Origin of the sequence: Mesorhizobium erdmanii USDA 3471 (assembly GCF_000472705.1) — a bacterium.
GTDB lineage: Bacteria > Pseudomonadota > Alphaproteobacteria > Rhizobiales > Rhizobiaceae > Mesorhizobium > Mesorhizobium erdmanii.
In genome coordinates, this window is sequence record NZ_KI421454.1 from 102966 (window position 1) to 160636 (window position 57671).

At 61.2% G+C, this 57671-nt stretch carries 41 protein-coding genes and 6 pseudogenes; 9 read left to right on the top strand and 38 right to left on the bottom strand.

Annotation, left to right across the window (positions count from 1 at the left end; translation table 11 throughout):
- The 15 genes and pseudogenes from A3AU_RS1000000139630 to A3AU_RS0130975 form a co-directional block, all read right to left on the bottom strand.
- On the bottom strand, positions 1 to 376 hold a 376-nt coding region (locus A3AU_RS1000000139630), incomplete at its 3' end, for a hypothetical protein (protein WP_161633551.1).
- Between the two features lie 163 nt (positions 377 to 539).
- A pseudogene (locus A3AU_RS0130900) lies at positions 540 to 758 on the bottom strand (type IV secretory system conjugative DNA transfer family protein); the annotation flags it as partial.
- A 55-nt stretch (positions 759 to 813) separates the two neighbouring features.
- Positions 814 to 1854 carry a type III secretion protein gene (locus A3AU_RS1000000140205; RefSeq protein ID WP_245235615.1) on the bottom strand — a complete coding sequence of 347 codons (1041 nt, stop codon included), beginning with the start codon at positions 1852 to 1854 and terminating at the stop codon, positions 814 to 816.
- A gap of 353 nt (positions 1855 to 2207) precedes the next feature.
- Positions 2208 to 3899 carry a type IV secretion system ATPase VirD4 gene (gene virD4 / locus A3AU_RS0130910; protein ID WP_027056329.1) on the bottom strand — a complete coding sequence of 564 codons (1692 nt, stop codon included), beginning with the start codon at positions 3897 to 3899 and terminating at the stop codon, positions 2208 to 2210.
- Between the two features lie 1412 nt (positions 3900 to 5311).
- Positions 5312 to 5524: a cold-shock protein gene (locus A3AU_RS0130920; RefSeq protein ID WP_027056331.1), complete on the bottom strand. Its 213-nt coding sequence runs from the start codon at positions 5522 to 5524 to the stop codon at positions 5312 to 5314.
- A gap of 356 nt (positions 5525 to 5880) precedes the next feature.
- Positions 5881 to 7533, bottom strand: a complete 1653-nt coding sequence (locus A3AU_RS0130925) for an MFS transporter (RefSeq protein WP_006329112.1) — start codon at positions 7531 to 7533, stop codon at positions 5881 to 5883.
- Between the two features lie 404 nt (positions 7534 to 7937).
- On the bottom strand, positions 7938 to 8993 hold the full coding sequence (gene fni, locus A3AU_RS0130935) for a type 2 isopentenyl-diphosphate Delta-isomerase (protein ID WP_006329110.1): 1056 nt from the start codon (positions 8991 to 8993) through the stop codon (positions 7938 to 7940).
- An 84-nt stretch (positions 8994 to 9077) separates the two neighbouring features.
- Positions 9078 to 9980 carry a terpene synthase family protein gene (locus A3AU_RS0130940; RefSeq protein WP_027056333.1) on the bottom strand — a complete coding sequence of 301 codons (903 nt, stop codon included), beginning with the start codon at positions 9978 to 9980 and terminating at the stop codon, positions 9078 to 9080.
- Positions 9977 to 11527 (bottom strand): hypothetical protein, encoded by a 1551-nt coding sequence (locus A3AU_RS0130945; RefSeq protein WP_027056334.1) that lies wholly within the window; start codon positions 11525 to 11527, stop codon positions 9977 to 9979. The genes A3AU_RS0130940 and A3AU_RS0130945 overlap by 4 nt, the downstream gene beginning before the upstream one ends.
- A 310-nt stretch (positions 11528 to 11837) precedes the next feature.
- Positions 11838 to 12803, bottom strand: a complete 966-nt coding sequence (locus A3AU_RS0130955; RefSeq protein WP_027056336.1) for a polyprenyl synthetase family protein — start codon at positions 12801 to 12803, stop codon at positions 11838 to 11840.
- Positions 12804 to 12953: 150 nt separating this feature from the next.
- Positions 12954 to 14297, bottom strand: a complete 1344-nt coding sequence (locus A3AU_RS0130960) for a cytochrome P450 (RefSeq protein ID WP_027056337.1) — start codon at positions 14295 to 14297, stop codon at positions 12954 to 12956.
- Positions 14297 to 15121, bottom strand: a complete 825-nt coding sequence (locus A3AU_RS0130965; protein ID WP_027056338.1) for an SDR family oxidoreductase — start codon at positions 15119 to 15121, stop codon at positions 14297 to 14299. The genes A3AU_RS0130960 and A3AU_RS0130965 overlap by 1 nt, the downstream gene beginning before the upstream one ends.
- Positions 15122 to 15139: 18 nt before the next feature.
- Positions 15140 to 15421, bottom strand: a pseudogene (locus A3AU_RS1000000141030) (ferredoxin); the annotation flags it as partial.
- Between the two features lies 1 nt (position 15422).
- Entirely contained in the window at positions 15423 to 16712 is a 1290-nt protein-coding gene (locus A3AU_RS0130970) for a cytochrome P450 (protein WP_027056339.1), read from the bottom strand.
- Between the two features lie 94 nt (positions 16713 to 16806).
- Complete coding sequence (locus A3AU_RS0130975; RefSeq protein ID WP_027033415.1) at positions 16807 to 18009, bottom strand: cytochrome P450; 1203 nt, start codon at positions 18007 to 18009, stop codon at positions 16807 to 16809.
- A gap of 717 nt (positions 18010 to 18726) precedes the next feature.
- Between A3AU_RS0130975 and A3AU_RS0130985 the strand changes: the two are divergent.
- A pseudogene (locus A3AU_RS0130985) lies at positions 18727 to 19132 on the top strand (Tn3 family transposase); the annotation flags it as partial.
- A 277-nt stretch (positions 19133 to 19409) separates the two neighbouring features.
- Here the strand turns inward: A3AU_RS0130985 and A3AU_RS0130990 are convergent.
- Complete coding sequence (locus A3AU_RS0130990) at positions 19410 to 19892, bottom strand: ProQ/FinO family protein (protein ID WP_335337264.1); 483 nt, start codon at positions 19890 to 19892, stop codon at positions 19410 to 19412.
- 711 nt (positions 19893 to 20603) lie between these two features.
- Positions 20604 to 20795, bottom strand: coding sequence for a hypothetical protein (locus A3AU_RS1000000140595; RefSeq protein WP_027056342.1), 192 nt, complete (start codon positions 20793 to 20795; stop codon positions 20604 to 20606).
- A 1631-nt stretch (positions 20796 to 22426) separates the two neighbouring features.
- Between A3AU_RS1000000140595 and A3AU_RS01000000136430 the strand changes: the two are divergent.
- Positions 22427 to 23833, top strand: a pseudogene (locus A3AU_RS01000000136430) (ISNCY family transposase); the annotation flags it as partial.
- A gap of 485 nt (positions 23834 to 24318) precedes the next feature.
- On the opposite strand, the gene A3AU_RS0131010 reads toward A3AU_RS01000000136430, so the two are convergent.
- From A3AU_RS0131010 to A3AU_RS0131020, 3 genes are read right to left on the bottom strand one after another with little or no spacing between them, the layout of a single operon-like run.
- Positions 24319 to 25650: a hypothetical protein gene (locus A3AU_RS0131010; protein WP_027056343.1), complete on the bottom strand. Its 1332-nt coding sequence runs from the start codon at positions 25648 to 25650 to the stop codon at positions 24319 to 24321.
- On the bottom strand, positions 25647 to 26792 hold the full coding sequence (locus A3AU_RS0131015; protein WP_027056344.1) for a caspase family protein: 1146 nt from the start codon (positions 26790 to 26792) through the stop codon (positions 25647 to 25649). The genes A3AU_RS0131010 and A3AU_RS0131015 overlap by 4 nt, the downstream gene beginning before the upstream one ends.
- Entirely contained in the window at positions 26789 to 27922 is a 1134-nt protein-coding gene (locus A3AU_RS0131020; protein WP_027056345.1) for an alpha/beta hydrolase family protein, read from the bottom strand. The genes A3AU_RS0131015 and A3AU_RS0131020 overlap by 4 nt, the downstream gene beginning before the upstream one ends.
- A 133-nt stretch (positions 27923 to 28055) precedes the next feature.
- On the opposite strand from A3AU_RS0131020, the gene A3AU_RS0131025 reads away from it, so the two are divergent.
- Complete coding sequence (locus A3AU_RS0131025) at positions 28056 to 29204, top strand: nucleoside triphosphate pyrophosphohydrolase family protein (RefSeq protein ID WP_027056346.1); 1149 nt, start codon at positions 28056 to 28058, stop codon at positions 29202 to 29204.
- Positions 29201 to 29869: a uracil-DNA glycosylase gene (locus tag A3AU_RS1000000138485; protein WP_081709733.1), complete on the top strand. Its 669-nt coding sequence runs from the start codon at positions 29201 to 29203 to the stop codon at positions 29867 to 29869. The genes A3AU_RS0131025 and A3AU_RS1000000138485 overlap by 4 nt, the downstream gene beginning before the upstream one ends.
- Here the strand turns inward: A3AU_RS1000000138485 and A3AU_RS0131035 are convergent, their stop codons facing one another.
- The 6 genes from A3AU_RS0131035 to A3AU_RS0131060 all read right to left on the bottom strand — a co-directional run bounded on the left by A3AU_RS0131035 (position 29870) and on the right by A3AU_RS0131060 (position 33717).
- Positions 29870 to 30646: a thymidylate synthase family protein gene (locus A3AU_RS0131035; protein ID WP_027056348.1), complete on the bottom strand. Its 777-nt coding sequence runs from the start codon at positions 30644 to 30646 to the stop codon at positions 29870 to 29872.
- A complete protein-coding gene (locus tag A3AU_RS0131040) occupies positions 30618 to 31295 on the bottom strand; it encodes a C1 family peptidase (protein ID WP_027056349.1) in 678 nt (225 codons plus the stop codon). Before A3AU_RS0131040 ends, A3AU_RS0131035 begins: the two co-directional genes overlap by 29 nt.
- A complete protein-coding gene (locus A3AU_RS0131045; RefSeq protein ID WP_032918477.1) occupies positions 31295 to 32314 on the bottom strand; it encodes a protease inhibitor I42 family protein in 1020 nt (339 codons plus the stop codon). The genes A3AU_RS0131040 and A3AU_RS0131045 overlap by 1 nt, the downstream gene beginning before the upstream one ends.
- Before the next feature lies 1 nt (position 32315).
- A complete protein-coding gene (locus tag A3AU_RS0131050) occupies positions 32316 to 32687 on the bottom strand; it encodes a helix-turn-helix domain-containing protein (protein WP_027056351.1) in 372 nt (123 codons plus the stop codon).
- The gene (locus A3AU_RS01000000136435) at positions 32684 to 33040 is read right to left on the bottom strand and encodes a hypothetical protein (RefSeq protein WP_051355514.1); all 357 of its coding nucleotides are present in this window, start codon (positions 33038 to 33040) and stop codon (positions 32684 to 32686) included. The genes A3AU_RS0131050 and A3AU_RS01000000136435 overlap by 4 nt, the downstream gene beginning before the upstream one ends.
- Before the next feature lie 65 nt (positions 33041 to 33105).
- On the bottom strand, positions 33106 to 33717 hold the full coding sequence (locus A3AU_RS0131060; RefSeq protein ID WP_161633553.1) for a dTMP kinase: 612 nt from the start codon (positions 33715 to 33717) through the stop codon (positions 33106 to 33108).
- 258 nt (positions 33718 to 33975) lie between these two features.
- Between A3AU_RS0131060 and A3AU_RS0131065 the strand changes: the two genes are divergently transcribed.
- On the top strand, positions 33976 to 35889 hold the full coding sequence (locus A3AU_RS0131065; RefSeq protein ID WP_027056353.1) for an ATP-dependent nuclease: 1914 nt from the start codon (positions 33976 to 33978) through the stop codon (positions 35887 to 35889).
- Complete coding sequence (locus A3AU_RS0131070) at positions 35886 to 37802, top strand: ATP-dependent helicase (RefSeq protein ID WP_027056354.1); 1917 nt, start codon at positions 35886 to 35888, stop codon at positions 37800 to 37802. The genes A3AU_RS0131065 and A3AU_RS0131070 overlap by 4 nt, the downstream gene beginning before the upstream one ends.
- Before the next feature lie 81 nt (positions 37803 to 37883).
- Here the strand turns inward: A3AU_RS0131070 and A3AU_RS1000000140915 are convergent, their stop codons facing one another.
- The 5 genes and pseudogenes from A3AU_RS1000000140915 to A3AU_RS0131095 form a co-directional block, all read right to left on the bottom strand.
- The gene (locus A3AU_RS1000000140915) at positions 37884 to 38237 is read right to left on the bottom strand and encodes a PD-(D/E)XK nuclease family protein (protein ID WP_335337269.1); all 354 of its coding nucleotides are present in this window, start codon (positions 38235 to 38237) and stop codon (positions 37884 to 37886) included.
- Between the two features lie 481 nt (positions 38238 to 38718).
- A pseudogene (locus A3AU_RS1000000137065) lies at positions 38719 to 41175 on the bottom strand (UvrD-helicase domain-containing protein); the annotation flags it as partial.
- Positions 41172 to 43778 (bottom strand): PD-(D/E)XK nuclease family protein, encoded by a 2607-nt coding sequence (locus A3AU_RS0131080; RefSeq protein WP_027056355.1) that lies wholly within the window; start codon positions 43776 to 43778, stop codon positions 41172 to 41174. The pseudogene A3AU_RS1000000137065 and the gene A3AU_RS0131080, both read right to left, overlap by 4 nt.
- Positions 43779 to 44714: 936 nt before the next feature.
- Entirely contained in the window at positions 44715 to 45944 is a 1230-nt protein-coding gene (locus A3AU_RS0131090; protein ID WP_027056357.1) for a type II toxin-antitoxin system HipA family toxin, read from the bottom strand.
- Positions 45937 to 46527, bottom strand: coding sequence for a helix-turn-helix domain-containing protein (locus tag A3AU_RS0131095; protein WP_027056358.1), 591 nt, complete (start codon positions 46525 to 46527; stop codon positions 45937 to 45939). Before A3AU_RS0131095 ends, A3AU_RS0131090 begins: the two co-directional genes overlap by 8 nt.
- A 177-nt stretch (positions 46528 to 46704) precedes the next feature.
- On the opposite strand from A3AU_RS0131095, the gene A3AU_RS0131100 reads away from it, so the two are divergent.
- Entirely contained in the window at positions 46705 to 47676 is a 972-nt protein-coding gene (locus A3AU_RS0131100) for a hypothetical protein (protein ID WP_027056359.1), read from the top strand.
- A 152-nt stretch (positions 47677 to 47828) separates the two neighbouring features.
- Here the strand turns inward: A3AU_RS0131100 and scpB are convergent, their stop codons facing one another.
- The 7 genes from scpB to A3AU_RS0131135 form a co-directional block, all read right to left on the bottom strand.
- Positions 47829 to 48524, bottom strand: coding sequence for an SMC-Scp complex subunit ScpB (gene scpB / locus A3AU_RS01000000136445; protein WP_032918479.1), 696 nt, complete (start codon positions 48522 to 48524; stop codon positions 47829 to 47831).
- 5 nt (positions 48525 to 48529) lie between these two features.
- Positions 48530 to 49510: a DUF1403 family protein gene (locus A3AU_RS0131110; RefSeq protein ID WP_051355536.1), complete on the bottom strand. Its 981-nt coding sequence runs from the start codon at positions 49508 to 49510 to the stop codon at positions 48530 to 48532.
- A 251-nt stretch (positions 49511 to 49761) separates the two neighbouring features.
- Positions 49762 to 51732, bottom strand: coding sequence for a relaxase/mobilization nuclease RlxS (gene rlxS / locus A3AU_RS0131115; RefSeq protein WP_027056361.1), 1971 nt, complete (start codon positions 51730 to 51732; stop codon positions 49762 to 49764).
- A 190-nt stretch (positions 51733 to 51922) separates the two neighbouring features.
- Positions 51923 to 52606: a lytic transglycosylase domain-containing protein gene (locus A3AU_RS0131120; protein ID WP_027056362.1), complete on the bottom strand. Its 684-nt coding sequence runs from the start codon at positions 52604 to 52606 to the stop codon at positions 51923 to 51925.
- A complete protein-coding gene (locus tag A3AU_RS0131125; protein WP_027056363.1) occupies positions 52594 to 53142 on the bottom strand; it encodes a S26 family signal peptidase in 549 nt (182 codons plus the stop codon). The genes A3AU_RS0131120 and A3AU_RS0131125 overlap by 13 nt, the downstream gene beginning before the upstream one ends.
- The gene (locus tag A3AU_RS0131130) at positions 53139 to 53408 is read right to left on the bottom strand and encodes a helix-turn-helix transcriptional regulator (RefSeq protein ID WP_027056364.1); all 270 of its coding nucleotides are present in this window, start codon (positions 53406 to 53408) and stop codon (positions 53139 to 53141) included. Before A3AU_RS0131130 ends, A3AU_RS0131125 begins: the two co-directional genes overlap by 4 nt.
- 163 nt (positions 53409 to 53571) lie before the next feature.
- Entirely contained in the window at positions 53572 to 53895 is a 324-nt protein-coding gene (locus tag A3AU_RS0131135) for a DUF736 domain-containing protein (protein WP_006328923.1), read from the bottom strand.
- A gap of 1492 nt (positions 53896 to 55387) precedes the next feature.
- Here A3AU_RS0131135 and A3AU_RS1000000138490 point away from each other — a divergent pair.
- Positions 55388 to 55963 (top strand): annotated as a pseudogene (locus A3AU_RS1000000138490) (RNA polymerase factor sigma-54).
- Positions 55964 to 56019: 56 nt separating this feature from the next.
- On the top strand, positions 56020 to 57246 hold the full coding sequence (locus A3AU_RS0131160; RefSeq protein ID WP_027056366.1) for an MFS transporter: 1227 nt from the start codon (positions 56020 to 56022) through the stop codon (positions 57244 to 57246).
- The last annotated feature ends 425 nt before the right edge of the window (positions 57247 to 57671 follow it).

Genomic DNA, 57671 nt, shown 5'->3' on the forward strand with positions numbered 1-57671 from the left:
TATTGGGGTCCTCCGGTCCAGCACGCATCCCTGGGTTGCTGAGCGAAGACGAGGCGGCTTGATCATCCTGCCGCTGCTGAAGCACTTCGCGGAACCCCTGTTCCAGTCGCAGAAGCTCCTCTGCATTGGTTGGCGGCTGGTGAGCTCGATCATCGAACAGCGGCCGGAGCGCCTCGGGAACCTCAGCGCTGAAAGAAGGCGAGGCGGCTTGCTCATCCTGCCATTGCTGAAGCACTTCGCGGAGCCCCTGGTCCAGTCGCTGAAGCTCCTCTGGATTGGTTGGCGACTCGTCAGCTTGATCGAACAGCCTCCGGGCCTCGGCAAGGTGCTGCTCAACGCCCACTTGCCTGGCCTGGACCGCTTGATCCTCTTCCAAGCCGGCGTCCTGCACCTGCGGCAAAGCTGTTACACGGGATGGATTACTATTTCGCGGGTCCACACTAGCCTCACATCAAACTGTATCGTCAAAAATCCTGCGCCAATTCACGCAGCGGGTCATCGAGTTGAGATTCTGCCGAGAGCCCCTCGTCCGCTATCGTCTAGGGTACCGGCTCCGGGAGGGCGCCTGTCTGGCTTTCGAAGATGCGTTTAAGGATGCGGTCCGAAAAATATCGCACCTTCCTCAATTGCAATGGTGGCAGGCCTTTGATGAGAACAATCTCGTAGTCTTCATCGAGCAGCCGAACCTGTTCGGGACGCAGCAGCGGTGCACCTTGATGCGAATTCTGAATGTTCCAATCGAACGTTCGCGCCTGGCTGGCAAGGCCGTGAACGGGATTCGAGGAGAAACCGTCACTTACCATGGCCGAGACCTCAACGGCCGGAGCGATCTCTGCTTCTGGAGGCAGCCATTAGATCCTCGCGGGCGTGATTATAGGGGTGACTTAGGGACTGCCCGATTTCACCACCCCGCCGCAGCTGTTGACGGGAGGTTTGCGGGCCTACTGTATCACGGACTGAAGCCGCAATACCTGCTATGTGGTCGTCCAAATTCGCATTCCGTTCCTCTACTGCATGCTGCGGCGGAGGCATGTGCGGCAAGATATCTTGCATGCCGGGAACTGCGTGAGCTTGGGCCTGTTGATTTGCGTCGAACTGGTGATACACCGCCAATTCCGGCGGCTCGACAGGAGGCCGGGGCAGCGAGTCCAGTTGGTTGGCGGCCACCAGAACTGATTCCACTGCGTCTTGGTGCGTGCGCGAGGAAGGATCCATTCCGTAGGCTCCCTGAATCATCAGTGATGCGATTTCCTTTTGTTGGTCTTCAGGAATACGGGACAATGCGTTGCGTACACTATCAGCGAACTCGGGTGAGATCACTTGTACTTCTGCATATTTTTTCCACGATACGGGTGCGTTTTGCTTCCGGCGCAAATCGTTGGCAGTCTGTTCATTTGTGTCCGGATGCACGAACGGAATCAACCCCTCAACACGGTTTTTCAGGAATTCGGCGGTGCTTTTGTCCATCGACCAATGACCTTCCTTGACCGGCACTCCGCTCCATGCGCTGTCTTTCAACCGAACAGCGGGACCGTTGGCCCAGGCATCCATAACCACGGTCGACCTCGGGTCGCGGCTTCCGCGCCGCAGTTCGTTCCAAATGTGACCCGTCTTGACTGGGATCTCATCACTTTCGTCGGTTATCTCTTTCATTGACACGGAAGCACTAGAGGTCGTACTCCGCTCGTCGGCCGCCATGTGTGGGGCGTGGACGATAGCGGAAAGGGGAGCGGTCTGATTGCAGCACGCCGCTCCCATGACTACGGCCACTGCAACCTTAATGTTGTCGTCTGCTCCCATCATTGCAACCGACGATCCGATGCTGTTGTGGCCGTGAGAGGGAATGTCGTCCACCTTAACGTTTCCCCGGCCATGTTTGAGCAGCAGGCGAACGTCGTGAACTGTTTGCCCCGCTGTCGCGAGTCTTATCGGGCTGGTGACGTCGTCACCGACGACACACGCTCCCATATGATAGGCGGCCTGCTGGATCTGATGTGGCTCCAGAGGCGCATCTCCGCCCCGTCGCAACCTGTCGGCAGGCGTGCCCACGGAGACCCTCAGCGCTGCCGTGGATTCTCGCGGCGACTCTTCCGTGTCATATGTGGCATGTCGAGTCGATCCGGAGGATTTGGAGATGCAAATTCCCATAGCCGTTCACCTGTAGTGGAGTTTCTGATCGCCGAGGGACGGATACGCGAGACGGGCGCTTAACCGTCAGTGTCATCTGGATGAGCTTCCATCAAGGGTGCCGGCTCCGGGAGGGCGCCTGTCTGGCTTTCAAAGATGCGTTTAAGGATGCGGTCCGAAAAATATCGCACCTTCCTCAGTTGCAATGGCGGCAGACCTTTGATGAGAACAATCTCGTACTCGTCATTGAGCAGCCGAACCTGTTCGGGACGCAGCAGCGGCGCACCTTGAAACGAATTCTGAATGTTCCGGTCGAACGCTCGCGACTGGCTGTAGGAAATCGATTTGGCTTCAAACGTGTATTCACCGATGGCTTTGGAAATGTAGGTTGGAGTCTCGTCATCGGCCGTGGCCATGAACACTTGCAGTCCGGTATTGCTGAGAAAATTCTGCTTACCAGCCTCTCCATAAGCCCCCGTTAGTGCCGAAAGGCTTTGGATGATGAGCATGAAACGCCCCTTGTAGCCCGCGATAGTCGTAATTGCGGTCTCGATCGCCTCCAGCTTCCCCAAGTGCTTGAACTCATCGAGCAGAAAGAGAACCTCGTGCTTTTCGTCCTGGCGGGGCAGCGACCGCTGTAGAATTGAAACGGTTTGCTGAAAAAATAAGCGTATCAAAGGCGCGATCACCTCAAGGTCGTTCGGACCAACGCAAAGATAGATGCACGTTCTGCGACGGCGAAGATCATAGACCGAAAAGTCCGAGCGACTTGTAGCCGCCTTGACAGCCGGATCCGCCCACAAGTTGAGCCCGCCATCGCCGAGCACGGACGTGTAGGAGGTTAGGATTTTTGTATCGTTCCCCGCCATGTCGTCGAAGATGCGTTGTGCCTCTTTGTTCCGGGTCTCCATGGCGAGCTGCGCGAAGAGCTTAAACTTCTCCCCCGGCTGAGCGAACAGATCATAGACGGCGCCGATTGTTGGCGTGCCCCGCTCGATGCAGGCAAGGATCCCCGCGACAAAGATATCTCGCGCGCCGCTGACGAAACCTTCCGCCCCCTCCCCCTTGGCCGTGATCAGGTTTGCGGCCAAGCGGCGGGCTTCGGTGAATTGCAGCTGCGGAGGCAGCGCTATAAGGTCCAACAGCGGATTGTAGCAGTTGGTGCGCCGCTCCGAATCCAGCGGCGCGAATTTGAACACTTCGTGGCCTGCGGCTTTGCGCGCCCTAGAGGTGAGCTCAAAGAGCTCCCCCTTGACGTCCAGAGCTATCACTGAGCCTTTGAATGTAAGGAGCGTTGGAATGACTATGCCGACGCCCTTGCCAGCGCGGGTCGGCGCAACGATGAGGCTGTGAGGCTGCTCGCCATTGGTCAGGTAATAGCCAGGCCAGAAAGGACCACTCGTCTTCCCGAAGACCGGCCCTGTCACGCCACGGTATCGTCGCAGATATCCCGTGCGTCGCATTTCATCCACTCGAGCCCAACGAGCGGTCCCGTGGTGTTCGAGCTTGCGGCGCAATACGAACTGCTGAATCAGCAAGACAACCGCGGATGTCGAGAGCACGATAGCCGCGCCCTGATAGAAAACGGGGGTTGCGAAACCCAAATAGAAGGGCGTCTCAAACCAAAAGGCACGGACATCAAACGCCATCAGAGCCTCGCCGCTACCCCCGTGGCGGAAGGTTGCGTACAGACTCGCCGCACAGAACCCCAAGGCGAGTGAGCACGCGATGCTAATGGCTATGTTGGGGGACGTCGTTTTTGTAGAAGACATTGTTCCATGGCCGAATTAGCCGTGCTGATGCTGCGCTTGCTTTTGACACCGAACCCAGGTCGCGATGCCGACGCTCGACAGATCGATGCCGCAGCGGGTGGTGCGATGCTTGCATCGCGCCACCCGGCAGACGTGGATTTTGAAAGTTTCACTAAGCAGATACGTCGACGGCCAGGGAATTGGAAACAGCAAGGCCGTGAACGGAATTCGGGAGAGGAAGCGTTACTGCCATGGCCGAGACCTCAACGGCCGGTGCGATCTCTGCTTCTCCTAGCCTCCATTAGATCCTCTCGGGCGTGATTGTAGGAGTGGCTTATGTCCCGGCCGACTTGACCACCCCGCTGCAGCTGTTCGTGGGAGGTTTGAGGGCCAACTGTATCACGGACTGCAGCCCCAATACCTGCTATGTGGGCGTCCAGATCCGCACTGCGTTCCTCTGCTGCATGCCGCGGAGGAGGCATCTGCGGCAAGATGTCTTGCATGCCGGGAATTGAGTGAGCTTGGGCCTGTTGATTTGGATCTAACTGGTGATACATCGCGTACATAGCATTGGATGCTGTCGACCTGACGTGGCCATCCGGATCGGTAGCCAATTCAGCGGCCTGATCAAAAATGCGAGCTTTATTTTCAGCGTTAAACTTGCTGAAGTTTTGCGCAGCGTAAAGCGCTCCGATAGCTTGCGAAGGTGGGTCCATGTTGCCAATGCGATTAACAATACTATCTTGTGTCTCTGGCCGAAGGTAATGAGACACATTACTGACTGCTCTGAATTGCTCCAATGCTACTTCATCCGAGGTGTGTCCCAACCCGGCAGTCAATTTATCCCCCAGATCGACGGCTGATCGTCCAAGCTGATTGGTCCGCGTTTCAAATCTCGCGAGGTCAGTTTCTGGCTCGGTTCGAGTGCCCCGAACGGCTATGCGCTCTCGCCTCCCGAGTTCTTTGAAGGTCCCAAGATTTCGCGCTGTATCGCGCGGGTTAGCGCTTACCAGCCGTTCTGCAACATCGGTCAATGGTCCGTATGGAAGGTCACGGAGGGTACTGCGATTCCCCACGTCTTGGGATGAACTTGCAGCTGCGCGTGCCCGTTTGTTATCGCGATCCATTGCTCGGCCTCCAAAGTGGTTAAGTTACCCAATCAGGGTACCACCGACGCTTGACCTGCTAAACCGATATGAGGTTACAGTTGTAGTCTGGCAGAAGCTTCTCCCAACTCTGGGATACGCCGAGAGCCGTAACCGGGGCAGATTTCCGGGCGGAAGGGGTTTGCGGCGAGAGCGTTCGTGATTCGCCGTTTGCGTGACGCATCAGGATCGTCTCGTATAAGAGAGTCCGTCGCGATACGCCCCGCGAATGACGATGGTACCTTCGGCTTGACTTATCCTTCGCGCTCTGCGGGTCCGACGAGAAAATCAGCCTACCTTGCTGAGACTACCTGCGGAGGACTTGCCGCTACGGCGGTCCTGCTCGATCTCGTACTTGATCTTCTGCCCATCAACGAGGTTTGAAAGTCCAGCCCGTTCTACAGCTGAAATATGGACGAAAACGTCCTGACCGCCGTCATCGGGCTGGATGAAGCCAAAACCTTTGGTGCTGTTGAACCACTTCACTGTTCCGGTCGCCATATCTGTGTATTCCTCTGTGGCCAGTGCGAACCAGACGGGCCGTGAAGCCGATCCTGTTCATATTTCGTAGAGTTAAACCCAGCAAAAACCAGAATTACCCACCTCGGGTTTGCGGCGCGAAAAGCCATTGCTCTGTTTGGGAACGCACCGAACAGGTGCCGGTGAGCTTGAGCGCAACGCGCTGCAAGACGCTCGAGTGCCGAGGAACCTCTCCGACAAGGTTACGTCTGAGCCGCCCAGTATGCCGGCTCGGCAACCACTCGAATGGATCGAAGCCGATCTGCAAAACGGATGGTGAGAGCGTTCGCTCGTTTCCAACCCATCCTGTCTCACCAGCGCGGACGCCTGGACGGATGTCAACGCCGGAAAAAGAACCGCATCGATTGGTCCCGCTTGCGGCCAGCTCCAGTCGGCCGCTCGATCGCAAGCGTGGTTCGAGGAGGAAGCTCTCCCAGGTGCAATGCGAGGAGACGCTGGTCCAACTCCTTGTCGGCTGCCGTAAGGCGGTGGTTCAGACGAAGGTAGTCCATCCAGGTCGGGGTGCGGAAGGTTTCTGTCCAACGCGAAGGCTGCTGGAGGTCGCGCTGGAGATTCCAGTGTCGCGCACCAACGCCGCTTTGTACTCGCCGCCGTTCCCGCATCTGCTCCAGGAACGCTTCGACATTTGCTTCGGGTATTGAATATTCGATCTTGGCGACGATCGGCCCGCTTCGGGGCTTCAAATCCAGGGCAACCTGAGGCGTTTCGAAGCCAAGAGGAGCCTGATCGGAATCTTTCCATTGACGGATGGGCAGCAGGAAGCCGGTGCCAGCGACCAGCAGCAGCGCGCCACCTGAAAGCTCCAGAGCCGAGCTCAGCGAATAGCTCTCGGCCACCGTACCCCACAGCCAGCTGCCAGCCGCGATGCCGCCGGATGAAAGGGCATAATAGATCGAGAGCGTGCGACCAACGACCCACCTTGGACTCGCCAACTGGACGCTTACGTCCAGCCCGGTCCAGGTCACGACCCAGCCCGCGCCGCCGAGCGCCAGCGCGATAGCCGCCACCGCCACCGAGGGGGTGAAAGCAAGCGATAGACAACAAGCCGCACAGGCGATGCACGACAGTGTCGTCAAACGTTCCTGGGACAGCCTCCGTCTCAGAATATTGTTGCAGATGCCGGCGAACAAGGCGCCGGTCCCGAAACCGGCCATCAGGATGCCGTAAACGACTGGCCCTCCCCCCAGCTGATCGCGGGCGACGAGAGGCAAGAGCGCTAGTATGGAGATGCTCGTCAGCCCAAAGAGGGCACCGCGGGCAATTGCTGCCTTGATTTCGGATGACAGGGCAGTGAAGCGCGCTCCGTCATGGATCGCCGTGGTCAATGGTTCACTCGGCAGCGGTGACGGGCGAACATGCCATTTGCAGCGCCCTATGGTCCACAGCAGCATCAGATATGTAAGCGTCGCCACTGCGAAAGCCGTCAAAGGGCCAAAGGAAGCAACGACGACGCCACCGAGAGCGGGACCGATGCTTCGGACGGCGTTATATCCGACCGAGATAAGCGTGACGGCGGCCGGAACATCGCGCTTTCGCAGGATATCGCCAACCGACGCGTGCCAGGCGGGGTCGGTGAAAGCGGCGCCTACTCCGGCCAAACAGCTGAATGCAAGAACCATCCATGGATTGAAAATTCCGAGACCTGCAAGAACAGTCAGCATCGTCGAGGACAATGCTATCACGCACCAGCCAGCGAACATGAGATTGCGGCGGCTGTAATTGTCCGCTAGGGCGCCGGCGATAATTGACAGGAGGAATGTGGGCAAGGTTGTCGAAGCCTGCACCAAGGCGACCATCACATCCGATGTCGAAATGGTCGCCATCAGCCAACTGATGGCAACCATTTGAATCAGCCACCCTAGACTGGATACCTGTGTGGCAATCCAGATCGGACGGAAAGTTGAATTCTCGAGCGGCGCGAACGTTGCCGATGACACCGGATTAACTTCTTCACGCGCCACCCCGCTCATTGGGCCGAGCCTCCCTTCGCTGCCAGTGTACGAGATTTCTCCCCGCCCACGTGCCCATGGAGGAATGGCAGGATCAGGGCATTTTATCTGCGCAACGCAAGTTATTTTTGCCTGGCCGATGCTGTGGCAGAACCGAATGCTTCCGGTGGAGCTATCGTTCCGCTATGCGGGACGAGACCGGTTCGATCCTGTCGCTCTCGATCCCCGACCACGTTACAAGAATCGTCAGTTTGACGTTCCTTGGCGTCTCCAACCAAGCCACGTCCTGGGCATCGACTCCCTTCTGGTGATCACGAGCTCCCGCGCATTGAACCGCCTCGCCAAGGTGGATCAGTAGTCTATCTTTGGCGTAGGTATTCAGCAGCTTGCTAGGCGCCCGCCGCCACGTGCGGGAGACGCCGGTATCAACCGGCGGGCAGATGCGCCGAGGGCAACAAGCGCGCCTGACGCAACGCCGCCAGATCAGCCGAGCCGGTGCAGAAGCAGGCGACGGCCAACTGGCGGATGACGATCTCGAAATGCGCGACAACCGCCTCGGTGGACACCGTCGCCGCGCGCAGCACGCCGGCCGCCTGCCCGGCGATGTCCGCGCCCAGGCGGATGGCCTTGGCCACGTCGACGCCGTCGCGGATCCCGCCCGACGCGATCAGCTTCACAGTTGGCAGCGCCCGACGTACCGCCTGCACGCTGGCCGGGGTCGGAATCCCCCAGTCGGCGAACGCCATCGCCACTGCACGGTCGGCGGCATCGCGGGCGCGCTCGCCCTCCACCGCGGCCCAACTGGTGCCGCCGGCGCCGGCGACATCGATGACCGCCACGCCCGCCTTGACGAGCGCGCAGGCCACCGAGGCGGACAGGCCCGACCCCACTTCCTTGGCCACAATCGGCACGTCCACGCTGCGCGCGGCGCGAGCGATCTGCGCCAGGACGCCGCGCCAGTCGCGGTCGCCCTCCGGCTGTACCGCTTCCTGCAGCGCATTGAGATGGACGATGAGTCCATCGGCCTCCAGCGCATCCACCGCCCGGCGCGCCAGGTCCAGGCCGTCGGCCTCGCGCAGTTGCGCGGCGCCGATATTAGCCAGCAAGGGAATGTCTGGGGCCATGCGGCGCAGCGCGCGCGTCAGCCCCTGGGAGTTGCGGGATTGCAGGCTCACGCGCTGCGAACCGACGCACATGGCGATCCCCAAGGCTTGTGCTGCCTCGCTCAGATGCCGGTTGATGGCCTCGGCGCGTGGCACGCCGCCGGTCATGGAGCTGATCAGCAGCGGCGCGCGCATGGTCTTGCCCAGCAGCGAGGCGCGCAGGTCGATCTGCGTCAGGTCCAACTCGGGCAATGCGCAGTGTTCGAAACGGATGTACTCCCAGCCGGCGGCGACCGTGGCCGGCGCCGTTCGCCGATCCAGCACGATGTCCAGATGGTCGTCCTTGCGCCGGCTCGGGATGTTGTCGCTATCGCTCATGCTCGCTCCATCCGTCGCATCGGGGGACGGCGTTGCATCGGATCGGACCAACGGCAGCGAGCGCACGCAGCCGCATCCCGCCGTTCAGGCGGGCGCACGCTGGCCTCCCCCCGCAGCGTCGCTGCGGTAGCGGCTGGTCGAGGTCTGGTAGTACTGCGCGCGGATGGCCGCCATGGCCTCGATCAACGCTCCCCACGGCGCGGGAAAGCGTTCTTCCGCCATCACCCGGTGCAGCATGCGCGTATGGCCGGCCAACTCGTCGTTGAGGAACTCCACCACAGGCATAGCCGGATAGCGCTGCCGCAGCAGGATCGCCGCGTTGTCGGCCTCGCCCGCCGACCTGTCCTTGTCGCGTCCATGCAGATCGTTCTGCAGGCGACCTATCGCGGAGATGAGCCGCAGGACCTGGCGAAACGCCTGACGCGCGCGCAAGGTCGCCATGTCCAGCCCCCACAGCAACGACAGGCAACAGAACACGTTCGTGTAGGCGATCGAATCGATGCCGTTGTGCAGGTACTCGGCGTAGGACCAGCGTTCCGCCCCTGCCGCCTGCGCGTGTCCGGCACGCAGCGCCCCGCAGTAGCACCGAGTGTCGTCGAGCAGCCGAGCATAGTCGCGACGATCGTAGGCGAGCGCGGCCAGCGAAGCGCGCAGCACAGCGCAGCCCTCGAATCCGGGGAGCGCGCACGGCACGCCCTGCCCCAGCGCCTGCTCCACCGCGGCGAGCTCCTCCGGCGCGATCAGGCCAAGGTCGTTGCAATCGTCGAGCCAGAACAGAAGCGCCAGTTCGCGATAGAACGCCACGATCAGCGTTTCGTCCTGCGGATCGCGGCCAGTGCGGGCGCTGGTGTCGCGCAGGCCCGGGTGGATGCGCTGCAGGATGTACTGGCCGCCCCTGACCGCTTCCACGGCATGCTCGTCGGCGAACCCTGTCAGGGAACGCCCCCACTCCAGCACCTGCTGCAGCGCGCGTTCGGTCGGGATCATGGCGCCGCTCCTGCTCCCTCGGCCAGGACGCGCCGCCCCCAACGAAGCGCCAGCCACAACCCGGCGAGTTCGGCCACGCGCACGACCCGGGTGGGGCAATACAGTTCCTTGCCGATCCACAGCGACGTCTGCGGCAATGCATGCGACACATGGCGGGCGAGCATCCACTCCAGCGCATGCGCCACCGCCTGCGCGATGCGCCGGCGCCCTGTCGGCTCTTCGCTCCCGTCCATGACGTGCAACGCGAACAGCGCATAGGCGGTTTCCTCAAATGAGGACGCGCGACCGGCGCCCCAGCCGCCGTCATCGCGCTGCGCCTGCAGCAGCGCCGCCAGCGCGCGCTCGTCGCGCCACTGGGGCTTGCCTTGCGCCAGCGCAGCGACCGCATGCGCGGTGGGATACAGCCACGAAACGTGCCATTTTTCGTTGTCCCATAGGCCGTGCGGGTTGCGATTGGCCTCGACGTAGGCGCTGGTGCCGGCGGCGGGCTTTCCCAACAGTCGCAACGCATGCAGGGCATGGATGTTGGTCGACACCGAGGCATTGCGCTCGCCGGGGAAGGTGACGAATAGCTCGCCGATTTCGAAATCGCGCAACGCATCGACCGGCGGGTCGCGGCCTGCAAGGCGCAGGACGCACAACGCAACGGAGGTGTCGTCGGCATCGGCTGCGAAGTGCAAGGCCGGGCCCAGACCGCGCACGCCCATGCGGGCGTCGAGCTGCGCGACGATCACGCGCACGGCATCGGCGAACGCGGGATGCGCGAACAGCCCGGCCAGATGCAGGGTGTACAGCGACCAGCATGGCTCGAACACATTGATCGGCCAGACGTTGGGAACGACACCTTCGATGCCGCTGCGCGTCGCCCGCGATGCCGCCTGCAGATACGCGTCGGTGCGCCCGACCTGCGGCGTGCTCCCATGTGTTACGGCTTGCGCACGCCACGCGGCGGTGGCCGCCGGACTGATGCCAATGCTGCCGTCGTCGTCCGGGCATGCGGTGGTCGGCGACGTTCCCCAGGCTTCCCAGGAGTGCAGCAACGGATGGCCGCTCGGCAACGTCGCCACCGCCCCCAACTTGACAAGGCACGCCTGCCGCAACGGCAACAGCGCCGGGTGGCGCGGAAACCCCACGCCGCCCAGCAAGGATGCGGCCTCGCCGCACAACTGCGGCAGGATCAGCTCCGCGCCGATCGGCGCGTCTTCCGGCACCGAATGCGCGTAGGGATCGGGCTGGCGCTCGAGGAACCGGGTTGCAGCCTGGACTGCGTCGGCAGCGCCGGGAAGAGGATCGGCACGCTGCAATGTCAGCAACGCCGCCCAGGTGGGCGCATGGCGGAACAGCGGGAAGTCCGCGCTTCCCCATCCGCCATCGGCCTGTTGTTGCGCGATGAGCCACGCGTATGCGTCCTGCCGACCGGCGACGTTGCCGTGGAACTGCAGAGCTCGCGCCGTGTCGTACACGGACGGACCGACGCTGCCGCCGTCGCTCATCTCGACCAGCAGGTGGCGCAATTCGGAAAGGATCTGTTCGGACAGCGCGTTCACGCGGTATGTTCCTTCTGCAGACGGTTGCCGGGAACCAGGATCGGGCAGACGCCGCGCACGTCGCCGCAGGCCCGTCGCGGCCCGGCGCACGGGCAGCGCCGGACGGCCGCCCTGCTCCGGCGCGGCGACGCGCCCCATGCTGGGGCCGGTCCGCCGCATAGGCTTGCGCGCAGCGCGCCGCGTGCGCCGCGGCTGTGCTGGGCAACCGCTGCGATCGCCGCCGCCGACTTGGACACAGTGCAGCATGCACCGCTCACGCCGGCCGATCGATCGCAGCGGCACAGGGGCGACTCCATGCGGACGGGCGCGCTCATGCGCATGGCGCGTGCTTGAACAGATACGCGTTGGCCCGCTGCAGCATCTGCGCCAACCGTTCCGCACGCGTTCCCAGCGGGGCGATGGCCTCCCCGGCGTCGCGCAACAGATCCAGCGCCAACTGGCGCGCTGCCTGCAGCCCCATGATCGACGCACAGGTCGGCTTCTGCGCCGCCGCGTCCTTGCCGGGGGTCTTGCCCAACGTCGCGGTATCCGCTGTTGTGTCGAGAATGTCGTCGACCACCTGCAACGCCAGGCCGAAACAGGCGGAGTAGCGATCGAGCGCACAGTACAGCGCAGCGTGGGCGGCATCCTCCGCGATGGCGCATAGCGCGCCCATGCGAACGGACGCGCGCACTAGCGCTCCGCTCTTCATCCGGTGCATCGCCACGATCCTGTCCAGCTCGACGTGCTTTCCTACCAGCGACAGATCCATGGCCTGCCCGCCTGCGGCACCCTCGGCGGACACCGCCTGCGCCAGTTCGCGCACGAGCGCGATACGGTTGTCGCCCGGCGCATCCAGGCTCGCCAGGGTCAGGAAGGCGTGCGCCTGCAGCGCATCGCCGACCAGGATCGCAGTGGCTTCGCCGAACTTGACGTGCACGGTCGGAAGGCCGCGGCGAAGCACGTCATCGTCCATTGCGGGCAGGTCGTCGTGGACCAGGGTACAGGCGTGCATCATCTCGATGGCGGCGCCGACATCGTCGAGCATGTGCGCCGGCGTGTCGGCCAGTGCGCCGGTAGCCAGACAGAGCAAGGCGCGGGTGCGCTTTCCGCCATGCAAGGTGGCGTAGCGCATCGCCGCCATCAGCTCGGTCTCACCGTCGTCTTCGGCGCAGAGAAGACGCGCCAGCGCCTGTTCGACCCGCCTTGCGCCGTCCTGCATCCAGATCTCCGACGGCAGCCTGCCGGATGCGCCGCGCGCCTGCGCGTCGTCGTGTAGCGTGGAATCGGTCTGCATGTCGTTCATGTCCTTGTACCTGGCACGGCCACGGCGAGCGTCCGAGCCGCCGCGGTGTTGGCGGCGTCGCACCGAGCGCGCGCGCCGAGTGCAGCATTGCCGCGCGTCGCCGGCGCAGCTGCCTCGCCACACGGGGCATGCGATGCCAGCTCATGAGAATCCGATGCGGATTTTCATGGACGGATGTGCGGTCGGGAAATAGCGCCGACCTTTTTCGACGGCGCTCAGCAACCGCGGCCGCACCCCGGCCTTGTGCATGGTCAGTGCCAAGGCGATGCAGAACTGCACCATTTCCAGCCATACCAGGTGGTAACCGATGCAGACGTGTGGGCCGGTACCGAACTGCAGCATGTCCACCGGCCGGATCGGCTCCGTGCGTTGCAGCCACCGCGCCAGGCGGAACTGATCAGGCGCCTCGTGCAGCAGCGCCGAGGTCGACAAATGCAGCAGCGGGATGCACAGAGGGGTGCCCGCGGGAATGCGCCGTTGGCCGAGTTGCAATTCCTGCAGCGCGCGACGCGGCAGGAGCGTGGTCGCCGGATGCACGCGCAGCGTCTCGCGGAACAGCGCCTCGGCGACCGGACACTGCGCCAGGTCCGCGTGCCGGGTCGGCACCGCGCCCACGCTTTGCGCCTCCTCGACCAGGGCGTCCCACAGCCCAGGCTGCCGCGCCAGCTCGATCACCATCCAGGCCATCGTCGAGGCGGTGGTGTCGTGACCGGCAAGCAGCAGCAAGCGGATATTGGCGACCAGGACGTCGTCGGAGAGCGCATCGTCGCCGCGATCGAAGGCGCTCACCATGTCATTGATCAACCCAGTGCGCGCGGCATGCGCGCGCGCGTCGCGGACGAACTGGCGCAACTGCGCGTCGATCCAGTCGCGGGCGGCGCGGCCGCGCCGCAAGGGCAGTCCGGGCAGGTCGACCGGGGGCGCGACGATCAACTGCAGCAGTTGCCGGTATTTGCGATGCCATCCCGGCAGGTCCTGCGCTGGGATACCCATGAGGCTGAAGATGAGCTTGAGCATCAGGTCGCCGGTTTCGCGCAGGATGGTTACGTCGCCGCGGTCGCGCCACGCCTGCACCCGCGCCTGGATGACGGGCGCGAACAGGTTGCCGATGCCGGCCTGGGTCAGCCCCTTGGGCAGGAACGCCGCCTTGATCGCGTCGCGCGCCTGCCGGTGCGCGCCGCCGTCCTGGGCGACCAACGTTCCGCCAAGCAATTCGGGCGCGATCTCTTCGATCAGAGCCGAGGACACGTCCTTGTGCCGGAGCAGTGCGAACGCATCTGGATCCACGCAGGTCATCAGGTGTCCGGCAGGGCCGAAATCCAGCCAGAAGTGGCTGCCCAGCGTCCGTTCCGCGCGCCGCAGCAGGCGCGGCAGGTCGCAGACGATGGCGGGAAGATGCCCGACCAGGGGGAAAGCGCCGGGCACGACCGGGATGTCGTCCCGCAGCCGGTGCCGACGGTCCAGCGGGTTGAGCAGCATGTCCATCAGCAGCGCGCCGCCGCGGCCGCTTCGGCGGTGTCGCCGGCAGGCCGCGCGGCGCGGCTGTTGCCACCGTCGGCGTACGTCGGCACATGCGCCAGCATGCCGCCGTCGATGCACAGGACCTGGCCGGTGATGAACGCAGCATCGTCGGAGAGCAGGAACGCCACCAGCGCGGCCACGTCCTCGGGGCGGCCGACGCGCTGCAGGAGCTGGTGCCGGCTCAGATGCCGTTGCATGCACTCGTCCAGCTTGGCGAGGAGACGCTCGGTCATGATGAGACCCGGCGCAACCGCGTTGCAGCGGATCTGCGCATGACCGTACTGGGTGGCGAGCGAGGTCGATAGCATGTTCATCGCCGCCTTCGACGCGGCGTAGGACGTCTGCGCGGTGTCACCGCTGAGCCCTTGGCACGACGACATGTTGACGATCGCGCCACCGCCGCGGGCGATCATTCGTGGGATGGCCTCCCGGCAGCAGAGCAGCGTGCCGCGCAGATTGGTCGCCATGGTCTGATCCCAGACCGCCAGGTCCAGGTCGAGGATCGTGCGGTCGCGCGGTGTCAGATGCATGGCGCTCGCGTTGTTCACCAGCAGGTCGACCCCACCGAAGTGCCGCTCCGCCGTCTCGAACAGCGCTGCCACCGCCTGCGCATCGGCGATGTCCATGGCCAGGGCCAGCGCGTGGCCCGCTTCGGCCGCGATCTGCGCGGTGCAGGCGACGGCCGCCGAGCCATCAATGTCGGCCACCACCACTCTGCCGCCCTCGCGCGCGATAGCGAGGGCGCATGCCTTGCCGATGCCGGCGCCGGCGCCGGTCACCACGGCCACCTTGCCTTCAAACCGTCCTCCTGGGTTGCGTTGGTCTTTCGCGGCATGCCGCTCAGCCTCCGCCAGAGAAGGCGCAGGGTCGGCGCTGGCGCGCTCGCTAGCGTCGCTTTCGATGACCCGAATGGCGGCGACCGGGCACTGGCTGGCCGCGAGCCGCGCGGCGGCGTGCAGCGCCTGCGGGACCGTCGCCACGCACACTTCCGCCACGCCGTCCGGTTCGCGCTGGCGAAAGGTGCCCGGCAGCGTCAGCACGCACTGCCCGGTGGTTCCGCACAGATCCTGATCGATCACGACGCGCATCTCAGCCCCCCTGCGCATGCAGCCGCACCGGCAGCGCGCGGAACGTCCTAAGGAACGCGGAGGGTTCCCGGGTCGGCTGCTCGGCCGATGCCAGCGTGGGGAAGCGCGCCTGGATGCGCGGCAGGCTCTCGGCCAACTGCACCCGGGCCAGTTGCGCACCGAGGCAGAAGTGGATGCCGTGGCCGAAGCTCAGCATGATCTTCCCGTCGGTCGACATGCCAGGAGTAGTGCCGTAGAACCGCGCGGGATTGAAGCGGTCGGGATCGGCGAAGGCGTCCGGGTCGCGATTGCCGGCCGCGATGAGCACGCGCACGTCCGCGTTCTTCGGGATCACCACGCCGCCCAGTTCGATGTCGCGCTGGGCGATACGCGGAATGGAGCTGAACATGGCAGGCGCGTCGCAGCGCAGGACTTCTTCGACGAATGCCTTCACCCCCACAGCGTCTCCCTGCAGCCAGTGCCGCTGTTCGGGATACGCGAGCATCGCCAGGACCGCATGGTCGATGGTCGCAGCAGTGGTGGCGAAGCCGCCCAGCAGCATGCCCCACAGCATGCTGATCAACTCCGCATCCGACAGCGTGTCGGCATCGTCGTCGTGTGCGCCGACCACCATCGACACGATGTCGTTGCGGGGATCGGTGCGCTTGCGCTGTATGAGATCGCCGAAGTAGGCCTGCACCCTGGCGCTGGCCGCGTCCGCCTCGGCGAGCTGGGGATCGCTGGCGTGTGGGCTCAGGCCTTCCAGAATGGCGCCGATGCCGGCGGCGAGCCCGAACATGTCATCCTGGGGCATGCCGAACAGTTCGGCGAAGACCAGCATGGGCACAGCCAGCGCGAATTCCCAATGCAGGTCCACCGCCTCCCCGCGCTCCAGCGCGGGCGCCATGCCGTCCAGGCGCGCTGCAACGATGCGTGCGATGCTCGGCCGCAGGTTGTCGATCTGGCGTATGGTGAAATCGCGCGAGATCAGCCGGCGCAGACGCGTATGCGTCGGTGGTTCCTTCATCGCTAGCGTGGACGCGAGGAGATTGAGTGACAGGCTGGTCGCCGCACGCGGGAAATAGCGCGCCAGTTCGCCCGGCGCCGGCCCCCGAAACGCGTCGCCCGTGGCCTTGAGCGCCCAGAAGATGTCGGCGTGGCGGCTCAACAGAAAGAGGCCCGACGCCGCACGATGCACCGGATCGTGCTCGCGCAACCACCGCATGAACGGATACGGGTCGTGGATGCACGCTGGCGACGCAAGTTCGGCGAAGGCGTCCCGGCATGCTGCCTTGGTTTCTTGCACGTCCATCTTGGTTACCTGTTGGCTGGCTGATCTGACCGGCGCGTGCTAGGCGCGCCGGCAAATTGCGGAGTAGATCGCGATTCCGGGCGGCGTCCGCGCGTCACCAGAGCACCGGGAACTCCTCGAACCCGCCAGTGATGATCTCCTTGCGCAACTTCAGTTCTTCGGGCGCCACGGCCAGGCGCAGCGCGGGAAAGCGCTGGAAGATCGAGCCGACCACCACCTTGAGTTCCAGCCTGGCCAGCGCCATGCCGATGCAGTAGTGCGGCCCGTGCGAAAACGTCAGGTGCGGATTTTCGTCGCGTCCGATGTCGAAGATTTCCGGGTCGTCGAAATGGCGCGGATCGAACGACGTCGCCGGCAGGCCGACCAGCACCTTGCTCTCCGCGGGAATATGCACGCCCGCGATAGTCACGTCGGTCCTCGGATAGCGCATGATGCCGTCCCAGCCCGCGCCCGGCGGGTACATGCGCAGGATTTCCTCCACCGCCTTGTCCACCAGGGATGGATCGCCGACTAGGCGTTCGCGCTGTTGCGGATGGCGGAACATGGCCAGCAGGCCGAATTCGATCTGCGCGACGGTGCTCTCGTGCCCCGCCACCAGCATGCCCGCCGCCAGGCCGATCGCCTCTTCCTCGGTCGCATTGCCCTGCTCGACCGCCGCGAGCAGATCCGTCAGCAGGTTGTCGCCCGGATCCTGGCGCTTGTCCCACATCTTGCCGCGAATGTAGGCGCGCAGTTCTTCCCAGGCCAGGCGCGACGCGCTGCGCGGGCCGCTTTCATGCTGGTGCGTCATCACTTCGTCGGACAGCCCGGCGAAAAAGGCGTGATCCTCGTAGAGCACGCCCATCAGCGCGCTGATGACCATGGCCGGCAGCGGAAAGGAGAGGTGGCGCCTCAGGTCGGCGGGCTGGGGCTGGGCCGCCAGCGTCTCGAACAACTGCGCGGCGATCGCCTCGACCTGCTGCGCGAGCAGCTTCACCCTGCGGTTGCTGAAGGCCGGCGCCACGATCGTGCGTAACCGGGCATGCTCGCCCCCCTCGTGCGAGACAAGCCACCCCGGCGAACCGAGAATCACCGAATCCGGGGTGAATGCCGCCGGCGGCATTCCCGCGGGCCGGAACGCCGCGTCGGACAGCGCCGCCTTGGCTTCGTCATAGCCTGTCACCCACCAGCCTTCGTGCCCGGACGGGAAGCGCACGCGGTGGATCGGACCGTTGGCGCGTAGCGCCAACATCTCGGGCGAGGGCTCGATGTGGTCGACGCGCCACATCGGCAGCGTCGGCAAGGGTTGTTCGGACATGGTGGCACTTCACTCTCTAGCGATGGAAGGGCGGAAGGCGCTGCGGGCAGCGAATGACGATGGCATGTAGACGTCCTCCGCAGCGTAGCCAGACTCGATTATCAAGATCGGCCAAGGTGTAACTGCCTAGGCATACCGCGTGGCGAGATGCAGAACTTTATCCTGCGCCTTCAGGATAAGACGAGTGTGGTGGGCCTTTGAGTCGCAGCCGGCCATCAAGATTTCCTTCGCAAGGGTCGACAAGGGCGGCAGCCTGTTTGGGTACGGGGCGGTTTCGCCGAGGCCCCCTTGCATAGAATGTTATCTGATGCGGATTTGACATTTTGCTCTTCTTTCTCCGTTTCATCGATCGCGGTGTCATCCACGAAATGAGGGTCGGTCGGCGGCTCCTGGCTCCCAACGAAGGAGTTTCAAAACTCGTGCCAATTTGGCCGACCCAGCGAAGAAAAACATTGTGATTACTTTTCAGCGGATTAGCCTGAGGCCAGACAAGAGCTCGGCGAATAGGCCGGTGTCGCGGACCCAACAAAGACGACAGAAGAGTGTCGGATAGGCGACACCTCTTTGTCAGTTGTCCTGTCCTGGAATGATGGCAGGCCACCTGACCCTATTGACCCATAGGAGGTTGGCTCAGGGGTTCACGTGCTTGCTTAGGGGCGCGTTCGAGGCGGCTTGCGGGCGCGTTGCCAATGCAACACTTTGGCTATCCGCAACACCGCCAGCTGGGGCGAAGCCGGGACGGCCTGCGCGTCGGAGTCCAAGAAGTTCGGCGCTTGGGACGGCAACCTGATGACGGAATGGCATGTCCGCTATGGCGGTCGCGGCGTGATGACCTACTGGCATGTCGAAAAGGGCTCGACCTGCATTTTCTCGCAACTCAAGCGCTGTTCGTCTTCGGAGGTCGCCGCGATGATCAAGGGTGTGCTGCGACACTGCACCAACGTGGAGATTCAGGGCCAATATTCGACAGCCATGGCCAGAGCGCCGTCGGCGCCGCTTTTTGCCGCCTGCTCGGGTTCACCTGCCGCCACGCCTGAAGGCGATCGCCCGGCAGAAGCTGGCGCCGTCAGGCCTGCGCGCTGAATTGCCCAATCTGCTTCCCATTCTTTCCAACGTCATCAACTGAGAGGAGGTTGAGCAGCAGTATGGCCACAGTCAATCTGGGCCGGCATCGATCTGACTGCCATCCCGAAATATCACGGTCGCAGCGGTAGCCAGAACGACCATCGGAATAGCCTCCGGCCTTCGTTCATCCCGAAGAAGGGATGACCGACCAGTCCGTTTTTCGCGCGCGAATGCGGCAGCTCCATTGCGATCGCGGCAATTCGGATTGGCGCGGGCGCCATGTGCTCCGACCCTGAGGGCTGTCCCGGTCGGCGCGAGCTATCGCTTAGCGGCGATCAAGTCATCGGCTTTCGGAATGACCGGCGACGCTTCGTCTCAACGATTATGCCGGTCGGGTTGTCGGCCGTATTCTTCGCCTTGAACACGGCGGTTCGCTTCGGTTTTGGTTTGGGTGGCGCTTGAGGCTCTACCCTTGGCTCCAGCGTTTGCTTGCCCTTTTGTTTGTCCTTGCGGGAGCAAAGCAAAGCCTTGGCGGTCGCCGCGTCCGCATCCGAGACCACGCCGGCCGGCTTGCCATCGAGATTGACCCGTGCGGCGCCGGCATCCAGTCTCGCCAAGTATTTGGCCATCTTGGTATACGCCAGCAGGGCTCTCCTCAATTCATCATCGGACAGTTCGCCGTCGAGCACCCGAATGTCATGATGGATGCCGATCTTGAGCGGCCTGGGCGCTTTCGGATTGAACGCCGCAGGCCACTTGGCCGATAGATAGCGGAAAAGCTGTGCAGGCGATTTGCCTCGGCTACAGCTCAACATCATAAGCCTCGCCCTTTATTTTCGTTTCCAATTCGGACCTTCCTAGCACTGATATATGCAATGATTTGGAAAAATGAGAATTCGCCCCGCAGGGCAAAGCAGCGGGCGCCTCCTCATTCGGACAGGCGAAGTGCCTGGTGGGCCGAGCAGGATCGGCGCCAATCACGCCGAGCCGTCCCGATAGAGTTCACAGCCATACATCAGGGTCGGTGGAATGCTGTTCCCCCATATCTCCGCAAGCTCATTGACCCTTGGCAGTGCATCTCAAACGCCGGCAGCGAAAAAGACTCGACGGCCCTCCCCGGAGGGCCGTCAGCGAGTAGGACCCGAAACCGTCGCGGCTCCTCTCACCCGTTCGGCCGTTCCGTCGTACCAGGGCATCGCGTAGCGCGAAAGCTACTCAGGCGACCGTTCCGTGATCTCGGCCGGATCGACGCCGCCCTTGGACAGGAAGGCAGGCGAATGGCTGGCAAAAAGCGTTCCGCCGCAACCCGGCGTCGATCCCCAGAACCTGGCGGGGGCGCGGCGGAACTGCCGGGCGGCGGCCATTCCGGAATAGCTGCCGCCGATGACAATCGGCGCAGCGAAATTCAGAAGGTTGTGGGCGACAGGCTTCGGACTCCCATTCGATTGCCGACTCGGCTCATGCCTTGACGGGCAATATTCTGAGGATGTTTGCATATCACGTTCATGGTTGCCACCATGGAGATCGCCTCAGAAGCGGCGCCCAATCGGAAACATTAGCACCGCCGCGTTTTGGCTCGGCTGCTTGAACTCCTCGACGGCAACTGCCTCAATTAGCAGATCCAAGGCTTCGCGCCCCCTCTGGCTCATCGGGTCATCGCCTCGCAGGTAATGATACGCTCGATCTAGATGCACTCGCGCGGCGGAAAAATCGCTTGTCATATGACCCTCTCAGTTGCCGCCCGCGTTAGCCGTCTACGAGGTGAGGGTCACGCAATCGTCAATATCCACAGACGGATTTGATTTAAATCGCAGATGATCCGGGAGAAACCAAACACCGGCTTGTCCTATGCGTGAGCTCCTTGATTATGTCGCCGGCGGGCCCGGTGGACTCTGCAATAGGGTTGCCAAGCGAGCTGCACTGTCCGGGCCATATTGTTTATTTTCGGCGCCAAGAGACCTATCGGGACGCTCTTGTCGCCGAGTAGAGGCTGAGGAATGACCCACAGTTAGCGGCTCGTAATCATGCGGGGCGTAGCCAAGAAGCATCACAGCACCTGCCCAATCACATTTGACCTTAAAGACCCGGCACCCAGATTGTGCCGAGTCTTTTTCTGTGGTTAGGGCAGCGTGATCCAATTGAGCGGGTCAGGAATATTGTCCCAGCACGGCGATCAGGAACCTTCTTAAGCCCGTCACCGACTTCAGAAAGCCGACGGGAGCTGCAACGACTTGACTAGGCGTGCCCTGCGAGCTTGACGGTGTCAGCCCCGAACGCGCCTTGTTGGCTGTGTGCCAGTCCCTGACCGACAGCGGATTGCGACATGACAACTTCTCCACATCGGAGGTAATCGTGGCGAAGTGCCTGCGCGCGAAGCGCCAGGAAAGGCCGGTTAAAGAGCCGCCCCGCTTGCAGGAATCGAACTCATGGATGACTGAGGCGTCGGCATCCTCGATGCCATTGCTTGGCAGGACGCCATTATGGCTTTTCTGCGTTCTGTCTTATCGCTGTGACATTTCCCGCACAGGATGACGTTAACGACACTCTTTCCGCGTGAGGTGAGGTGATGAGAGCAGGTTAGAGTGACGCGCGGCAGGGAGGGCAGGAGGCGATGGCAAAGGCTGAAACTCGGTAAGACGGCGCAGACCCTTACGCTTGCTACAAAGAGAATGTTCTCGAAGAGTATCGTTATGATCAATCCGGCGTCGCGAGGCTCGGCGGGCTGAAGGAGGACGCTGGCAATGATGCGGTCAGGGGATGGTTGGCACGATCCACGCCAGGCACCTGCATGGATCACCCCGCAAAAGTGGCGGACGGGACCTGGAATCGAGCCGACATTGCGAGATTTTCGCGGCCGTGGCGGCTTCGCTGTCTGCTGTCCGCAGGGCGAAGCGCGCATCAGATGAGGGCCAGCGGCGGGTGCACCGGCGCCCGAACCGCGGGGATGACGAACACGATCTTCGCCGGCTAGGACAGCGGCACCGCGAACTTAATGTTGGAGGCGCCACGCCGCTCGATCTAGCGGAGGCGTGGCGAGTCGATGCGGCTGGCCGGCAAAACCCGCGCTGCAGCTCGATTTCGGGAAGGATCCTTGCCGCTTAAATATGATTCACCGATGAAGCTTAGGGTGTCGACCATCTCGAGGTGTTCGTCGCCAATGATTATCCGGGCGGCTACTGGACAATGCCAATTATTCGACATCACTCCGAATTCCAGTCTGCCATTTATGCGACTTTCGAATGTAGCGGCTAAGTTAAAATGTCCGGATCTGGCAAAGTAGGAATGTCGCTCCTGCCTTGCCAATCTGCCCGCATTCGAGAGCGCGGGAGATTGCAGATTGGGACTGGTTCTGATGAGCGAACGCGAGCTGCGGCGTATCGAGGTTTTGTCGAAGATTGTTGAGCGGCGAATGACGAGCGTTGCAGCGGCGAGCCTGCTTGGCGTTTCAGTTCGTCAGATCCAGCGGCTGTTGAAGACGTTCCAGGCGGATGGCGCTGCGGCTCTCCGGCACAAGGCGCGTGGCCGGCGCTCCAACAATCGCATTGTCGATGGTGTTCGCGACTTCGTGCTTCAGCTGATCCGCGAACACTACATCGATTTCGGACCGACGCTTGCCCGCGAGAAGCTGATCGAACGGCATCAGCTCGCGGTCAGCAAGGAGACGCTGCGCAAGTGGATGACGGAGGTTGGAATCTGGACGTCGCGCCGTGAACGCAAGCAGCGGCTGCATCAGCCGCGCGGGCGACGAGACTGCTTGGGCGAGATGGTGCAGATCGACGGCTCGCATCACTGGTGGTTCGAGAACCGTGGGCCCAAATGCGCCCTGCTCGTCTTCATCGACGATGCGACCGGCAAGCTGCTTCATCTGCGCTTTGCCGGCTCCGAGAACACGTTCGACTACTTTCACGCGGCAAAGGCGTATCTGCGGGAATGGGGCAAGCCGCTTGCGTTTTACAGCGACAAGCATGGCATTTTCCGAGCGACCCATGGTTCCGAGAAGGATAGAAGCAGCGGCCTGACACAGTTCGGCCGGGCTCTTTATGAACTCAACATCGATATCATCTGTGCCAACACCCCACAGGCCAAGGGTCGCGTCGAGCGCGCCAACCAAACGCTCCAGGACCGGCTTGTGAAGGAACTGCGCCTGCGCGACATCAGCACGATCGAAGCGGCCAATGCCTATGCGCCCGAGTTCATGGCGGACTTCAACGCACGCTTCGGCAAGGAACCCCGCAATCCGAAGGATATGCACCGCCCCCTCGCCGATCATGAGAATCTGGACGGCGCCATGTGCCGCAAGGAGGTTCGCACGCTGTCTCAGGCTTTGACGCTGCGCTACGACAAGGTGCTGTTCATTCTCGATCCGACCGATACCGCGAAGCGGCTTGCCCGCAAAAAGGTCGTCGTCTGCGACTATCCCGACGGTCGCCTCGAGGTCATGCACGACGGCATCGCCCTACCCTACAGAACCTTCGACAAGCTGCGTTCGGTTCATAGATCAGCGATTGTCGAGAACAAGCGACTTGATGCTGCCCTGGACCTGGTCGCCCAGATGCAGGCTGGCCGGGAGCTTCATCGCAGCCAGCGCGGGCCGCGGCGCACCGGACAGACGAACCACATGTTCGGCATTCCCGACGGCAGCCAGAGCAATGGCTATGTGAAGCGTGGCCGCAAGCCCGGCCGGAAGGCGGATTTCACAAAGGACCCCGCGGTCGTCGTGCGGCGTGAGCAGGCGTTTGCCAGATTGCCCGCAGCCAAGGTCGAGAGCCAGGCCGTCAAAGTCGATCTGACACTCACAGAGAGCGATAGGCATCGTATTGCGGATGTCCTCGCGGTGCTGGACGAGTATCCAATCAACCGGAAGACTCAACCGACAACGGAAGCCGGCTTTTAGCTCGAAGAGGGCCACGCGGCTCTCAAAGCTAAAGCCGACGGAGATCTACTGGATCGCCCCCGATCGGGCTGCGCAACCCCGACCAGCTGACGCCCGATCGGGCGCTCTCGTCGTGGCCAGCACCACCGCTACGCGACATTTCTACTTTGCTGGCCAGGCGACATTCGAACTTGGTTGCAACATCGAAGCACAGAGGGTGAACATCGAGCCCGGCTCATTGTTGGACTCATAACGCAGCGAGCGGCGTATCGAGAACATGGCGCATTGCTCAAAGCCATAGAAGCTAAGTTCTTCGGTCGCTCGAACATCAGGTCTCGAAACGCTACCCCTAAACCACGATCAGCTCTCCGCTACACCAGAACCTTTTCGAGGTCCAAAGCATCACTGCGAAGGCGGCCCGAAGCCAATGTTCTGTAGTTCCCAGTAGGCAGTTTGCCGGCCTGCAAGTTTCGTTCTGGGCGCTCCCATGCATAGAAAGGACCGGTTTTGAGCTTGGTCTTTCCTCGGCGGCTCCATATTGCAGCTTCGTACTTCGCATTCGCGCGGATTGCAGAATCATTTGACGACAGTGCCAGCGCTTCCAGCATTTCGGCCGCCAACTCACTCGTGGCCGAAAAATAGGGCCGCCCAAGCTTGCGGGCTTGTACCAACGAGTTAAGGCAGCGTTGATCAAGACTGAGTGAGGTTTTGTCGGCACTTGCTGCAATCATCCATGCCCACACGACATACCCATCGCTTATCGGGTCATGTTTGTCCCAAGGCCATGGTCCTTCACCCGGCAGTCGAGGGACGGCCCCCGCCCTGATATCGGCAAGAGCCCAAGAAAGGTCTGTCCATGGATCGGCGTCGAGCTTTCCTCGACGATCCGACTGAAAACCGGAAATTCTTTCCAAGCCGCCTGGATACGATCCGCTCGAACCAGCAAGGACCAACGAAAGGCTGGGATCCGGTGCAACCAAGCGCAACGCGAGCTCTGGACCGAAGCCGGATTTGACTAACGCGATTTCTGCGTTAAGGCCAGTCTCGAATAGCGGCACGTTAACTTGCCAGACTTGATCGCCTTCAATGCTGACGCTCAAACGCAGCCGCTCCTTAGGACGGAACGCGAGAGAACCAAAATTGATGATGATCTGGTTGTCGTCCTTTCGGGGATGGAGGCCCTCGACTCTCTGAAAAGCGCGCCACCCCCCCCTTCGAGCCGAGGTAAGATCGATCGAAAGACCAATTGAGAACCGCTTTTCCAAACGGGAAGTGAGCGGCGTAGTAGCCCTCGAAAATTGCTTCGCGGCATATTCAGTCAAGTTGGGCGAGACCACTGGCGCAAGATCTTCGTCGATGTCGACAGGCGCCGCAGAGGCCGTTCGGAACAACTGATACGCTTGAATGCGGCTTGGTCGAAAATTAGAGGCTGGCGTCTGTCGCGGCTTCTCGCCTAATTCGACGATAAAGGGGTCCACGCCGCCGATAATGTTGATTTTCGTCGTCGTTAAGGCACCCGTCGTGAGATCTTCCGCGTAGCACAAAAAACTTCCGACCTGCAGTTGCGTCTCTGCAACTCCATCTTTGTTGCTCAGAAGATCAGCCCCACTTAATTCACGTTTCATACCGATTAGGCGGAAATGGTATGGCACATGCGCTGGCCCGACAATGCGGACATTGTGCACGTCAGGATGGCCGATCATTCCACGAGCTCCACGATCTGGGCGGGAGGAGCGGCTGTGAAGACTTGATCTTGATATGAGGGATTCCCGCCTGGGAATTGCGCGGAGGTCGTGTAGCGCGTGAGATCGGGGTCGACACGAAATCTCCACGCCAACTCAGCGTCGTTCTTGGTAAAAATCCGCCCGTTTCCATCATTCGCCGTGACAGACACCGCGGCAAGCATGTGGCTTTCGACCGCCGTCCGTACGACGACGGGAATCTGGGGATGTGGTACCCTCAGCAACTTAACATCCCTGTTGAATTGCGTAAGAGATTCTGTTTGCAGATCGGTATTGTTGAAGGCGGCATTTGCGATACGACCTAGCGTAAATAGGATCTGCTGTCCGGTCACGACCCAGCCGTCGGGATTGGTGAATTCGACGCTTGCTCCGCTTAAGCCTTCGATCAAGGCCTGCGTGAAGAAAGGCGGAGCTCCATCAGTTGGAGCCCATGCGCTGGTGCCGAGTCTGGATCCGGCGAGCGAAACCGAGCTTGTCCTGCGTTTAGTAAGCGCGGTAATATCGGGGGTGATCAGAGCTGGGCTTTGCGCTCCATTGATCTGCTGAAATATCGCTGGAATGACTTCCTGGCAGGCGTCCAGAAAGACCCAACAACCATCGGCTTGCAAAGTTGGCAGCGCCGACGCCAGCTGCGTAATGTTAATAGATTGCGCCCATGGCCTGTGATTGATGGATCGGATATCTTCCAATACAGCAACGGCCGTTGTATCGCTGTCGGTCACGCCGTGTGACGCCATATAAAAAAACATATGATCGCCTGGGCGGCATCGTCCAATCCAGTGATCCCCGGCAGTGTGATAATTGGCTTCGTTGGCTGGCTGAACGACATCGTCGACCCGGGGATCGTGATCTACGATCCCGAGGCTGAGCGTGTCCTGGCCGGCGACTTGGGCCGGATCGGACAACAACACCTCAATCGAACCGAGCGGGGCGACCAAGCTGTCGGCCCGATCAAGGAGGAAGCGGACGATAGCGCGTGCACCAGCGGTCGTCGCCACCCTGTCGGCGGACCCGTTGGCGCTGAGGCTCGGAAAGCGGCCACACCCGATGATGAATGCGTGGGTCTGAGGCGCGTTGCCTGGCCGAAGGTAGATTGTGGTCACGGCGCAAGCCCTATATTTTTTAGACGAGCGTTCAGCCGGGTGTAAAACATCGTACTGGAAAAATATGCGCCATGAGCGTCCAGCACGCCTGCGATCGTATCGACGGAGAAATCCTCGCTGCCTTCAAAAATCGGGGATGTGACGAAAGAAAGCACGTCCATCTTGTCAAATGCATTCCACCAGTTCTTGACCGCCTCTGGCCGCGGCACCGGTTTGGTTTGTCCCGAGAATTCGGAGGTGCTCGCGTCATAGAGTTTCATTTCTTCGAACAGCGCAACCTGTGAGCCCACGGTCAGAAGGAGATTGATCTCTAGTTTCGTACCAATAGCCGCAGAAAGGCTCTCGACAGTTTCGCTCCTCGAGAGCAGGTCATAAAGGATTACGCCGCCCATGCTGTGGCCGATCAACACAAATGGTTCGGCGGGCCTTCTCTGTTTGACCGCGGCAATGATCGCCTCGGAAATTGTTTCTCGGATCTGAGTGCGAGCGTCGTTTGCTCGAAGGTACCTAAAAACATCACCTATAAAGATCGCGAGACCCGGCGTGATCTTTTCCCGGCCCGCCCGTGCGAACGGGCTGTTGACGAGATTGGAGGCTCCGCTCTTTATTTTATCGGCTGCGGCTTTCACCTTATCTAGGAATCCTAGCCCTTGAATGGCAGCCCCAGCCTCGGCCTCTTTGCGAAGCCGATCACAAAACTGTGCGTCATCAGTCACGGTCGCCAACCATGCGGGCTTTGGTTGGGCTGCAGCATATCTGGCTGCTCCCATCCAGAAGAGTTCCTGATCCTGAGCGAGCGCCTCGTTTGCGTCCGAGAGTGCCGAGACAGAAAGTGCACCGACCACCGCGGCAAAATCGATCCGGGCAGCCACCAGGATTTCAGAACCATCGCCTTGGGCCAAGGCGGCGCCAATGCCTAGTGCCTGGTACTCGGCATCGAACTTCGGAACCGACGCCAACTTCCACTGAGGGTCAGCACCAAACTCGCCCCAATAAGGATTGCGGATCGTGAAATCCGCTGACGAAAACGCGAGTTCCTTAAAACGGCGATCACGAATCGCCACGTTTACGTCAAAACCGGCATCTGATTTTCTGTTGGCAACGCCGTGAACAAAAACGACCTGCACCATTCCCGTACCCCCTAATATTTGCACTTAATCTTGAATGCCTGTGGCTAGCAAGCCACAGCGCCTACATGTTCAAAGTCTCCGATTCCTATTTCTCGAATAGTCTGTCACCCTCGTTCATAGGGAGGATTCGGGGATGGACGCTTCTACGATTACGCTGAATGATTACCAGACCGCTGCGAAGACGACAGACAAAACGCACGGCAAGGCGACCGGTTTGGGGTTGCCCATCCTTGGATTGTTCGGAGAAACCGGTAGCCTCTTGAGCGAGGTGAAGAAAAAGCAGCGAGACGCTAACGCATACGACTCGTATGAACGCGGTGTGCTCGAGGAGTTCGGGGATGCGCTTTGGTATCTGGCGATCATCGCGGCGCAAGCGGATATTTCGCTCGAAGAGCTGGCAGCGGACTTCCGCCATTCGCCCGATGGGCCGCTTACCTTCCTGCAGCTACAGCCGCAGCCTAGCCTTCGACTCCCATTTCCAACCCCCGAGGTGTCACGAACCCTTCTGAAGCTCGCGAACGCCGTGGGAAATCTAGCCAACGAGCACGGCGAAGCTGTTTCCAAAACGGACAGACCGTTACTTCTCAGCAAGTTGTCGGTCATTTTCCGAAATCTTATTGATGCCGCCACCGAAGCTGGCGTGACATTGGGCGATGCCGCCGTTCGCAATATCCTGAAGGCACGAGACAAATGGCCGCTCGAACGGATGCCGCCAGCTTTGTTCGACATCGACTTCCTCCCGGAGGAGCAGTTGCCGCGCCATCTGGAGATTGAGATCTTCGAGCGGCTGAGCGGCGAGAAAGCGTATGTGTACCAGCGGTGCAACGGCGTTAATATTGGTGACCGGCTTACCGACAATAACATCGTCGAAGATTTCTATCGTTTTCATGATGCGTTCCACTATGCTTACGCAGCCGTCTTGGGGTGGTCGCCGGTGACACGGGCGCTTCTGAAGGTGAAACGGAAAAGCAAAACCAAAGTGGACGACGGCGAGGATGGCCTACGAGCGATCATCGTTGAGGAAGGCGTAGCAGCCTACGTTTTTTCGCGTGCGAAGGAGCACGGCTTCTTTGAAAGCCGAGATGAGGTCGATCTAAACTTGCTGAAGACGGTCAAGGGATTTGTTCATGGTTTCGAGTCTGAAACTTGCCCTCTGTGGCTTTGGGAACAGGCCATCCTGACGGGCAATTCAACCTACCGTTATCTCAAAGAACATCGTCGTGGACGGTTGGTTCTCGATCTAGACAAACGGAGCATGACCGTGCAGGAGCTTGCGCCATGAAAGCTGCAGCCTTTGTCGAAGAACTTGCCTCGTACAGGTTTGAAAACGCGTTCAATCCATATGTTGACGCGTGCCCAGATTTCGATACCGACGAAGCACCGGCGATCCGGCGCAGGAACCTCGAAGCGGTTCTGGATGCCGCATTAGCGCGGGGTGTTCATTCATTCTGGATCGCCCGCGATCTTGGCTATCGAGGCGGTCGTCGCACCGGACTCGCGCTAACTGATGAATTGCATCTCGATTGGCACGCAGATTTGCTCGGGACAGCGCCATTGCACAGAGCGACAAAAGGACCTCCAATTGCCGAGAGAACGGCTACGGTCATCTGGCAAATGCTGAGATCGATCGAGCAGCCCATTTTTTTATGGAACGTCTTTCCTTTCCATCCTCATGCAGCAGGAGATCCGATGACCAACCGCTGCCATACAAAAAGCGAGAGGCTTGCCTGCAAGCCCCTGCTTGAAAGTCTGATCGCCGCCCTCCGACCAAAACATCTCGTTGCAATCGGCCGCGATGCGCAGTCCGCCCTCGCCGATCTTGATCTGGCCGCAACAGCGGTACGGCATCCAAGTTACGGCGGACAAAATGAATTCATAGGTGCACTGGAGACGTTTTACAGCGTTCGGGGTAGAGCGGTCCCGCAGACACAACTGCATCTTCTCTGATCAGGCCGCTTCTCTCAGGCTTCCCGTCGCTCGAGCCTCATCAAGGAGGTCACTCAGGCTTTCCCTGTCCGACGGGCAGTCGACCACGGCATGGGTCGAAACGATCGTCAGGCTTCCCACGTCGACTTTCACCTCGTCTGCAACGAATTTCATCAAACGGCCGAGGCCGATGAGATTTCCCAGAAGCCGTTCGATGTAGTAGTGATTGCGGTACATCGCCGTCAGCAGAAGCTTGCGTTCAGGCCCATCCGTAAGCTTGAAGCTTAGGAAGCTCAGGCACTGTCTGTTCATCAGAGGACCGGCGTCACGGATGGGATCGTAGATAGTGATCTCGTAGACATTACGGAAACACCTGCCGGATGCAACTTGCTCGCGCATTTTCGTCACCATTTCGTCCAAGGGATTGAGGTATTTTCCCTTTTTCTGCAGCGGAAAGGTGATCATACGATCGAAGTATCGTCCCCAATCGCCCTTTTTGATGCGCGGAAGAACCTTGGTTCGATAAACGTCATAGAAGGCGGGAGCCTTATGTCTCAAGAATAGAGAGCGCGGAAAGATGGTGTTGGCGACGGTCTCTACAGGATACCTCTCGTATTCCCGGAGGTACTCATCGACAAGGGAGATAACCTCTAGGTCGGCGTCGCTCATGACCGTCGGGTTGGCGACGTCCACGATGACGTTTTGTGCATCGTGGCTGCCACTGGCCGAATTGACGGCAGTGACGGCCGCGAGCCAAGCAGACGCGCAGCTAGGCTGCGTTTTGATGGGCAGATACACCGACTTCCTCCTTCAGCACCGCGATCCGGCGCAATCTCTGTGAAACGTAATCCTCGGTAACCCAAGCATGGCCATTCAGACCCCAGAACGCTCCCCAGGAGTTGCGCACGAGCAGACCCCGCCGCCCTCCAACGATCCCAGCGCCTACCGCGATAACAGCATGACGGGTGACGTCTTTCTCGCCAGGATAGCCTGCGACAATTCCTTGGCCGCCAGGGTTGTAAAACGCCTCGCCGATGTACAACACTACTACGGTCGGAGATCCTCCCAGCAAATTCGCAAGGATCTCGTCAAAAGACCCCGGCCCGCGCTCGAAGTTTCGAAAATACTTAGTTTCGACGACCGGCGGCCCCCAATGGCTCAGGTCCGCAGGTAAGTCTGCAAGATAGGGCCAGCTTGTCTCGGGAGGCTGTCCGTCGTCGCGGATCGCTTCAAGGATGTGCAATAGGAGCGCACCTTGGTTCGGCAGCAGGCCTGCACGCCTTTGCGCGTGGTAAAAAACAAACTCGGCCGAAAGTGGATCCCATCCGTCGCGAACCGCCGCATGGCAATCGCTCACAGCAAAAGCCAAGCATGTTGGGCGCACGCCCTGATCACGCACTTCTCCAAACATGCTGCGCAGGTCATGGGTGAGCGACGGCCTCGACATTACGCGGCCTCCAGTCGGAAACGACGTTCCGCACGTGACCAGCCCGCGACTTCGGGGCCATTAAGATCTACCTCGAGCGTATAGTCATTGATAACGCTGCCAGGCTGCCAAGGCCGCGCTTCCGTCATCCGGATGGTGCCTTGCTGCTGCCTTACAGATTGCGCGACGATCCTTCGAACGACAGGCCCCCCTGAGTTCTCCTCCCCGGTCACCTCCCGGATATCTTCCCTGACCGCGAATGCATCCGGCGTCAGCTCATCAAAACGCCATAGATAGCCGGCGCCGGCGTTCTCCTCCAGGCGCATCACAAAAAGATCGTCGGGGCCGCCGTGAAGAACTTCTCCTCTATCTGCCTCGCTCAGCTCCCAGACATCACCATAATATGCTGCCGGCTCCACCTCGCCGAGAATCCCCTTTTTAATCTTCTTCGGCTCTATGTCGGCAAGGCGTTTTGCATCTGAACGGCTGATCAAATTATAGCGGGCAAGCGTCCAGCAGGTAGCGGAGTAGCTCGTGCCGGCCCGCAGCGACAGCTGATAGACGATTCGAGGATGGGGAAGATCAGGCTTAGTCCAGCCGTGTCGCTTACAATGAAAGAGTGCCAGCCATTGAGGCAGGAGAAATGACGCGGCGAACGCATCCGCCTCTACCTCTTGAAGATTTGTATTCCTTGAAGCCGCAAAGGGGCTGCGGCGCAGGATCGAATCGTCATCAAGGCTTGGCATGTGCTTGAGATAAAAATGTCCGAGCTCGTGGGCCGCAGTGAACCGTTGCACGCTGAGCGGACGCTTGGTGGTAACAAGCACCCCGGGAACCGGCTCGCTCATGAATGCTCCGAGCAGACCTTCCAAGGGGCGAAAGATTAGCGGCAGGTTGAGATGTGCCATGACGCCAAAAACGTCGATCTGGCCATTCAGAGCACCGTTGGCGCGTTCGATCCTGTCTCGAATCGCCAGATCGTTCTGTAGCCGACCGGCGGCGGCCATCGCTTTTCGAATGCCGTTTTCGATCGCCGTCATTCTATTCTTCCTCGATCGAAGAGCGGCTCTTCAAAAAGTCTGCGAAGCGGCTCAGTTCCTCGAGGTCGTTTGATGACAGCTTGGATGCAGTGCGGGCCAAATGGCGCACCGGACCCGAAATGTCCGATGGGTCCGCGTCGTTCGTGAAGTAGCTTACCGGTCTCCGGTAAAGAGTGGCGAGTTTTCGAAGCTCGATGACATCGACCTTGCGTTGACCGGTTTCAATGTTGGAAAGAGCGCTCCGCGGAATACTAAGGCGGCTGGCGACTTCGTCCTGGCTAAGCCCAATATATTCCCTAGATTGACGCAATTTATCGGCGATGGCCAGGCGCTCGGCCTCGTCCGGCTTTTCGTGGTTGGCGGGGCCTTTCATGCGACCGCCCCATCAAAATGCTTATTCCAGAGCTTGGCCATGCGTGATGTCACATCGTCGACGGCTTCCTGGATTGATTCATATCCCCCTGGACGTACAGCCGCCTGACCCACCTCGAACCCAACCACCTCATCCAGAACACAGAGAATTTCGACCACGGTGTGGGAATCGATATGGATCGCCTTTACGATCAGCTCTTTTTGAGATTTTGGAAGAAGAACACCTTCAAATTCCGCCAGATCCTTGACGGACTTGATGAGCTCAGCAAGTAGCGTTTCCTGGACGTGCTCGAGGGGATAGGGGGGAACTTTGACTTTGGTGCTCGGATCGGTTGGCAAGGCGCGGTCCTCCAAGGATGTCACCAACGCCTAACATAGTTCGTCTGTTTTTCCAACAGGCACTGTCTGAAATTCGGACATCATTTCTCCAGCGTCCTCTCGATAAGCGTGACAATGGCCGACGCGGCTTCTTCGGGTGTTCGCATGTTCGAGACGATTTCCACTGGATAATGAGAACCTTCCTCAAGCGCGAGGTTTCGGTAAGCGTCGCGCAGCTTCAACCAGCTGCCAATCTCGTCATCCCGATCGATCGGCTGATCCCGATCGAGAAGAATGGCGAGTGCCGGCTGAAACTTATCCCAGACAAGTCGTTCGGCTTCCACGAGCGTTCTAAGGCCAGCTTGATGAACACCAGCGGCCGCACCATAGACGAGTGTCGACCACCAGAAACGATCAAGGATGATATGTGTCCCGGATTGCAGCGCTGGCACGATCAGCCGTTCGATGGCATCAAGATGAGCAGCAATGTGAAGCGCCTGCTTCGAGAGCTCGCTCATTGTCGCTATTCTAAATGCCGCCGGGTCGTGGTGAATATGATAAACGATGGCGCCAAGGGTGCCTTCGCCTTTCCCAGGAAAGCTCAAGAATTCGAAGTGGCTAAATCGTTGTAGCAGGGCAACCTTCAAGAGATCAATTGTCGTGGTTTTGCCAACTCCGTCCGGACCCTCGATAAAAAACAACTTGCCTGACATGTGCTTCCCCATTCAACCCGCGATGTCCGCGGCGGATCGCCTCTAAACTGATCTGCGCTGGTGCACAATAACGTTGGCTTCGCTGTTCAGCTTGCGCGACCCGACATCCGGCTGCATGGCGGTCGGAGGGCGTCTGCGATTCCTTGGAAACTGGAGATCGGGCATTTCGCCATTCTATCTCATGCCGTCTAGACCTACCCTGTCGGACCAATCTTTTCTCCGCTACTATGAACCAACCGCAGGGGGGCACCGGCGAACGTGTTAATTAAGCGGATACGAATCTCTAACTTCCGTTCCATTAAGCAAGCAGATATTGAGCTTGGGGCGGTAAACGTGCTTGTCGGACCTAACAACGCCGGCAAATCAGCAATACTGGAGGCCCTTCGTATTTCCCTAACTCGACGATGGGGCCAAAAGGGCACCGGGTTTACTGAGTACGACGTTCACTTATCCGACGGCAGGCCTGATCCCAAGGTAGGCGATCCGGTAATTATCGAGGTGGAACTTCAGGAAGAGGCCGCCAACGAGTGGCCGGAAGACCTTCATGGTGAACTGGAAGACATCATCCAGCTTGATCCCGTCTCTGGCCGGGCCTCCATCATCATGCGGGTCAGCTGCTCTTGGGACGCAGCCGAGGAGAGTTTCGTTCCGCGATGGGAGTTTCTGAACGTCGATAGAAATCCGCTCGCAGGTCGCGGTGCCCGGGCGGTCAACCTGCAGGAATTCTTCCAGTTCCTTCCGGTCTTCTATCTCGAAGCCCTTCGCGATGTCGCAGACGAATTCTCATCGCGAAGCCAATTCTGGGGCAAACTTCTCAGGACTGTGCAGATTCCCGAAAATCTGGAGCAAAAATCGAAGCACATTTTTGATTTGCTAAATAGGCGCCTTCTCGATGCCGACCCACTCCTCGCAAATCTCGCGACCGGCTTGTCGCATATCAGTCGCGTAGCCGCGGCTGACGTTCCCGGGCAGGCCGACTTGCGCCTCCTGCCTTTGAATACATGGGATATCCTGTCCAGAGCCGAGGTCATCTATCAAACCGAGGGGGGCAAGCCCTGGCTGCCCTTGGCACGGCACGGACAAGGGATTCAGAGCCTCTCGGTCATGTTCTTGTTCAAGGCATTCGTCGAACTCATACTTGGCGATCTGTATCGGCCGGAAAGCTCTGCCGTGCTAGCGCTCGAAGAGCCAGAAACGCATCTTCATCCGCAGGCCGCCCGAAGCCTATGGCGCCACATCAATGAGCTTCCCGGCCAAAAGATCGTCACCACCCACTCGCCATATTTTCTACAGCACGTTCCTTTTCGTGACATTCGCGTGATCCGGGTCGGGGCAAACGGCACAACCATAAGCTCTCTTCCCCGCCAGTTTCGGGCTGCGGTTCCACATATTCCGGCGCTCGATGCAATCATCGCCACATCGGGCGGCCTCGTTAATTATGATCGCGGCCTCAACGAACTGGTGCTTTCCGGGACCCCGCCGCAAAACCAGTATCAACAGCTCCTCGTTGCTTATAGCGGGCGGCCTGACACGCAGGCCCTTCACGCTTCACTGCGCCAGGTATTCGATGCCTCGAAAGAATTCGTTTCTGACACAGAACTCAATCAGCTTGAGACCTTCGCCCGGCGCATACGCGGGGAGATCTTTTTCGCCCGCCGTTGGCTGTTGGTCGAGGGGCAGTCCGACTACCATCTGGTACATGGCATAGCTAAAGGTTTGGACTACGACCTCGACGAAAACGGCGTCGCCGTCATCGACTTCCAGAATTGTGGCAACCCAGAAATCTTCGCAGTTCTTGCGCGCGCCCTGCATTATCCGTGGCTGATCGTGGTGGATGGAGATGCCGCCGGTCAGGGGTACCTTGCAAAGATCACCGGTCGAAGCTTCTCCCAGCAGGAAATGGCGAGGCGCTCGTTTTCCCTCCCGGCAGGCTATCTTGAGCAGCAGCTCGTCGCAGACGGACTGCAGGCGGAGCTAAAGGCGATCCTTGTTTCGCTCGGCAATGTTGCGGCGGCAAATCTTGATGACGCCGCACTAATTACGACGCTGACGAGAGACAAGAGCGGCTATGCTGCCGTCCTTGCAAAACAGTGCGCCGAGAGCCCTGCATTGGCTCAGCGCATGCCGGCCCCGTTCCGTAACGCAATCCTGTCTCTGAGAGGCCTGACATGACCGAATCCGCCCTCAGCGTCGCGCTATCCGAACTGACCGAAGCACAGGCCGTTGCAGTCGACTGGCGCGACGGACCAATGTTTGTTCTGGCCGGTCCAGGCTCGGGCAAAACACGGGTACTGACGACCCGCGTCGCCAAATTGCTTGCCGACACACCCGACCGTTCGTTCCGGGTGCTTGCTTTGACCTTCACCAACAAGGCGGCCGACGAAATGTCGGGACGGGTTACAGCCCTGGTGCCCGAACAGGAACGTCGCGCACTGATCGGGACCTTTCATTCCTTCTGCATGCAGGTGCTGCAGCAGCATGGTTCACACATCGGCATAAGCCCCGATTTCGCGATCTACTCCCTCGATGTCGACCGTCAGGAAATCCTGCGGGACGCGATTAAGCAGGTAGGGTTGAGCGCTGACGATATCCGGCTTCTTTCGACGATCGACAAACTCAAGTCCCGGCTCGTACAGCCCGAAGGCTCTGCGCAATATTTTCGCGACCCTTCAGACGGCACGCGCGTAGAACGGCTTTATAAGGCTTATGAGGCGGCACTGACTAAGGCCAACGCTCTGGATTTCGGCTCTCTTATTGCTCAAGTTCATCGTTTGGTTACGAGCTTCCCTGGCATCGCCGCGCGTTATCGCAAAACGTACGCTTACTGGATGTTCGATGAGTTCCAGGATACGACCGACGGACAATACCGCCTGATCCGGGCGCTTGCCGGCACTGATTTCAAAAATGTCTTTGCCGTCGCAGACGACGACCAAATCATCTACCAATGGAATGGTGCGAGCTACCAGCAGATACAGCGGTTCAGAGCCGACTTTTCCCCGCAGGAGCTTCAGCTTCCCACCAACTACAGGTGCCCCCCAGCAATCGTTGCGGCCGCCAACCGCCTCGTCGTTCACAACCGCCAGCGAACCGCCGCTAAACGGCCGCTTGAGGCAGGCAAAACGCTTCTTCGCTATCCCAACGAGCAGCACATCAGGGTGCTGCGCTATTCTACCGACGAGGATGAGGCAGCTTCGATCGCAGACGGCGTTTCGAAAGTCGACAGAAGCCGCTGGGGTGAAGTAGCGGTTTTGGCAAGAACGCGCTCCCTGCTCGAAAGGCTGCAAGCCGCGTTGACCCAAAAGCAAGTGACCGCAGTCATTTCCCAACGCCGCGACGATTTCCGATCACCACAATTCTTGTGGCTTTCCGCAGTATTGCGGCAAGCCCTTCGGCCGCTCGATCGGCGAGCACTGGAAATCCTCACAGGCTCCTTCAATCGCTGGTTTAGCACCGACACGCGAGTTGATCTAATCATCACCGCCTCCGAACTAACCGAACGCTCCTTCCTTGACGAGTGGGCAATAGCGGTGAAAGCCACTTTGCCGGATAGCCTGGATGCCACCGAACTCGCAGACCTAGCCTCGAAGTTTGGAAAGGAACCCACGCGGTTCCGGCCTTTCATCGAAGCTGTTCTTGCAAAAATGCCAGTACAGGTCGACGGATCGAGCGACATCGCCGAAGATCGCGCCGCTTGGTCAGATCTGGCCCGAAACATCGGAAAGGCAATCGGTCGCGATGCCCCCCTGGAGCAGTTCCTACAGGAGCTGGCCATCCGTTCTAAGGAGGCCCCGGTTGGCAGCAATACCGTGACCCTCATGACCATTCATGGGGCCAAGGGCAAAGAATTCGATCACGTGTATGTGGTTGGCCTCGCCGAGGACATCCTTCCCAGTTTCCAAAGTTTGAAGGCAGGTGAGAACAGCCCGGAGATGGAAGAAGAGCGGAGGAACTGCTTCGTTGCGATTACGCGCGCCCGCGAATGGCTTTGTCTCTCTTACGCTGATTCATACCGAGGCTGGAGCAAACGACCTTCGAGGTTTTTGAACGAAATGGGATTGATGCTGCCTGGTCACGCGGCAAAATGAGTCGCTGCTAGTCCCCGCGTTAAGCCACTACCTTACGGCGCTTGGCTTTACCCGCGCGCCTTTCCTCATCCGGCTTGGTCATCAGGGCGACCGGGGCTCGATCCAGTAAACGTGCCCAGCGGACATGTAGACGACGGCGCCACGCTCAGCGCCGGTAACCACGAGGTAGTCGCGCAGCTGTGCCGCGTGTGCGCTCTGCGCAGTCGCGTCCGGATTCACATCTGATTTCCAGTCGACGACCAGGACGATTCGATCCCCCTCCATCACGACAGCATCCGCCCGGCCAGCAAGGAAGCGTGGCGGGCTGGCGGCCCAGAGTGGGATTTCGGGAACCAGCCGTGAAACGAAGGGGGTGAGCTCGGACAGGTCGAGTGTGCGCAGTGCCGTGGTCGCCACCTCGACCGGATCCGGCCCGCCCCGCCTCGGCGTCGTCATCCACGAGAGTTTGCAGTTGGCCCAGCAGTTCGGACGCACGTTGGGTTACTTCTTCCCCGACCGAGCGCAGCTCACCGTTGAGAAGCTCTTCCATGAGCTTATGCAGGACGTTACCACGCAGTGCCCCCGCCCCGATTATACGTTGGCCGTCTGACGTTATATCCAGGACGAAGCTGTCCATCGTCTCGGCGCTGCGGTCCGCGTCGCGCTCGCTTGGACGATCCCAGATAATCGGTCCTGAGGCCGCTTCGATCCGCTCGGCCTCAGCCGCGAAGACCGCCTCTGTCTGTTCATTCGTGTCGGTATGCGCAGGGCTGGCCACAGGGGCCGGCAATGAGTCAATTCGAAGTTCGGTCAACCGCTTCTGACCAAGATCCATCACGCGCGACCAGGAGCGTGAGGATGCCCCTGGCAGGTCGGGGATGACCAGCAAGTCGCGGGCACGTGTGGTCGCCACATACCACAGTCGCTCACGCTGCCTGGCTTCGCGGAACTCCTCTTCTTCGCGGGCGGCCGCAAGCTCTGGCGGCTCGATGCCTCCGACGATCCAATGGATCGTGTCATCCGACTGCCGATAGACGAACTGGTCCTGACCCTTGAAGCGGGTGGACGAGTTCACCGTGATGACGATCGGCCATTCTAGACCCTTCGCACTGTGCATGGTGACGATTTCCACCGAGTCGCCGGAAACATCCACCCTACCCTCGGGGTGACGGCGCTTGCGTTCCCACCCACGCTGGAGATCGAGAGCAAATGCGCGCAGGCCCGCAACTCCATACGGTCGTGCAAGCTCGACGATGGCATCGAGGTTTGCCAGTGCGCGGGCGTTGCGTTGGCCGTGCCGGGCGGCCATCACAACCCGAAGGTCCAGGCGCTCGATCGCATAGGCGAGCAACTGCATGGGAGTGAGTTCCGCCGCGAGACGGTGCAGCCCCTGGAGCTTCACGAGCACATCGCGTGCAAGGGGATGGACCACCTCGTGCGCCGATGTCCGAAGTTGGAATCGCCGCCGCGCATCGGCATCGGGCTGGAGGGCCGCAGTGATGTCGAGTAGCTCTTCGTCAGTCAGCCCCACAAGCGGACCACGCATAAGGCCGCCGAATGCCAGCGTGTCCAAGGGATCGGCCAAGGTTCGAACCAGGGCGAGAAGGTCCTGCAACTCCTGTCGGCGGAACAGCGCGTTCCCAGCCTGGGAGGCCACCGTGATTCCTTCTCTTTCAAGAGCGCGCTCGTACCGCCAGAGATCGGTATGAGTCGGCGCCAGCAAGGCTATGTCACCGGCGCGCAGACGCCGCTCGGTGCCGTTCGCCTCGGTTATCGTGAGTGCCCCGATCAAGCGGGCACACAGCCCCGCCACCGCCGCCGCCTCCGCCTCGCGCTGCTCCTCGGCGCGAGCGTCGCGTGGAACGTCAACCGTGAGCTTGGCAGCCGCAGGGAATGGCAGCGGGGACGGGTTCACGGTCGCGGTCAAGGGTACGAAGCCCGGTTGTCCCGGCTTTGCCAGCACGTCCTGGAACACCTGATTGACGTGCTCGATTACTTCCGAGCGTGACCGGAAGTTTGCAGTGACGGCAAGCAAGCAGCCATTGGCCGATTTCGCGATGATCGACTTTGCGAGGGCGTAGGCCTCGATGTCGGCGCCGCGAAAGCGATAGATTGCCTGCTTCGGATCGCCGACCAGGAACAACGCGCCGGGGCGAAGCTGCGTCTCGTCCCATCGCCTGGGGCGCGTGGTGGCGGCGATGCAGAAGACGATTTCAGCCTGCAGCGGATCGGTGTCCTGAAACTCGTCGACGAGAAGATGCGGATAGCGGCCGGCGAGCCAATAACGGATTTCTGGATGCTCGCAGACGAGAATGCGCGCCTGCCTCAACAGGTCGTCGAAATCCAGGACCGCTGCATCGCGTTTGCGTCGGTCATATGCGTCAACGACTTCGCTCAAGAGCGCGGCCAGCTCGTGTACGAGCGCCTGCGCGATCGAGCCGATCAACAGGCGGTATGCCGCGCTCACCTGCTCGAACTGCTCGGCGGCCTCGCCGGCCCGACGCTCGCCCTCGACCGCACCAAGGGCGTCCTTCCAAGCGGTCTTTCTCTCGTAAGGCTGCAGGTCGATGGACTTCGGGCGCATCGCACCGATGCGTGGCGGCTGGGTCAAGCGCCTGAGGGCCGAGAACTCGGTCTTGGCCAGAGCTTCGTCATAGAATGCGGCAAGCCGCGCCAAGTCATCGATCAGGTCCGCTGTGCCCGTTTCGACAGGCCCTGCCGCGTGCCAGCGGGAAAACGCTGCGACGGCTTCGGTAAACGTCCGGTCTGGCCTGGATGAAAGATCCGGTGAAGGCACAGTCGCGGTACGATGGTCACGTCGCAGCGTGGCAAGTTCGCGAACGCGCTCGACCACACCAAGCGGATCGTCCTTGGCCAGGATAGCGATCGCTCCATTTTCGTCTGCACCGTCCGCCAGCTTGCCCCTCAGCCATTCGGAAAGAACTTCATTGAAAAGCGCCTCGGCAATAGTCTCGTCGACGACCCGCGATCCGGGATCGAGACCGGCGGCCAACCCGTGGGAGCGAAGGATGCCTTGGCAGAATCCGTGGATTGTCGTGGCGGTAATCTCATCGAGACGGGGCGCCGCGGTCTCGAGATGGGCAAGCTCGTCAGCACCCAACGGATGGGTGACTATTTTAGCAAGCGCCGGCGGGACCTTGCCGGCGCGGAGCTCGCCGATTGTCCAGCGAATCCGCGCTTCGAGTTCGCTTGCTGCCGGTTCGGTAAAGGTAATGGCGGCGATCTTGGAGGGCTCAATTCCGCTCGCTATCATCATCGCGACACGCGCCGCCATCAAGGACGTCTTCCCGGTGCCGGCCGCGGCCTCGACCAGTATGTTGGAGGTGAAATCGGTCAGGGCGCGCCTGCGAGCGTCAAGGTCAGGCAGGGTCACGGACTGCTCCAAAGCTTAGCAAGCGGGCTGTTCACCTGTGCGAACGGCCGTTGCTTGATACGGCGGTAAGCTTCCAGGTCCGACGGAAGAGCGATCGAGATGGAATCGAAGAACTCCGGCTGGGGACCCGGCGCAATCTGACCGATCCGCTGAAGTTTGACACCAGCCGCAGTGAATGAAATGGCCTGCTCGATTGCAGTCACCAGTTCATCATGGGCCAAGCTCAATGTGCGGGCAGGCTCATGCCGGAGATAGGTCAACCGCGACTCGATGTTTCGAACATCTGGCAGCAACGATCTGGCGGCCAGGGCATAGAAAACGCGTTGGAGCTCCGTCCCTCGATCGAAGATGACGGTTTTCTTGCGCTCCGGTGCCGCTCCCGCCTTGTAGTCGGTTATGATCGCCGAGCCCCTGGACCCGTCTTCGTCGAGCCGATCGATCCGGCCGCGAAACGCCACACCGGTTGTCCCGACTGCGACCGGCAAGGGCGTGGTCCAAGGATGAGGCCCATCAGTGGCCTCGCCGAAGGCGAGTTCGGTCCAGCTCTCACCGCGCGGTTCACCCAAGGCGTCTCTCAGGCCACGCGATGCGCGTTCGCGAGCCATTGACATGGTATGGCGCCAGAGGAGACCTGGTGGGACGGCTCTTGCGATTGGCCAGGCATCGTCCAGTCGCCTGGCCTCATCCGCAAGCGCGATCTCGATGTCATCGATGTTGCGGGGCGCTCCGTTGCGCAGCACTCCCGCAATGAGGGCGTGAACGAGCTCACCGAATGAGCGATGGTCGAGCGCGAACGGTTGGGGGTCGAGGTTCGGTTCACGCCAATGAAGCGCGTATTCCCAGACAAATCCGAGCGGATTACAGAGAAGCCGGTGAAGCGACGTCGTCGATTGCACCTGGGCGAGCGCGTCGAGAATCAATGGGTGGTCAGGCCGAACCAGCCCATCATGGGCTGTATGACTGTCGCTGTCCAGCCAGGCGCGCCAGCAAGCGCGGCTGGACCGAACCTGCGGTTGCTTGCCCGCATCGGCCGGCCTCGCATAGAGGCGATCGCTCTTACTGAATGCATGCCGAGGGATGGCGCTCCGACCAACAATTCTTTCTTGGTCGCGACGCCATAGCGTGCTCGCCGCCTGCAGCGCACCTGTTGCGCTCCTATGTCCGCGCGACAGGGTGTAGTCGGCGGATTGGTTGACGATGATGTCGTGCATCATTCGATCGTCGTCGGCGATATCCGCCGACGGGAGGTGAATGTCCTCGAGAAGATGCTCGGGAAGAAGCGGGTCTTCGATCGCCCGCCGTGGCCAGGCATTCGCTTCGAGGCCGAGAAGGCGAACGTGCTTCCGCGGTGCGCCCGCCAGATGGCGGGCAGGCCCCCAGACGATGGTGTTGCCGGGTTCGTGCCCGTCATCGAAACGGAGCGCCTGCAGCGACAATTCGATCGCCTGTGGCGGCGCCATGCGCAAGGCGTCCTGCCATAAGGTCAGCGACGGCCCACGCAACAATCGGCGTCCCGCCCTGTCCGCCTCGGAAATCCCTCCAGCGAGGAGTTCGAGAACCGGCTGCAATGTCCGCTCGGCAACATCGCCGTCGGTCCGCTCGGCGCGCGCCCGCTCAAGGGCGTGTTGCCACAGCTGGGGACTCGTTAGCGCGGCGCTCCGCCTCAGACCCTTGGCCCAATCGAGGGGAATGCTCTCACGCGCTGGAGGGACACGGGCCAACAGCAGGCGGACCCGCTCCTGGGACAGACCCCTCAACAAGATGTCGGCGAGCGCCGCGCAAGTCTGGCCCTCGCGGGTCGCCAGAGCCGGAATGCCGTGGGTGAAATGCAATGGGAGCCCGGCCTCACGCGCGAGCACCAAGAAAGTGTCATCCCAGCGCGTCGGCGCGGCCGCCGTGATGGCGATCTCTTCTGGAGCGATGCCGTCCTCGACTATCCGGGCGCGGGCCCAGCGGAGCGCTTCGCGCACTTCACTCCGCGGATCGGCGCAGACATCGGCTGCGACGAGGAGACTGCTTGTCGCGGGGACGGTTTCCGTCCTTCCCGGAAACCAGCTCCGTCGACTATGGGACGACGCCACCCATTTGACTGGAACAACGTTGCAGAGCTGCACAATGAGCTGGCGCCAAACGGGCCTTACATCGGCAACCTCGTGAATGGTGACCGGACCAACCAATCGTGGCGCGAGATGCAGGCGCGTAAGCGCCGCCTTGACGAGGTCAGGCGTTGCCAGAACTCCTCGTGGCAACGCTTCTCGAACCCGTCGTTCCAGCAAGGTGAAGTCCTGAAGGCGGAGATTGTCCGGTATGCCCTTTGGGACATCGGCGTCCCACCAGCTCCGGAGCGCGGAGAGCACAGCCGATGGCATTCCGGGCAAGCCGGAAACCTTGCCGATGTCTTCGTATCCGCCAGCGTCGAGAGCCTGCCTTATTACGGGGTACAAGATTTCCTGCGATGCCGGCGCGATAAAGCCGCCTGCGAGGCGTGCGCCAAGAAGCGGAAGGGTCAGTATCTGGCGCCCGGTGGCTCCTTTACGAGCGGCATCGAGCCGTTGCATCCGCAACGCCAGCGGTCCGTCGACAACCACAGAGTGAATAGACATGATGCCCGCCTCAGCCAGCCTCTGCCCGCCGAGCGAATTCGGCCTCGATATGAATGACCAAGCCTTCGAGGGCTTCGCTCAGCCTCTCAAGATCGGGCTTGCTTATGGATCGTTCCTGACCGTCGTGATCACGGCCGTACCGATGGACGCAATCGTGCCGCACCGGCACGAACTCCATAAGCGTTTTCTTGGTCGCCTCATCTGGAAAAATGGTCGAGCCGAGGGCGCTCCGGTAGTAGTGATCGATCTTCACGAAGTTATGGTACATCAGTTCGCGCAGCCGCATGTGCACCCAATCGCGAATGGCGTTCGGATTGGAGGCGAGTTCAACGACTTCGATCTTGTCCGCAACCCACTCCTTGTTGCCCTTCACCAAAGCTGACATTGCCTGCGGATCGTCGAGCACCAGTCTGATGAGACGATCGCTGAGGTATGCTTCGATGGCGGAAAAGTACTGGACGAGCAGCATGCGGTTCAGCNCGNCAATGAGGCCCCGCCCCTCCATCTCGGCGGCGATATGACCGATGTCGTAGGTCGCAAATTTGAAGATCTGTGCCGGGTCGCTCGGTAGGTTCTCGCGCTGATACGCTTCCACCTCCCATGGGTCCTCGGGAGTGTTGACCGGTTCATCGATCACGCTCACATGGATATTTTCATTCATCAAGTTTGCCACGAGGCAGGCCCCAGTATTCCGGATACCGACATCGAATTGCTGGTCGCATCCGGGGCAGGCTACCGTCTGTTCGGCGTAGCCCTGCGCGTCGGATTCGCGGTCCGCTAGGACATCGTAGCTCGGAACCTCTTCAATGGTTTCGGCGATCGTCGCTCCGCATCGGGGGCATACAAACTCAAGCGATGGTTCCCGAGGCGACATGGCGTGCCCTCTGTGTTGATCGGACGATAGTCGGTGATGCGTGATCGTGATCGGGACTTCCGTCATGCAAGTTCGTTGTAAAGCGGCACGGTCGGGGCGTGTGCGTCGATCGCCTTCGCGACACTGACGGCGAGAGGAAGATGCCCCTTCTCGGCGTGCCAGACCTGGCGGAAACGCCGAACGGTTTCCGTGGCGGTGTCGATGACGAGCTTTTCGGGCAAAAGTGCCTTGGCCGCCAGATGACGAAGCTCATCGGCATCGAACTCGGCCATCTTCTTGGTCCTAGAAAAATTGAGTGCGGCCGTGTCCTCGCCCTCGATATAGGGGATGGTCGACACCAGATCGTAGGCAGGCGATAGCGCGGCAGTACGCCGGTCGGGATAGATCAGCGACCAGTTCTTGAGGTGCATGTCGCCATTGCCGATCAGAGCACTAAATACGAGGCGACGAATGAACTCGGCCGCGCCGGCATCTCCGGCCTCGGTGCCGATGACGCGCGCGATGTTGGCGTAACTTGCTCGCTTGTACTTGTCGTCCGGGAAGACCCCGAACACCTGCGCGAAATCCTCGGTGTGGATGGGGCCGTCGCCGGCTCGGTCGAAGCGGCTGACAGCAAGCGCCTGGCCCTTCAGCTCGCCAATGCCTTCGGGAATGCCGGAGATCGCATCGAGGTCGATGAGGTTGATGATCGGCACCTCCATGCCGATCATGCCAGCGATCGTCATCATCGAAAACTCGTTCTCCGGAACGCCGGTGAACTGCTGGGACGGGAGCTTCACGATCCACGAGCCGCCGACGCCCTCTGCGGGAATGGTCAAGCCCCCACCCTTCCCCGCGTTCTCGAACGCGGAGAACTTGAGTTGAACCCCTGCGAGCGAAAAGCGCAGCGCATTGGGTTTGGCGTTTTCCGGCAAGTCCTCGTCAGCACCAGGTGGAAGGGCGTCGCCGGCCGCCGCATGGATCGAGAGTGCGCCGGGCAGGTCGAGCCCCAGCACCCAGAGTAGGAAGAATTCGCGCTGCTGATTGACCCCGGCCCGCTCGGCGAGATAGCGGCGCAGACCGCCCTCCGGCAACAGGTTCGAGAAGAAGGGCGGAACGACACGCTGTGTTGGGCGAATTTTGGTGATGAGGCCCCCAAGGTCGTCCTTGAACGACAGGCTGAGGGTCGGTCGATCCGGGTTCTCGACGTAATCTTCGTTGAAGGCAAAGATCGTCCGATCGCCCTGCAAATGGGTTAGCGTGCCAATCGGCTGGTCGTAAAGCCGCACGTCGAGAACCGAGACGTCAGGCATCGGCATCTCCACCGTCCAGCGAATAGGCGGATCGCGGCTCCGACGGAGCGGCATGGGCGATTGAGTTGCGTAGTCGCTGCAGGTTCTGCGCGATGTCACGCACGATGGGTGCTGCCTGCTCGCTCGCTTGATAGCGCTCGAGGCGGGCGATCAGTTCGCGCACCAGCTGCATCTCCTGATCGCTTAGGTTCACCCGCCGCAGAAAACGAAGTGTATCGTCGATACGATCGAGATCGGCCGAGCTCCCGTAAAGGTGCTTCATTTTCTTGACCAAGCGCTCCGCGCGGGCGAAGCGCTTGTCGTTTGGCTGACCGGCGTGGATATGCATGTCCGGCGTTGCCTGGGCCTTCACCAGGCCCAACACGGCGGGCACGAGCTTCTTCGGCACGAGCATGAGCTCCAAATCGAGCGCGCGGGTCATGTCGATGAAGCTCGACAGCCCCGGTTCCAACCTGCCGCCCTCAATTTGGGAGATGTGGCTCTGCGTCAGCCCGGCCCGTTCACTGAGCGCGCGCTGACTAACGCCGGAGGCCTCGCGGATCTCGCGTGCTTGTGCAATCAGGCTTTCGCTCTGGTATGCCATGATGTAGAATCCAGATCAAAACGACGGCGACGATCAGAATGTTATATCTAGATCGTCGCGCGGTCTCCGTCAACAATGATATTGAATACTAATCTTACCCGCGTTCCGATACAGGATACTGCATCGTTCGGATTGTCGAATTACGCTATGCATAGATGAGCGAGGGAGGCTTAACGGATGCCAAAAAAGGCAAAGGGATTTGAGACCGTCGCCGAAGCCTTGCGTTCGGTTGAGCGATCTATCGCCCGTAAGAAGAGGGCTCGTGAACGGCAGGCTGCGGAGGTCGCTGCACGCGTGCCAGGCGAAGGTTACGAACCTTGCATCGTCAGCTTCATCGATGTGCTGGGTTTCCGCAACCTCCTCGAAACGCGTCATGCCCACGACATTCGCGATCTGTTGCTGCAACTGCGGAAGTTCACCGCGCCGGTCGAAGCACTCCCAATCCGCCGAATGAAGGACGCACGGTTGCTCAGCCAAGCATTCGCCGACTCCGTTTCGGACGCCGTCGTGCGGGTCCGGGTCTTCGATACGCAGTTCAATGACGGCGCCTTCTTTCACGAATTGCTCGATCTGCTTCATGTGCAGGTTGAGTGCATTGGACACGGGGTGGTGATCCGCGCTGGGGTCGCCGTCGGCGATGCTCATGTAGGACTAAACGGCAAGGGGCCGGTTTTCGGTCCTGCCATGGTCCGGGCTTATGAAATTGAGACACATGAGGCGATCCATCCCCGCATCGTCGTGGACCAAGCCGCTTATCAGAGCTTTCTCGAGGATGCGCGGCTTCGCAAACAGGACCACGGCCTTGAGGAGGAGCTGCGCTATGTGGACCGCCTGCTGCGTCTTGACAGGGATGGCACACGCTTCATTAACTACCTTGGGGCAAGCGAGTCAGAGTTTGATGACCCGGCCAGCTATTTCCTTTTCCTCGAAAACCACGCGGAACTTGTCCGCAGAAAGCTGGCCGCGACGACTGGTCGCGTACGGGACAAGTTTGAGTGGCTGGCCGCCTATCACAATTCGGTCGTCGAGGACGTCATTGCCGAGTTTGCGGACGGGCACCGGTCGGCAGAGGCGTTCATGGCTGAGTACGAGGTCGATCCCGAGCCGTTCCTGCGCGCGATGGTCATTAGCGCGATGCCTGCTGGCTAGAGGATGGTACCCGGCGAGGTTCCGCCACCTGCCGCCGACGCACGTTTTGCTGATGGTCGGATGTCAGCCATTGGCGCGATCAAGCGGGAAAATCGGGGTCTTGTCAAAAGCCTTCCGATGCCAAAATTCTAACCAGGGTGACCGACTACACGCTAGCCGTTCTCGTCGCCAACGGCTTCGTTGGCCACTGTTGCGAGTTCACCCGCCAGCTGTTTTTCTTTCGAAAGCAGTCCTGCATCCTCGAGCGCCTCGAAATCCGGCAGGTCGCGCAGCGTGTCGAGCCCGAACTCCAGCAGGAATTCTTTCGTCGTCACATAGGTGTAGGGCGCGCCCGGCGTTGGGCTGCGCGGACCGGAAGCGATCAGGCCGGCACCGCGCAGATGACCAATAAAATCGCGACTGATCTCCTTGCCGAAGAAAGACGACAGTTCGGCGCGGGTGATCGGCTGGAAGTAGCCGATGCACATCAGCACCAAAACCTCCGACTGCGTAAGGTCGGCCGTCTTCCCACTTTCACCTACAGCAGCGCGGATGGCGTCTGCATAGGCAGGCCGGGTCAAATGTTTCCAGCCGCCGGCGACCGAAACCAGATCGTAAGGGCGGCCGCGCAGCTCCTCGCGGATGTCGTCGATGAGAAGATCAATGCTGCAGCTTTTCCCGACGATCCGGGCGAGCATTTCGCGGTCGACCGGCTCACTAGCGGCGAAGATCGTTGCTTCGACTCGGTGCATCCATTCACGCCAACGCGCTTCCGGCGGCAGATGATCCAGTTCCCGGTCAAACAGCTGGTCAGCTGATCGACGGTCATCTGGCTGGCTCCCTCCTCGCCTACGTGCACTCTCCGCCATTGTCTTCACAGCCCGTAGATGCGGAAGGTGGCGCGGCCGGACAATTCACGCACGGCACCGAGCTCGACCAGCCGGTCGAACAGGCGGCGCAGGCCGCGATCGCTCATGCCGGCGATTTGTTCCGAAGCGACGATCGCGTCGTCAGAGAGCAGCCTTTCCACGACGACGTCCGCCGCCTTGGCCCTGAGTTTCGGCGCAACCGCAAGCAGCCGATCCGCGCCGCGCTCAAGTTCGGCGAAAAGATCAACGGCGCGTAGCGCAGCGCGCGCCTGTGCGGCCAGCAGACTTTTAGCCCAATCGGCTTCCGTTTCGGCGCCGGCAGCCAGAGCGGCAGTCCCTGGCCGACGCGCCCGGCCCGTACCCACAACTAAGGTCGCTTCGGCGCCCAACAAAGGGATTGCATGCGTCCAGCCTAGCCGCTGCGCGAGCAACACATCGGCAAGCCAGGCTCCGAGAACGCGCCGGAAGCCGTAACGCTCCGCGGCCGCGAAGGCCCCGACCAGCGTTTCGACTGTGCCGGTGTTGGCGGCAAGCCGTCGCAGATCGTCCGCCAGATCGCTGACCGCCTCATCGTTGAGCGTAAGACCTAGATCTTCCCGCACCGCCGCGACATTTTTTTCCGTCAGCAGATCGTCCGCTGGCCGAGATGCCAGCCGCCGCCAAGCAAGAAGGAAAAGGCCGGCGGGACCGACATTGTCGCCCGGTCTTGTAAGCAATACGGCATCGCGCAAGGCCGCTTCGTCCTCGATGCGACCCGCCTGCTTTGCCGTTGCCGCGGCCGCTGAAAGCGCCAGCCGCTGCCGCCAGGCGCCGGCCCACCGCTCCTGCCGCCGCACCACCGCATCGAGTGCGCCGATGGTGGCGCCTGCGATGAGCGCCACCTCCTCAACATTTTTTCCCGCAAGGCTTTGCGCATCGGGAACCGCCCGACGCAACCAAGCAGGCACGGCGGCTTTCGATGCAGCGACGCTGGCTTCACCAGTCAGCGTACCGTGGTAGCGCAGGGACAGTTTGGGTCGAAGAATTATCCGCGACAGGATGAATCCTGGCGGCGCTTTTAGCAACCCGATTTGTACATAACCGCCGCGCCTGTCGCGCACACCAAACGAATGATAATCTTGCATTATCAGCCGTTTAAATCGTCACGATATCCATACCTCTAAGTAAGCCGGCTAACCATGCAGCTCTCGATGGAGCGCGCTTTCTGCTGCGCGGACGAAGATTCCGTGCAGCCATGTCACGAAACACTCGGCCCGCTCCTCTGCCGCCCGATGGTCCATGAAACCCCCTCCCCGCGCATGATCCCGGACACCTCCTTTCCGATGTACCGATCAAGCACCGGCCTCCATGGCACGAGCGTGAACTCGCGCGACTTATCGATCACGGCATATTTGCCGCTGGCAAGCTCGACCGATCGGCGCAGCGTGCCTTCTATTCGTTCTCCAGGCTGCGCTTCGGCATACGAGAGACCGAGCTGATCCGACAGCTGGCCGGCGACACGGTTCAGCTCGCGCTGGCGCAGGATCGAAATCATGTTGGCACGATAGACGACCCGGTCCTGTTCTTCGTGCGCGAGGCCTTGCGCGATCAGCCACTGCCGCCGACGGGCATGCGCCTCCCGCACCTCATGCCCGAAGCCTGAGTTGCGCAACGGCTCCGGTCTCTCGGCAACCAGGTTCCGGTCGAGCCAGGTGGCGCCTTCGAAGCTGACTTGGCGTTCCAGCGGCATTGATGAGAGCTTCTCGACTATCACAGGCTCGACCCTGGCCCGCAGGCGCTCGTATTCCGCGACACGATCGAGATGATCCGGCGCGATGATCCAGGTGCCATTCGGCTCGCGCTCCACGCCGCCGGTGGAGCGCCGGATCGCCTCCAGCCGGCGGATATGCGTCTCGGCAAAGCTTTCGGTGGCGAACGCATCATGCTTGAGGTGCATATCGACGCTGTAACGGCCGCCGTGTGCGGTAGCGATGTCGGCGATTGTACGGTCGACTTGCCTGGGCTTGGTATCCCTCGACGTGACACGCACGATGCAGCCGTCGGGCGTCGGTTCTGTCAACTCGCCTTTGCCGATGTCTATCCAATGGCTTTTGCCGTCAACGCCGTCGACGATGAGGTAATGCCGATCGTTGATTTCGTCGGCGAGCCCGCGCGCGACGAGGCGGCCGACGACCGGTGGGGAGGGCTCTTCACGTCGATCGTGGACAAGGTAATCGGCGGCACTGCGAGCGAGCCCCTTGCCAGTCAGTTCGCGGTGCATGGTCTTGATGATGTCGCCGCGTTCGCCGGTGCGGCGCAGCGTGGCTTCCAGCTCATCATCCAGGCGCCAGCGGACCGGGTCGACCTCCTCGGCTAAGCCCATCCGCTCGAGCTTGCGCAGACGGCCTTGATGCAGCGTCTGGCGAAAGGCGTCGCGGCCGTCCGTAGAAACAAGTCGGTCCTCATCGCGCATGCGCAGCAGCTGCCGGTCGATGCTGGTGAAGCGTTCCTGCTCCATTTCCTGGCGCAAGCGCTGTTCAATCTCGCGGTCGGTGCGGGGACCGAGGTCGAGGCTCACCAGTTCGGCCGCCCGTTCGCGGATGCCGCTCGAAATATACTCCCGCGCGATGACGAGGTTTTCGCCGCGATCATCCTTGCCGCGGACAATGATATGGGTGTGCGGATGGCCGGTGTTGAAATGGTCGACGGCAACCCAGTCGAGCCTGGTGCCGAGATCCTCCTCCATCTGCGCCATGAGCCGCCGCGTCAGCGGCTTGAGGTCGTCATACTCAATGCCGTCTTCCGGTGCGACGATAAAGCGGAATTGATGCCGGTCGCTATCCGCGCGATCGACGAAGGCCTTACTGTCGATGCGATCACTGCCGGGGCCATAGAGTTTGCCGGGTTCGCCTTCCCTGGTGACGCCATCGCGCTGGATGTAGCGCAGATGCGCACGCGCCCCGTCCGCACCCTTGCCGGCCAGCTTCACAATCCGCGCCTTGACCATCACCCGCCGCTGCCGGAAGGCGGCATACCGGTCGCGTGACTTGAGCAGCGCGGCCGCCGCCCCGCCGCGGCCTGTCCGGCTCCCCGTGAAGCGACCGCCGTGCTGGAGGCGGCCGCCGGCTCGGTTGATCGCTGCCTTGACCTGGCCGGCATAGCGCTTGCCTGCATTCGAGCCGCGCGAGCCGATCTTGCCGAGCTTCGGCCTGAACTCATCGTCCTGCATACCAGCCTCCGGGCAAATTCAAGCGAAACCTGAGTCTCGCTGGCCCACCCTCCTGGCGCCGCCGGCAGCCTCCGGCAAAAACGATGTGCAGACAAAGGCCTCGCCGCCTCATGGAGGCGGTGCCTTTATCTTGCCTTACGCGCCCCTCGCCTTAAGCGTCCCCGGCCCCTCCCGGATGCCCTCAACAACGCTAGCCATTGTGCTTCCTTGGCCGCGCGCGATCCCTGCCGAGCGGCACGAAAAGGCCGCCATTCGTTTCACCGGCGCGAACACCGTCGCGAAGGAAGAACAAAGAGCGTCCGGAGGGAGCGTTCCGCCCCTTTGAAGTTGTGGATTGGCCTTTGAATTGGTTCATGTCGGCCGCCGAAATCCCCGTCGCCTCAAGCTGTTTCAGATAGGCAACGGTCTCTTTCGGCAGCGGCCTTCGAAGCTTCAAATGGCCTTGATAGCGCTCGGGTCCAGCGTTGTAGGCGGCAAACAGGCCGGGGAATCCGAAACGCTTATACATGGCGCTGAGATAGGCGGTTCCGGCCAAGATGTTGTCGCGCGGATCGTGCGGGTCGGCTCCCAGACCGTGCTCGACGCGCATCTCCTGATAGGTGCCGGGCATCACCTGCATGAGGCCCATGGCGCCGGCGCGGGAGGTGATGGGACGGCCATCGAGGACGGTCTTGCCGCGGCTTTCGGCATCGATGACGGCGCAAATCCAGGCCTGGGGAATGTGGAAGCGTGCGCTTGCTTCCGATACGAAGTGCTGCCATCGTTGCAGCTGCGGACTTTGGGAGATGACGGCTGGCTCAGCGCCGGTCGAGGCGGAACAGGCGCATGGCGCGACGGCGATCATGCCGAGCATCAGGAGGGTCATTCGGTCCATAGCGGCACCAGCCTCCCGATGATGTTTTCGGCCGGCACCGGCCCGAAATATCGACTGTCGAAGGAGTGATTTTTCTCGTTGCCGAGCAGGAAAACCTCGTCATGGGCGAGCGCTCGGCAGCCGTTCCACCAGGGCAGCGGACGGCCTTGCGTGTCGATTTTGAGCCGACGGGCGACGATCTCGCCGCCGATGATGATGGCATTACTAAAGGCGCAGACATGCTCGTCCGGCAGCGCGGCGAGACGCTTCACCAGCGGTATATTGCGAGGCAGATAGCCGCGTTGGTCGGCGAGATAGGCAACGAAGCCAGGCGGGCGGGCGAGCACAAGATCGCCGCGCGCAGGCGTGCCAGACCCAACGCGATAGAGACCGACCGGCGCGCTAGCCGAGGCGTTCCAGACCAGCAAGGGAGACGGCTTTGGGAGCGCCGTGAAGCCTGTCAGGCTCAGGCCAATCGCGGCGATGGCGATTGCCTTGCGCGCCCGAACGCGCCGCAAACGGCTGCCGATCAGATGGATGGAAGGCCGCCGGCTCATGAGCGGTCTCCCTCGTCGGCTGAGCAGGAACCGCCCTTGTCATCGTCGGAGCCAGGTTCTGGCGGGCGGCCTTTCGACCAGTCGTCGAGTTCGTCGATGTGGTAGCGGACATAGCGGCCGTGCTTGCGGTATTTCGGGCCGCCGCCGGTCAGCCGCATCTTTTCCAGGGTGCGCTGGGACAGGCCGATATAGAAGGCAGCCTGCGCGGTGTTCAGAAACGGACTGCCCTTCTTGGCGCGGGCCGCGCGGTCGTTTTCGTCGTCCATGATGGTCCTCGTTTCGCTTCGGACAAGCGACCGCGAGGATCGGCGAACGAGGTCGTCGTGGGGACGGGCGAAGAGTCGGGTGGGAGTTTTCGCCGCCCCTTCGGGCGAGCGTCGGCGGGAAACCCCCGCGCCGAGTTGCGGCGCGAGGGCTTGAGCCGGCCGGTCAGTCGGCCGGGTTCCAGATGACGGCGTAGGTGTCTTGATCGTCTTGGCCGGCGGCGCGGCCGAGATTGGCGTAGAGCTTGCGCGGACCGAACTCCGGTGCGGCGATGGACAAGCTCACATAGTCGTTGCCGGAAGTCTCCCCGGTTCGGATCCAGCCGGCGCCGACCTCCACGCCCTGCGTCAGCACCCGGAAGTCGGGATGGTTGTCGGCGGACTTGCTCCGATTGGGCACGATGTCGATGTCGGCGCGGACGCTGAGTGTCCTGAGCTGGCCTTTGTAGCTGCCGTTTTCCTGCTTGTTGACGTAACCGATCGCGGTCATTTTCCTGTCTCCTTTTGCTGTCGCCGGGGACCATTCCCCTGCGATGGCGGACCGTGATGGGCGCGTCCGGACCGCCCGAACCCGGCAGGGCCGCAGCGGCAGCGAAGGACCCGAGCGGGCAGCTTTTTTGAAGCGAAGCGCGCGCGAGGAAGCCGCGTCATGCGGCGGGGAAAAAAGCTGGTGGCGAGGGTTTCGGGCGGGCTGGAACCGCCCATAGGTCAATGAGCCAGCCGCAGGGGAATGGTCCTCAAGACGTGTGGGGACAGGTCGCGTGATCGGGTGAGCACAACAAGCGATCGGAACGCGTGCGGCGGGTTCCGCGCGCTCAACACCGTGCCGAATCGATAAATGTGCCCGTGCACCGGGAGCCCCAGCAGGCATCTCGGCGTGGTAATCGAGCACTGACAAGGGCGAGCTTTGGCGGCCGGATGTTGTTGCCGGAAGGGGGTCCAAGGGGCGGAACGTGCAGCCAACGCGCCCCGGAGAGGCGCCAACCCGCGGCTATCGACGAGCCGCCTCGGCATGGCGGACTCATTCGAGGGTAACAGCGACCGGGCCTTGGCCCATTGATCGGCGGTCGGAAGCCGCCGCGTTTCGTGTGTTTTCGGTTGGGAACTTGGTCGAATCCGCGCCAGCAGGTTCCATTGGAGCGAAACCGATCGTCTCGGCGTGATCGAGGAATTCGACCACATTGATACCGATGGCCTTCGCGAGGTCCGCCTGGCTGAGACCAGACGCTTTTCTTTTATCGACGCGGACATACCCGGGTGATCGGCCAGCCGCCATCCGCCAAGGTTAGGTCGTTCCTAGCGGCGCGGCGGGCACGGCTGAGCCGCGTCCGAAGTCGACGAGGAAAGGGTATTGCTCCCCCGATTTCCGAAGAAGGCCACTGGTCGCAATTGCCCCTGTGGGCCGTGGCGATCTTTTGGTCGCGCTTGCGACATTCTTGTCAGCCTTCGGGACACAACAATGTTTTCGGATAGGCGCGCACGAGGGGGCAAATCAAGGAATCTCAATCATGCAAACGCCGTGACGCCCAGCCGGACTCGATCCTCACGGCGTGGAGACCGGCGCGCCGTGCTGAAGAGCTCGAAGGTGTCAAAGGCCTTCCTCGACAGGGGGAGCAGCAACAGCGCGATCGTAGGCGCGACGGCCGCGTCTTCGGAGATCGCAGCCTGCGCACGCAATTACACGCTAGAGACAAAGCCTTACGCGGTCGATGCCGGCGTGCGGCAATGCATCGGCTCGGCCCGTCCGGAACGGTTTTCGTCTTCCCTAGCCGGTGCGGAAGTTCTGACTACTCCGACAGTATAGCACCTTTGCGGTCCGGGTGACCAAGCGATTGTGCGGCGCGCGCCGTCTCGGTCAAGGCACGGCGCCCTGCTCAAGCCGACAGGGCTTCGGCAAAAGATAGTCCGATTCGGTGCCCCCAAATGAAATGGCATAGCGCTTGCTGTTATCCGTTAGAGCCCATCAAAGCACGTCGAAAGCGATGAACAGAACCCTGGCAAAAACGCGAAGTTCCATACCAGCGCCCAAGGAGACCGTGCACGTTTGCGCCGAACGTCCCCTCCAGACGTCCCTGCTCCGGTATCTGATTTGCGATGGCTGGTTCGAGACTGACGGAGCCGTGGCGCTCGCCCAATTGTCGCTTACCCGCCTCCGGCAGGAGGATGCCTTTTTGGAACACGGCGTCGACCAAGTGCGGCCTCTCGGTCTCAGGACTGTCGCCGACGCGATCAACGTGCATCAGGCGACGGTAAGCCGGGTGACGTCGAACACATACATGCAGACCCCCCGCGAAGTGTTCGAACTGAAGTATTTTTTCACCGTCGCGAGCGCGTCCTCCCAAGGTGGCGACGCGCGGTCCCCCCGAAGCTGTCCGCCATCGGATCATGGCGACAATCGCCGACGAATCGCAAGATGACGTGCTTTCCGACGACGACATCGTCGTCCGGCCCAAGGAAAGGGCGATCGATTTGCACGCCGCACCGTCACAAAAAATCGCGAAGCGATGAACATCCCCTCGTCCGTGCAATGCCGCAGGGAATGGCGCTTCTGGCGTTAATGCGGGTCAACGCAGCCACCCGAGTTTACAGCACATCCAAACTGGAGACCCTGTTGATGACCGAATCCGCTACGGGCTTCATGGACGGAGTTCTGCATGACCCAGAACAGCCAGATCAACGGTCTGGTCCCGCATGGGGTGCAGTCATTTCGCTTGCCTTAGGCACCTTCGGGCTTGTGACGGCAGAGTTTCTGCCTGCCTCCGTGCTGACGCCGCTCGCACATGATCTCTCTATCACCGAGGGTGCAGTTGGACAGGCGCTGACAACGACCGCCATCGTGGGGGCGATCTCGGCGCCGACGATGGCCGTCATCACAAGGCCCCTGGACCGCAGGATTGTCATATGGGCGATGACGCTGCTGCTGATCCTGTCGAACGTTCTATCGGCCGTCGCGGGGTCGCTGCCGGTTCTCCTGGCCGCCCGCGTCGTGCTCGGCATAGCGCTCGGAGGGTTCTGGTCGATTTCGGCAGCGCTGGCGATGCGGCTCGTTCCAAGTCACCTCCTGCGGCGCGCCATGTCGATCATCCTCACCGGCGTTACCGGCGCTACCGTTTGCGCGGCTCCAATCGGCGCCTATGTCGGCGACATCTGGGGATGGCGAACCGCCTTCATGATCGCTGCAGTCGTCGGCGCCGTTACGCTGGTAGTGCAACTCATAACCATTCCGAGGCTGCCTCCGATTGGAGTGACGAGCTTCCGCAGTCTGCTGGATGTGGCCAAGAATCCGATGATCAAAGTCGCGATCTTGGTCGTCCTGTTGGTCGCTTCCGGGCATTTCGCCAGCTTCACCTATATCCGCGCCTTCCTTGAGAAGTTTCCCGCGCTTGATATCGAGACGATCTCGCTCGTGTTGCTCGCCTTTGGCATCGGCGGCTTCTTCGGCAATTTGGCCGGCGCATTCCTGGCCGAGCACAGCCTCAAGGCAGCCGCGGCGCTGCCGCCCCTGCTCATAGCGATGGCCACTGTCTCGCTGCTGACGCTGGGAGCATCGGCTTGGGCCACGGCGATTGCGGTTACCGTATGGGGCTTTGCCTTCGGCGCGGTGCCGGTGGGACTGCAGACATGGATGGTGCTGCACGCCGCTCCCGAACAGGCCGAAAGCGCCGGTGGGCTGATGGCCGCAACGTTCCAGGTGGCCATCGCAGCGGGCGCGATTTTCGGCGGACTGCTGATGGACAATGCCGGCGTCGCCAGTGCCCTTGCGTACAGCGCCGTTGCCTCGTTCCTCGCCGCCCTGACAGTGTTCTTGCTCGGCCCGAAGCGCGAACCTCAGACCACCTGACAGAGAGGCCATCAGTGCAGCGCGGGAAAGATGCAATCATCAGCCGCGCTGTGCGATCCTACGCACGATTTTTGGCGGTTGCAGGCCTCGTCTCCGGGTGATCGGACGCTGTTGTCCGGTCGATTTCGACCGGCGGGGGCGTTTCGAATGATGGTGCCGACGAGAGAAACTAAGAGAGTGCCGAACCGGACCGCCTCGCCGTCGACCGCTCTGGCACGGCGACAATGTCGCTGCAGTGTAGGTATAACCACCTGAATTTTGAAAGATCCTCCAACAGGCGAGAACACGCTACGTGGCCACACGGCCGCTGCTAACCGTCAGAGCGTGCGGTCTATGCAGCTTTGTCTTGCGGCGAGCATCGGGCGGATCGCGCGCCTGATCTCTTACATGAAGCTCGGGGCCGAATATGCCCCGCGGCTTCTGAT

Bases quoted from the DNA above. Each gene is read 5' to 3' on its own strand.
- virD4 (WP_027056329.1), bottom strand. From the start codon at position 3,899: ATGTCTTCTACAAAAACGACGTCCCCCAACATAGCCATTAGCATCGCG.
- A3AU_RS0130920 (WP_027056331.1), bottom strand. From the start codon at position 5,524: ATGGCGACCGGAACAGTGAAGTGGTTCAACAGCACCAAAGGTTTTGGC.
- A3AU_RS0130925 (WP_006329112.1), bottom strand. From the start codon at position 7,533: ATGAGCGGGGTGGCGCGTGAAGAAGTTAATCCGGTGTCATCGGCAACG.
- fni (WP_006329110.1), bottom strand. From the start codon at position 8,993: ATGAGCGATAGCGACAACATCCCGAGCCGGCGCAAGGACGACCATCTG.
- A3AU_RS0130940 (WP_027056333.1), bottom strand. From the start codon at position 9,980: ATGATCCCGACCGAACGCGCGCTGCAGCAGGTGCTGGAGTGGGGGCGT.
- A3AU_RS0130955 (WP_027056336.1), bottom strand. From the start codon at position 12,803: ATGCAGACCGATTCCACGCTACACGACGACGCGCAGGCGCGCGGCGCA.
- A3AU_RS0130960 (WP_027056337.1), bottom strand. From the start codon at position 14,297: ATGGACATGCTGCTCAACCCGCTGGACCGTCGGCACCGGCTGCGGGAC.
- A3AU_RS0130970 (WP_027056339.1), bottom strand. From the start codon at position 16,712: ATGGACGTGCAAGAAACCAAGGCAGCATGCCGGGACGCCTTCGCCGAA.
- A3AU_RS0130975 (WP_027033415.1), bottom strand. From the start codon at position 18,009: ATGTCCGAACAACCCTTGCCGACGCTGCCGATGTGGCGCGTCGACCAC.
- A3AU_RS0130990 (WP_335337264.1), bottom strand. From the start codon at position 19,892: ATGATGTTGAGCTGTAGCCGAGGCAAATCGCCTGCACAGCTTTTCCGC.
- A3AU_RS1000000140595 (WP_027056342.1), bottom strand. From the start codon at position 20,795: ATGACAAGCGATTTTTCCGCCGCGCGAGTGCATCTAGATCGAGCGTAT.
- A3AU_RS0131010 (WP_027056343.1), bottom strand. From the start codon at position 25,650: ATGATCGGCCATCCTGACGTGCACAATGTCCGCATTGTCGGGCCAGCG.
- A3AU_RS0131020 (WP_027056345.1), bottom strand. From the start codon at position 27,922: ATGGTGCAGGTCGTTTTTGTTCACGGCGTTGCCAACAGAAAATCAGAT.
- A3AU_RS0131025 (WP_027056346.1), top strand. From the start codon at position 28,056: ATGGACGCTTCTACGATTACGCTGAATGATTACCAGACCGCTGCGAAG.
- A3AU_RS1000000138485 (WP_081709733.1), top strand. From the start codon at position 29,201: ATGAAAGCTGCAGCCTTTGTCGAAGAACTTGCCTCGTACAGGTTTGAA.
- A3AU_RS0131040 (WP_027056349.1), bottom strand. From the start codon at position 31,295: ATGTCGAGGCCGTCGCTCACCCATGACCTGCGCAGCATGTTTGGAGAA.
- A3AU_RS0131045 (WP_032918477.1), bottom strand. From the start codon at position 32,314: ATGACGGCGATCGAAAACGGCATTCGAAAAGCGATGGCCGCCGCCGGT.
- A3AU_RS0131050 (WP_027056351.1), bottom strand. From the start codon at position 32,687: ATGAAAGGCCCCGCCAACCACGAAAAGCCGGACGAGGCCGAGCGCCTG.
- A3AU_RS0131060 (WP_161633553.1), bottom strand. From the start codon at position 33,717: ATGTCAGGCAAGTTGTTTTTTATCGAGGGTCCGGACGGAGTTGGCAAA.
- A3AU_RS0131070 (WP_027056354.1), top strand. From the start codon at position 35,886: ATGACCGAATCCGCCCTCAGCGTCGCGCTATCCGAACTGACCGAAGCA.
- A3AU_RS1000000140915 (WP_335337269.1), bottom strand. From the start codon at position 38,237: ATGACGACGCCGAGGCGGGGCGGGCCGGATCCGGTCGAGGTGGCGACC.
- A3AU_RS0131080 (WP_027056355.1), bottom strand. From the start codon at position 43,778: ATGTCTATTCACTCTGTGGTTGTCGACGGACCGCTGGCGTTGCGGATG.
- A3AU_RS0131090 (WP_027056357.1), bottom strand. From the start codon at position 45,944: ATGCCTGACGTCTCGGTTCTCGACGTGCGGCTTTACGACCAGCCGATT.
- A3AU_RS0131095 (WP_027056358.1), bottom strand. From the start codon at position 46,527: ATGGCATACCAGAGCGAAAGCCTGATTGCACAAGCACGCGAGATCCGC.
- A3AU_RS0131100 (WP_027056359.1), top strand. From the start codon at position 46,705: ATGCCAAAAAAGGCAAAGGGATTTGAGACCGTCGCCGAAGCCTTGCGT.
- scpB (WP_032918479.1), bottom strand. From the start codon at position 48,524: ATGGCGGAGAGTGCACGTAGGCGAGGAGGGAGCCAGCCAGATGACCGT.
- rlxS (WP_027056361.1), bottom strand. From the start codon at position 51,732: ATGCAGGACGATGAGTTCAGGCCGAAGCTCGGCAAGATCGGCTCGCGC.
- A3AU_RS0131120 (WP_027056362.1), bottom strand. From the start codon at position 52,606: ATGGACCGAATGACCCTCCTGATGCTCGGCATGATCGCCGTCGCGCCA.
- A3AU_RS0131125 (WP_027056363.1), bottom strand. From the start codon at position 53,142: ATGAGCCGGCGGCCTTCCATCCATCTGATCGGCAGCCGTTTGCGGCGC.
- A3AU_RS0131130 (WP_027056364.1), bottom strand. From the start codon at position 53,408: ATGGACGACGAAAACGACCGCGCGGCCCGCGCCAAGAAGGGCAGTCCG.
- A3AU_RS0131135 (WP_006328923.1), bottom strand. From the start codon at position 53,895: ATGACCGCGATCGGTTACGTCAACAAGCAGGAAAACGGCAGCTACAAA.
- A3AU_RS0131160 (WP_027056366.1), top strand. From the start codon at position 56,020: ATGACCGAATCCGCTACGGGCTTCATGGACGGAGTTCTGCATGACCCA.